Raw genomic sequence first — 54,539 nt, forward strand, 5'->3', positions numbered from 1 at the left:
GACTCTCTTTACCTTTGTTCTCCTGATTGGTATAGAACCAACGGAATTAAATTATTATTATCAGAGCCTGCCATCTCCATTGATACCATCAAACGGAAGTTAGTTACCAATTTAGGTACGGAACTCGAATTCGATGAACTCATTTTTGCAACTGGTTCCTCTCCTTTTGTACCTCCACTCGAAGGTTTAGATAAAGAAGGAGTTTTTGTTTATAGAACCATTGAAGATCTAGAACAAACCATGGAATACAGCAAAAAAGTAAAAAAAGCTGCTGTGCTTGGTGGTGGACTCCTCGGACTCGAAGCTGCCAAAGCTCTCGTTGATTTGGGTAAAGAAACTCATGTTGTGGAGTTTGCTCCAAGACTGATGCCAAGACAGTTGGATGATGGCGGTGCTGCCATTTTAAAATCGAAAATCGAAGAGATTGGTGTTGAAATTCATTTAAACAAACAAACTGAAAAAGTTCTAGGCGCTGAAAAAATTGAAGGATTCGAGTTCAAAGATGGTGGGAATCTACAGTTTGATATGCTCATTGTTTCTGCAGGAATTCGTCCACGAGATGAACTCGCCAAAGAAGCCGGCATTGCTGTGGGCGAACGTGGCGGTATCATCGTTGATGATGGAATGGGAACCAATGTATATGGAATTTATGCGATTGGGGAAGTAGCTTTACATAGAAATTTTATTTACGGTCTTGTAGCACCGGGTTATGAGATGGCAGAAACTCTTGCCTTCAATTTATGTAGCCCAGGTAGTAAACCAAAGGTATATGTTGGCTCCGATTTATCCACAAAACTAAAGTTAATTGGTGTAGAAGTGGCTTCTTTTGGAGATGCTCTTGGCCAAGCAGAGCACATTCCTATTGTATTTAAAAATCCTAGAAGTGGTGTTTATAAAAAATTAGTCATCTCTCCCGACGGTAAATACTTACTCGGTGGAATCCTTGTTGGGGATGCCAAAGCTTATGGGAACCTACTTTCTTTCTATTTGAACAAAATGGAACTTCCTGAAGAGCCGGAAACCTTGATCGTTGGTTCTGTATCCGCAGAAAATCTTTTTGGGGCGGATGCTTTACCAGATGAAGCAAAAATCTGTTCTTGCAATAATGTATCCAAAGGAGATATTCTCAAAGCCATTCGTGAAAAAGAATGTTATGACATTACAAGCTTAAAGAATTGTTCCAAGGCTGGTAGTGGTTGCGGTGGATGTTTACCTCAAGTCAACTCCATTCTCAAAGCAGAATTGAAAGTTCAAGGAAAGGTGGTCACAGAACATCTTTGTGAACATTTCAAATATTCCAGAAAAGAACTATTCCAAGTTATCAAAGTCAAATCACTGAAAAGTTTTCCTGATGTGATCAAAGAAATTGGACGTGGAAACGGATGTGAAGTTTGTAAACCAGCCGTTGCATCCATTCTTGCGAGCGTATGGAACGAACCCATTCTCAAACATAGAGAAATCCAAGATACCAATGACAAATACCTCGCTAATATCCAAAGAGGAGGAACTTACTCAGTAGTTCCGAGAATCCCTGGAGGAGAAATCACTCCTGAGAAACTCATTGCGATTGGAGATGTTGCCAAAAAATACAATCTCTATTGTAAAATCACAGGTGGACAACGTATCGATTTGTTAGGTGCAAGGATTGACCAACTCCCTGCTATCTGGAAGGATTTGATTGAGTTTGGATTTGAAAGTGGGCATGCGTATGGAAAGTCTATGCGAACTGTAAAAAGTTGCGTGGGTTCCACTTGGTGCCGGTTCGGAGTACAAGACAGTACATCTTTCGCAATTAAATTGGAAGAACGCTATAAAGGAATTCGTGCCCCTCATAAATTAAAATGTGGAGTATCCGGTTGTATTCGTGAATGTGCAGAGGCCCGTGGAAAAGATTTTGGAATCATTGCCACAGAAAGAGGTTGGAACCTTTATATCGGTGGAAACGGAGGAGTGAATCCGAAACATGCGATTCTTTTTGCAGAAGACTTAGACGAAGACACTTGTATCAAGTATATCGACCGTTATATGATGTTTTATATCAGAACCGCAGATAAACTAATGAGGACTTCTACTTGGTTAGAACAACTAGAAGGCGGAATTGATTACTTAAAAGACGTAGTGATCAATGACCGTTTGGGAATTAACTCACAATTAGATGAAGAGATGAATGCTCTTGTAAACACTTATCTCTGTGAGTGGAAAGATGTTGTAGAAGATACTGAAAAACAAAAGAAATTTAGACATTTTGTGAACAGTACCGAAACAGATCCTAATATCAAATTCATCGAAGAACGTGGCCAGATCCGCCCAGTGGATTGGGTAGAAAAAGATTTAGTCAATTCATAAACAGGAGAAAGAGAATGTCAGTAGATACAAAAAACAAAGAACGAGTATTCATAGGTCCAGTTTCTGAATTCGAAAAAGAAGGTGGAGTGTCAGCAAAAGTGGGCGAAAAACAAATTGCGATTTTCTACTTTGAATCAAGAAACGAATGGTATGCTTGCGATAATGCCTGCCCTCATACAGGGGACATGGTTTTGTCTCGTGGATATCTTGGAGATAGTAATGGAGATCCAAAAGTAGTTTGTCCTCTTCATAAAAGAAATTATTCACTCACAAGCGGCGAATGTATGAGCGGCGAAAATTACAAAGTCAATCTATATCCCGTCGTTGTAGAAAACGGATCTGTGTATTTGGAAGTAGATCCTTCCCATCCAGGTAACTAAGGTTCATCGTTAAGTTTATGGATTCGCTAAGTCACCCAACAAACAAAGGTAAAGTGTATTTGGTCGGAGCAGGACCGGGGGATCCGGAACTTCTCACGGTCAAAGCACTCAAAACATTAAGGAAAGCAGATGTTGTTTTCTATGATGATTTGGTTTCTCCAAGAATTCTTGGAGTTTGTCGAAAAAAAATCCAATTGGTCTATGTTGGGAAAAGACTGGGAATCCATAGTTGTTTACAAGACGAAATCAATTCCAAACTCATCCAAGCCGCAAACGAATTCAAAACTGTTGTTAGGCTAAAAGGCGGTGATCCTTCCATTTTCGGACGTGTGGGAGAAGAGTTTGCTGCACTCCTTAGAGAAGGAATCCAATGTGAGATTGTTGCTGGCATCACTACGGCATCAGGTGTGGCCTCTTCTTTAGGATTTCCTTTAACCCATAGAGACTATGCAAGAGAAATCCTTTTCCTATCAGGACATAAAAAGGATGGAGCGAACTCCGAAGGTTTTAGAAACCTCAATTGTGTTGGAAAAACCGTCGTGGTTTATATGGGCTTAAATTCGATCGATCTCATTGTCTCTGAACTCCTGGATGCGGGAAATACAAAAGAAACCCCAATCGCAGTGATTCAAAATGCAACTCTCGATACAGAGCGAGTCTTCACTGGAAATTTAGATTCGATCCAGACCATCATTGCAGAAAACGAGGTCAAATCTCCTGCCATTCTTGTGATCGGAGAGATTGTTCGTTTCTATACAGAGATGGAAAATTTGAAAAATGACTGTTCTTCCATTCTTGCACCCTTATAAGGGATAGGAATGAATGATATCACAGGCAAACGAACCACCCTTCGGTATGCAGAAGCAGAAGGGTATGTGTATTGTAAGGCGGAGACAATTGAAAGAGTCAAAACCAACACTTTACCCAAAGGAGATCTCTTTGGTGTAGCAAAGGCTGCAGCCCTACTCGGATCCAAAAAAACTTCAGAACTCATCCCCCATTGCCATCCTGTTCCCATCGATTCCTTTTCGGTTCAATTTGAAATCATAGAAGAAAAAAATGCCATTCGCATCCAAACTGCGGCCAAGTCCATAGGCAAAACAGGAATTGAAATGGAGGCCCTAACTGGCGTTACAGTTGCCGCTCTTGTGATTTATGACCTCTTAAAACCCATTGATAAAGAAATAGAAATCTCTTCTGTCCGACTCCTAGAAAAAAAGGGAGGAAAAACAGATGCACAAATTTCTAAATTTGCTGCAGGTTCTACTGCAAAAATTTTAGTATGTTCCGATTCTTGTTTTGCTGGGAAAAAAGAAGATGGTTCGGGAAAAATCATCTCCGAACTCCTCGTCCAAGAAGGTGTGGAAGTTTTAGAAATTAAAATTGTTCCCGATGAACCAAAAGAAATTCAAGAAACCATAACCAATTGGACCAAAGAAAAAATCGATCTCATAGTCACCACCGGTGGGACTGGTCTTGGCCCTAGAGACAATACAACCGATTCCATAAAACAAATCTTGGACCAGGAATTACCTGGTGTCGCTGAGGTGATGCGTTCCTTCGGACAAGACAGAACTCCTTTTGCGATGTTGTCTCGTTCGATTGCTGGTAGAATCGGAAAATCTCTCGTTGTGGCTGTTCCTGGAAGTAGCAATGGTGCAAGAGAAAGTATGACTGCCATTCTACCTGCGATCTTTCATGCCAAAAAAATGATGCGAGGAGAGGGGCATTGATTTCCTACACGGAAGCTCTGGATAAAATTCTTGCGGAAGTTAGAGTTTATCAGGACGAACTTGTATCTTTAAGCGAAAGTCTAGGGCGAGTGCTTAGCACAGATGTCGAAGCTGATAGGGATTATCCACCTTTTCATCGTTCGGCGATGGATGGATTCGCTATTAACTCCCAAGGTTATTCACCAAACCAAATCTATCCCTACCATAGAGAACTTCCTGCGGGAATGAGTATGGATTTAGAACCAAATGAATTGGCCATTCGAATTATGACCGGTGCCCCCGTTCCCGAAGGTTTGGATGTTGTGATCAAAATTGAAGATGCGACCCTTTCTGAATCAAATGGACAAAAACAAGTTTCCTTTTCCACAAAAGAAATCAAACCCTGGTTCAATATTTCCAAACGGGGGGAAGACTTACAAACGGGAGATTTGGTTTTGCCAAAAGGAATCCAAATCGGAACCTCCGAATTTTCACTCCTCGCAAGTCTTGGCAAAGAAAAAGTTTCTGTTGTCAAAGCACCCAAAGTTCATATCATCTCCACTGGGAATGAAGTCATTCCGATACACCAATCTCCCCTCCCTTATCAAATTAGAGATTCCAATTCTTATACGATCACATCCATTTTATCCAAATACAAAATTCAACCAGAATCCGTTACCCATGCACCTGATTTAGAATCAGAAATCACCGAACAAATCCAAAAAGGATTAGAGGCCGATATCTTAATCCTATCAGGCGGAGTTTCTATGGGCAGTCTGGATCTTGTGCCATCCATATTACAAAGATTAGGTGTTGAACTCATTTTTCATAAAACAGCAATCAAACCAGGAAAACCCATTTGGTTTGGAAAAAGAAAAAACACCGTTGTATTTGGAATGCCAGGAAATCCATTCAGTGTCCAAACCTGTTCTCGTATTTTCCTGGAACCTTTCTTAAGAAAGTCCTATGGACAAAATCAACTTCCCTCTTATAAACTCCCCTTTTCTGCCACCAAACAAAGAAAAGGCTCTCTTACCGAATTTTTTCCTGTGCGATTCGAAACTACAGACAAAACCTATCTTGCACCAACTACTTTCAATGGAAGTGGAGATGTACGAGCCGGTGTTTTCTCCGATGGCCTTGCGGTCTTTCCAAGTGAACTCTCTCAAATCCAAAGAGGTGATATCGTCGACTTTCTACCTTGGTGATCTCAATCATCAGAATATCTGTATAATTCGTACGCAGTTTATTCGCTTTCTGATCAAAAAATTGCCAGATTGTAGTGCATTCTCCTAAGTAAGGGAAAACCATAAGCGTAAAGTTCAGTTTTAAGGCGTTTTAACACATTTTAGGTCATTTCGCGCTCTGGTACGCTTTTTGCATTGTTTATCAGCATAAGGAGTAAACTTCCCGTGACTATTACACCTCATGCGAAAGCAACTAAAATCGAATTATTCAGCCTAGCGACACCGCAGATGCGCACCTTTCACCTAACATGGATTGCATTTTTTCTATGTTTTTTTGGATGGTTTGGAATCGCCCCCCTTATGGTTTATGTTAGAGAAGAACTTTCTTTAACAAAAGCTCAAATAGGAAACATCATCATTGCTTCTGTCGCCATAACCATCTTTATGCGACTGTTTATCGGTTGGTTGTGCGATAAAATTGGGCCACGGATTGCGTATACTTTTCTTTTGACATTAGGATCAATTCCTGTTATGTGCATTGGTCTTGCTGATAGTTATCTTTCATTCTTATTATTACGATTGGCCATTGGTGCCATCGGCGCTTCCTTTGTGATCACACAGTATCATACATCGGTTATGTTTGCACCGAATATCATTGGTACAGCCAATGCAACCACTGCGGGATGGGGAAACTTAGGTGGTGGTGTGACTCAAATGGTGATGCCAATCCTTTTTGGTTTCTTTGTTGCATTTGGTTTTACTACTGGTGTTTCTTGGAGACTTGCCATGGTAGTTCCAGGTGCCGCTTTGTTTTTTATGGGGATCATTTACTACTTCGGAACACAAGACACGCCTGGTGGTAACTTTAAAGACATCAAAGAAACCTATCCAACCTTCCAAGGGGGAAAGAAAAATTCACTCAGTAACTTCTTACTCGTGATCAAAGATCCAAGAGTTTGGTTACTCTTCCTTGCTTATGGTGCTTGTTTCGGAATTGAACTTACCATCAATAACATTGCTGCCTTGTATTATGTAGACCAGTTCAAATTATCTCCTGCAACTGCAGGACTCATCGCTGGACTTTTTGGACTCATGAACTTATTTGCAAGAACCCTCGGTGGGGCATTCGGTGATAAGTTTGGAATCAAATGGGGACTTCGTGGAAGAGTCGTTTGGTTGGCAGCCGTGCTTGCAGGGGAAGGCCTTTGTTTGATTTTGTTTTCACAAATGAATTCGCTGATCCTTGCGATCTCTTCCATGATCGTCTTTAGTTTGTTCGTACAAATGTCCGAAGGAGCTACATTCTCCGTTGTTCCTTTCATTAACAAAAAAGCAATTGGGGCAGTCTCCGGGATTGTGGGTGCTGGCGGAAATGCGGGTGCAGTGTCTGCGGGATTTTTATTCCGAGGAGATTTAACTTACCAAAACGCACTTCTTATCATTGGAATCACTGTTACCATTGCATCCTTCTTCACTCTACTTGTAAAATTCTCAACAGAAGAGGAAAAGGAAGTGGGTGAGGAAATGAGTAAAATCATTCCTACAAATGAAAAAGGATCCACTTTAGTTTCTGCCACATAGAAAAACAAATGAGTCAATTTTAGGAAAATAGATTCATTTTAAACTTGTCTAAAACAAACTTTCTCTTAAGATTCTCGTCTTAGGAGAAAGTTATGGATCAAATTCATTACCGGTCTTGCAGTTTATGCGAGGCAATGTGTGGACTACAAATCGAATTGAAAGATGGCTCCATCCAAGGCTTCAAAGGAGATCCAGAAGACAAGTTTAGTCGAGGCCATATTTGTCCCAAAGGTCCCGAACTAAAAAGTCTCTACCAAGACCCCGATCGAATCAAATTCCCTCAAAAAAGAACAAAAACGGGATGGGAAACCGTCTCTTGGGTGGATGCCCTCTCCGACATCGCCACACAACTCGTAAAAATTCAAACCACATACGGAAACGATTCCGTTGCTGTTTATAATGGAAATCCCACCGTTCACAACTACGGATCTATGTTACTCGGACAACGATTCTCGAGTCGGCTCAAAACAAAAAATAATTTCTCCGCCACCTCAGTAGACCAGTTACCCCACCAGCTACTTTCTTATCTGATGTTTGGCCACCAACTCCTAGTCCCCATCCCCGATATTGACCATACCGATTTTTTTCTCATTTTAGGTGGGAATCCATTTGCATCTAACGGAAGTTTAATGAGTGTTCCTGATGTGAAAAAAAGATTAAAAGCCATCCAAGACCGCGGAGGAAAGTATGTAGTCGTAGATCCTCGTAAATCCGAAACGGCGACACATGCGGATGAACATTTATTTATCAAACCAGGAACAGATGCCTACTTCCTACTGGCCGTCCTCCATGTCCTTTTTGAAAAACAGCTGACAAAACCAAATGACCTGATTCGCAAAGAAGATATACAAACCATTCAAGCAGTCACAAAAGATTACAGCCCCGAACAAGTTTCTAAAATCACGGGTGTTCCCAAAGAAACCATAGAAAGAATTGCATTTGAATTTGCGAATGCACCTTCTGCGGTTTGTTACGGAAGAGTTGGTGTGTCCACTCAAGAGTTCGGAGCGATTTGTCAGTGGCTCATCAACGTCATCAATATTGTCACTGGAAATTTAGACAAAAAGGGTGGTGCCATGTTCACTCTCCCGGCGGTCGACTTAGTGGGTGAAGGCTCTGTCATGCGCTCCTCTCCGGGAAGTTTTAATTCCTACCAATCCCGAGTGCGTAAACTTCCTGAATTCAGCGACGAACTTCCGGTGGCGGCCCTAGCCGAAGAAATACTCACGGAAGGCGAAGGAAAAATTCGCGCCCTATTCACTTCAGCAGGGAATCCCGTTTTATCCACACCTAACGGAACAAAGCTGGATAAAGCCTTATCAAGTTTGGATTTTATGGTGAGTGTGGACTTTTATTTAAATGAGACAACAAAACATGCACACTATATCCTACCTCCCACATCCGCTTTAGAACATGATCATTATGATTTGATTTTTAATGTATTTGCGGTTCGGAATACAGCAAGATACAACCAACCTTTATTCACACCAGAACCCGGAATGTTACATGATTGGGAAATTTTCTCTGATTTAACCAAACGTTTGGAACTGACCCGCGCTGGTAAAGAACTCCCCAAAGACATCATCAAAACAAAACTAACGCCCGCTAGTATCATCGATCACGCACTCAAATCGGGACCTTATGGAAACAAAGGGCCTCATAATAAAGAGATGAGTTTGGAGCTTTTAAAAAATAGTCCTCATGGAGTGGACTTAGGGGCACTCACTTCTAGCTTTCCGGAACGTTTGTATACCGAAGACAAAAGAATCCATCTATTCCCAGAGATTTTGAAAGAAGATTTACCAAGACTCAAAACTAAGTTTTCCGAATGGGAAAAATTTAGTTCCGACAAATCTCATTTTTTACTGATAGGAAGAAGGCATTTACGAAGTAATAATTCTTGGATGCACAATCTACCAAAACTCATGACAGGTAAAGCGCGCTGTACTGTGATGATCCATCCCAGTGATGCCAACCATTTGGGAATTATCAATGAGGAAGAAGTGATTGTCGAATCCTCAGTTGGTAAAATTCAAATCCCTGTAGAAATTACCGAAGAACTAATGCAAGGTGTTGTGAGTATTCCTCATGGTTTTGGACACAATCGCGGAGGCACCAACCAAAAGGTAGCCACCGAGTTTTCAGGAGTGAGTATCAACGATCTCACCGATGATCAGGCGATTGATGAATTTTCAGGAAATGCTGCGTTTAGCGGAATCAAAGTATCGATTAGAAAACAACCAGCCTAAAGCAAAGGTTGGTTGTTTAAGTATTGGGTATAGGCGCGCCTTCCCCCAATCAGCGAATAGACTTTGTTTGTGGATTGAAAATAGGAAATTGCTTTTTTAGAACGAACTCCCGTTTCACAAATACAAACAAGGGTTAGTTCTTTATCGAAATTCGGAAGATACCCTCGTTCCAATTCGGACAACGGCAATAAAAAAACTCCCGGGATGGGATGGGAATCTGTTTCCTCTTTTTCTCGGACATCCACAAGTAGAGTATTTCCTTTTTTTTGAATATGAAGGAATTCGTTTGGATGTATTTCTCTTTCATCAAAATTCGAAGGAGTTTCTTTTTTTCCATTTCCGCATACAGGACAATCGAGATTTGCCTCTATCTTAGATTGGTATAATGTGGGAGGGTTCCATTCCATAAAGTATACGGAAGATAGGTCTGTCGAGTTTGGATCCAAAAGATACTGCAGTGCCAAAGAGGATTGGTAAGTTCCGGCCAGTGCCGTTTGTACGCCGAGCACACCACCCAAACTACAATTCAAGGTATCCCCTTCTTTCAAATTAGGAAACAAACAACGATAACATGGTTTTCCCTTTCCAGAAAAAATTGCAAACTGAGCACTCGTACGAAATACGGAAGCAGTCACCAAGGGAATTGATTTTTGAATACAAAGATCATTGATTGTATACTTCGAAGTTATGGTATCCGTACAATCCAAAACAAGATCCCATCCACGAAGGAGTTCGGGTGTTGTTTCATCCGATATCAGTTCCGAAAAACATTCCACTTGCAACCAAGGACAATGTTCCAACAAAACCTTAGAAACTACTTCTGTTTTGGGTAGACCCAAATCTTTAAAGGTAAACAATGTTTGGCGGTGGAGATTGGATACTTCCACAAGGTCGAAGTCAACCAGGCCAATCCGACCGATTCCTCCAAGGGCGAGCTGCAAAGCGGCAGGACAACCAAGCCCACCAAGGCCAATGATGAGGACAGAGGAATCTCTCCATTTTTTTTGACCAAGAGAGCCAATTTCTGGAACTTGGATTTGGCGTTGGAAAAATAGTCCCTCGTCTGTATCCATAAAATAGAGGAGAATTTAAGATTTATCCCAATCAAGGAGAAATTAGACTTCAGGCAAAATAGTTTAATAAACGAATCTAACTTCCTATTTTTGTTTTCAATTGAGAAAACTAGATTAAACTCGACTTTAAGGTGAAAGCGAATACTAGAAAATTTGAAGTACTTCGAGTGAGTATTCTATCTCATTGTAGTTTTGCCTGTGTTTACTGTGCCCCGAAAAACAAACCTGATCTACCCAACTTTTATCCAAAAATTCATTATCTAAATCCTGAACTTTTAGAATCCAAAATCAAATTACTCACATCCCATATCCAACTCAAAGAAGTTCACCTAACAGGGGGAGAGCCGACACTCCATAAAGATCTGGTTTTATTAATTCAAAAACTAAAAGAAATGTCGATCAATGAAATTGCCATCACTTCCAACGGATTCTTTGAGGACGGACTCATCCAAAAAATGAAACTGGCAGGACTCACTCGAATGAACTTTTCTTTAGATAGTTTTTCGCAAGGTGGTTTTGAAAAGCTCAGCGACAGGAAACTTCCCGTAGAACATTTGTTTCGAAGAATTTTAGAAGCAAAAACATTTGGTTTAGATGTCAAAGTCAATTGTACGGTTTTAAAAGGTTTTAATGAATCAGAAATTCTAAATCTACTCCAATGGACCGGAGAGAACGGAATTCCCATTCGGTTTTTAGAGTTTATGAAAATGGGTCCTTTACAAGAAGAACACTCCAATTGTTTTTATTCCGCAGAAGAAATTCGAAATACCATCAGGACTCAACACAACTTTCAAGATTATCCCACAGCACCAGATTCTACCGCCACCTATCACATAACGGATGAAGGTTTTATATTCGGAATCATTGCAAACCATACAGAACCATTTTGTGAAGGCTGTAATCGCCTGCGAATGGATTCTCTTGGCAAGATTTATGGCTGTCTGAGTGATGAGAGATCCTTCGACCTTCCTTCCAATCCTTCGGAAGTTCCCTTTGTTTTGGAACAAGCAATGGAAACCAAAAAAACACAATTCACAGGTTCCGAACTTTCTATGAAATTCATTGGAGGATAAATGAAAATCCAACTTTTATCTTTTGCTGCACTGAAAGATTTTTTTCCATCCAAACAAGAGCTTCGCTTTGATGGAACCAAATCCGTTTCGGAATTAAAATCCTATCTTAGTAATTTGAAACCAGAAGCTACAAACTTAATCAAAATCAGTCGGATTTCAATCAACCAAATCATTGCCAAAGATTCTGATTCAATCACGGAAGGGGCAGTTGTGGCAATCCTTCCTCCATCAAGCGGTGGTTAAATGGAAACAAATACCGAATTCAAACACATAACAGAAACAAAGTTAGAACTTTCTTCCCAACTCCCACCACTTCCCAGTATGGGCGGATATGTATTATTTGCAGGTGTTGTCAGAGACATTAATGATGGAAGGCAAGTCACTCATTTAGAATATGAGGCCTATTCTGAAATGGCAAACCAAATGATCGTAGCCATCATCCAGGATGCCTTTCAAAAGTGGGACTTACAATTCGCCGATTGTATCCATAGATTGGGAAAACTAGTTTTAGGCGAAGTGGCAGTAATCGTTAACACCGGAGCTATCCACAGAGACGAGGCTTACAAAGCAAACCGTTACATCATCGATCGAGTCAAACATGAAGTTCCCATTTGGAAAAAGGAATATTATGTGGATGGAAGTTCCGAATGGTCACAAGGTTGTTTGCATGACTCACACGAACACTAATCCCAGTTTTGTACTTCTCGTTGGAGGACAAAGTGTTCGGATGGGAGAAGACAAAGGTTTTGTTCCCATTGGCAGGGATTCTCATTTTTTAGGGCAGATTCTAAAAAAGCTAAATGGGTTTAGTTCTTCTATCTATGTTTCACTAAGAAAGGAACAAGTGGATTCTTATACCAAATACTTACCAAAATCTTCTCTTATACTCGATCACGATCTGCCCGTGGAAGGCCCACTTAAAGGAATCCTCTCCTCCTATTTGTACTTAAAAGAAAACAATCTATTAAACGATTTTATTTATGTATTACCGATTGATATTCCTTATATAGAAGAACAAACCATAAAACGATTGTTAGATACATTCCAAGAACAAGGGGAACCAGTATCCGGGATTTTTTACGAATCTAAAACTGGTTTAGAACCCTTATGTGGAATTTATACAACAAAGACATTATCTCAATGGATGGATTCTCTCTCCTTAACGGGAAAACATGAGTTTTCATTGCAGAAACGAATCAAAAACCTCGAACCAAAACCTATTTTGATCCAACTTCCGTCAGAGGAAGAAATTAATTTTAGAAATATAAACTCAAAAAATGAATTATAAAGGAATCTACCTATGAGTTTTTTCAAAAGAAAAAAAAACTGGATCTTCGATATGGATGGCACCTTAACCATCGCCAACCATGACTTTGAAGCAATTAAAAGGGAATTAGAAATTCCTTTAGACACAGACATACTCACTTCGTTATCCAAACTCCCTAAGGAAGAAGCAGAAAAGAAACATACGCAATTGGGTGAAATTGAACTAAAAATCGCAAAGTTATCAATTCCTTCGCCTGGAAGTTCTGAACTATTACAAGAAATCAAAACACAAACAAAGAATTTAGGCATCCTAACAAGAAATAGTTTTTCTAACTCGATCGAAACTTTAAAAGCAGCAGGCCTTATCGAATACTTTGATTCCAATTTTATTTTTTGTAGAGAACGAGCAGTACCAAAACCAAATCCAGAAGGAATCTTTCAGTTGATGGACCTCTGGAAAGCCGATCCAACCGAAACAGTTATGATCGGCGATTATGTTTACGATTTGGATGCCGGATCAGCCGCGGGAGTGGAAACCATATACATTGATCCGACTGGAGAATTTCCGTTTAGAGAGTTCGCAACTCATTGCATTAAGGAATTAGGCGAAATCCTAAATCTCTAAAACTAACAAAATTAAGATTGGTTCATACCAAATGAAAGATTGTAGTGCAATTCATTAAATATTTCAATAGAATCCCTAATCTCACGACATCACAAATACTTTCAAATATTCTAATACTCTCAATATAGAAATTTTTTCGCAAAATTAGAAATCCAATAAATTAAGTGAATAAAATATTTCCTCCAATTGTTAAGAGGGATAGATGCGCTCTTTTCATTTTTCTTCAATTTTAACTTTTTCCCTCTTCTTAGTTTCGTGCACCGGTCAGTCCACCAAAGAGGATCTATCTTCAATTGCCTTTTTAAGTTTTTTGGGCGCTCCATCCAATCCAACACTAGAGGATAAATTCCAATCCATTCAAATAACAACCTTTTATAGAAAAGATGGTAACTTGCAATTCCAAGATATCCTGATTGAATATAAATTAAAAACGTCTAAAGACGAATCCGAAACTGTAGAAGCATTTATAGGAAACCCAAACGAAATCTCCTATAATTCACAAACCAATCAAATCTCTGGACATTTCCACCAAAAAGAAGACCTATTCAAAACAAACTCTGTCGTTTTTAGCTATTCAGATTATACTAGAAAATTCAAAATTTTTCTAACTTTAAAAAAGGAAGGAAAAATCATTTCTGCAACAGAACTGACAACCACTCCACCAAACCCTCCTGCCATCCCAACCAATTCCATAACTCTACCAACAATAAGTTATGAAACCAAACGCTCGCTCATAGGTGGAACGGAATATCAAGTGATCTATGTCAAGTTCCAAGCAGGTTCTGATTTATCCGCCTATAAACGGTTAGATGCTTATATCGGTAGACCAAATATAATCAGCTTAGCAGCTGACAACTATAATGTCGTAGACTACATCAAGGTTAGCTCTTACGATAAGTATGCTGGGTATTTTTTATTTCTAACTCCGGAACTTAGCGCTTCGTATAAAATCATAGTGGTAGGTGCTACCATAGACGCAAAAGGAAATCGAAGTATAGATACTGTCCCACCGCCACCACCCGCATCGCCTTGTGCAGGAAGTGTGAATGTACCCACTACCATCGGTAATTGTGCCACTCATTGTTTGGTTGTAGATTTAGTAGGCAATCAAATGGAATATACAGCAAAAACAATAATAGGCACTACTACAGAAGAATATTTATATTTAGATTCAACAAGTTCTACGGTAAGTGGTGGAAGTGGGCCTGCAAGTTTTGCATATATCGAACATTTTTCGCCCATTGGAATTAATACATACCAAACAGACTCAAGATCGTTTGATGTCACGACCTATTCCAATGCATGTGTCGTCTTATCATCCTATCTTGTCCAAGAAGGACCATCTGGGTTTAGAGATACCTTCTTAACCGCTAAAGTAATTGTACCTTAACTTAATTTTGACTTCAAAAGAGATAATAATTCCTTAAATTTGAATGGGGTTTTGGTTACGGATAGGAAATCGAATTTCAAAACGAGTGCCATTTGTTTCTTCAGTGACTAATGTTCCCCGTAATTGTTTTACTAAGTTTTTAACAAGAGTGAGACCAATCCCCTTTCCTTCTAAAAAATCACTTCCTATTCCTAATCCATCGTCCTTTACCATAAGGACAAATTGTTCATCCATCTTCCCCAAATTCACTTCAATTTTCCCATAATTACGATTCATAAAGGCATGGCGAAAAGAATTGGAAACAAGTTCATTCAGGATCAATCCCATAGGAATGGCCCGATCCAGATCCATCTCCAATCCTTCCTCAATAGATTCATACAATTCAATTTTATTTTTATCATTTAGATAGGTGATTTTTAAATTCCCTAATATAGAATTAAAAATAAGATTTAAATCCACATACAATAGATTAGGTGACCCATAAATAATCTTATGAACCGATGCAATCGCCAAAATTCGATTCTGAATCAATCCTAAAGAAGTAGTTAACTTTAGATCATTCTCCGATTCTGCTTGCATGGCCAAAAGACCAGAAATGATTTGTAAATTGTTATTCACTCGATGATGAATCTCTGTTAAAAGTTTGGATTTTAATTTCAAATCAGCTTTGATTTGTATTTCATGTTCGATCCTTTGGGTTTGTTCCTTTTTTACCGAATGGACATACAAAAAAATCAGAAGAAACATTGCATAAAGGTCTTTAAAAAAACCTTCATATTCATCAAAATAATCTATTTTATAACCATGTTCTAATACATTAGAAATATTCACATAACAAGGAATCACTGCCAGAATCAATACGAACACCCCTTCACCACGATAGGTCGGGTTACGAATCAAATTTTTGATGATGATAAAAATTGCAATGATGTAGATGAATAAAGACAAAAGATTGATGATTGCTATCAAATTCATATTAACGTAGCGACACTAAAATTTCTTTTTTCAAACTCACTAAAAATAAGAGAGAGGAAATAAAATAAAATGAATGTTCCAAAAGATTGAAAAAATCAGGAAACCAGAAACCTTCCACAACGGTGAAAATATTACTAAGCCATACGCAGAAAAAACCAAAAATCAGAAAATAGAATTTGGGGATGAGACCTGACCAAAGCAAACGCAAAGTAATGATTAACCCTACGCTATCAAAGATAAGATTTAATACTTCACTTATTTGATACATATTCTACTGAACCCGTAAGACCGAGATTCCCTAGAGGACAAACTATAACAGGATTTTGTTTGTGGTAAAGTGATTATTTATAGAATTAGGAACATAAAGTCGTTTTGGCCGAAAAGAATTCGATGCCAATGAAGAAATTATGATTGATTAAGACTTAAACCGTTTCATACAAAAATAGAATGTTAGATTTTCCCTTCTTATCATTTTCCGCAAAAATTGAAATCATTGGGATCAACCCTTTTGTATTTTTGCCTGAGTCCGTTTTGCAATCGTTAATGGTCCAAGCAGGGACAACCAAGGGCAAAATTCGAGTCCATATGAAAATCGAAGGATTTGCATTCACACAAACACTGGTAAAGTATAGTGGGCACTGGCGACTCTATTTAAACACACCCATGCGGACGGTTGCAAAAAAAGAAGTAGGAGACCGGGCAAAGTTCGAAATCAGATTCAATCCAGAAAAAAAAGAACATCCCGTGTCTTTAGAGTTAAAAAAGGCATTGGAACAAAACAAAAAAGCAAAAGCAAAGTTTAAAAGTTTAAGCCCTTCCCTTCAAAATGAATTGATGCGCTATATCTTTGGACTCAAATCGGAACAAACAAAAATTGAAAATGCAGAACGAGCCATTCAATACTTGTTAGGGAAAGGAAAGTTTCTTGGCAGGGAAATCAATTAATCCCCACCTATTTTCCATTATACGAACATCAAACCAAATCCATAGGTTTTGTTTTTGCCAATCGCAGAACATCCGCCAGGAATTTACGATGACTAATGATAGACTCTTGTTTTAGTTCCCTAGTAGGATTAAAAATTCCACGTTTACGGAATACTTTCCAAGGATCCAATTTGATGTCCGACCAAGTCCCAATTTCTAAGGTCAAAGGAAGAAACCGGGGACTATTCATATCTATAAATGGCTTTATTTTCTGATATTCATTGTACATCCTATCCCAAAGATCACCATGAGTCGTATAAGTTTCACTTTGAGGTCCAAACCGATACAATATATGATTAAACTTAGTTGTTAGATGGTTTGCAATTTTCTGGAACAACCCTTCGTCCACACATTGTTCATGTGTTCCGGCATATGGCCACCAAACATGATCTACAGCTCCGAAACCAGAATGAACATCCACTACTGGAATCATTGGATTCTCGGCAGGTAACAGATATTCGGCGTAGAACCGGTCCAACACCTTAGATTCTGACTGTAAAACATTTCCCCGATAGTATGGGAATACATTGGAAATTTTATGTCCTCCAAAGAAAAAAGGTGCCTTCACGGCCTCCACACCTGAGTTTCTCATCAAATCAACGCCACCCGGGTTCGACCTACGTTTCATTGCGACTCCGCCAGGATTTAAAATAGGAATACAAACAATTCCCAATTCTCCATCTTTAATTTCTCTGTATAAATCGGATGTTTTACGAGCAAAAAGATCATCCAAAAAATCCAAGAGAACACGAATGCCTATGGTTTCGAGTCCATGTACACCGGCGACAAGACCAGCTACGTTTCGTTTGATGGCTTTTTCTTTTCCAATTTCTAAAACATAAATTGGAAACCGAAAGCCTTCGGCTGTTTTTGTGGAAAACCCAAATTGTTTGAATCGAATAAGTTTGCCACCTAACTTTACAATTTTTAAAATTCTATTTTCATATCGATTGAGACGTTTCATTCCTCTAAGCATCAATGATTAACCTACAAATCCTTGTTCTATTACTAGAAACTGCGGATCCAAAAAGATCGGAGCCGACAGAACTCACTATCTGAAAGAGAATCATTTTGGAGAAATTCTATTTAATTGATTTATATTACAATTTGATTACGAAAAAAGACAAATGGAAGAAGGAAAAAGAAAAACAAAGGAAATGGGACCAGTGCTCATAAAAATAATTTCCTGAATTTCATTTACGACAGAACTAATTTTTTTTTAAAGTTGATCTCATGGGTCAACCCGCAAAAAAAACTAAATCCAAAAAATACAAGGAAGAATTCATCACAACCAATGGTGTAAAAATCCGAGTAGGGATCTGGCCTGGTTCCAAACAAACCGTTGTTTGTCTACATGGATTGTCTGGAAACTTATATTCCATGAAACCTCTGGCCGAACGATTGAACCGTTTAGGATATAGAGTTTTGTCTTATGATTTACGCGGGAGAGGAAAATCGGATAAACCAAAGTCTGGGTATGGATTTTTAAACCATATCAAAGATTTGAGAGGAATCATTTCTCATTATAAAATCAAAAATCCAATTTTTTTTGCCCATTCTTTCGGATGTATGATTGCTATCCGTTATGCGATTGCTTATCCTGAAATTGTAAAAGCAATGATCCTTATGGATGGAGGGGGACTGCTCTCTCTACCAAAAAGAATTCAAGTTTTAAAAGTCTTAAAACAATCCTTTGAAAGATTGGATGTTACTTATCCAACAGTCTCCGAATATTTAAAACTCATCAGAAACTCTCCTCTTGTACCGCACTGGTCCAAGGAAATAGAAGAATACTTCCGATTGGAACTAGAAAAATCAAAGGATGGATTTATCTGCCATATGCCAGGTTTTGTGATGGAAGAAGAACTGAAAGAGATGGGTGGTTCTATGTATTTTTCCAAAATACTCAAATACCTAATCAAAGATCCCAAACGAGTGATTACAAAAATCAAAGAAAACAAAATATTAGAGTTTGAAAAAAATCAGTCCCCTACGCTGATCCTCCGTGCTACTGAGATGAATTTATTTCCCAAAGATGACTTGTTACCAAAAGAATCATTTGCATCTATGTTGGAACGAATTCCCAATTCTTTGGGATTCGAAATCAAAACAAACCATTATGGAATCCTTTTTGATAAACTGAAAGAAAGAGATAGTGCCATAGAAAATTTTCTCTCTGGTCTCAATGAAAAAAAGATTAAATGATCTCGCGTTAACCACGCAAAATAAATACGAAAGCGATACTTCCTTGATCACACAAGACCATCGAAGTTACAGATCTTAGTAAAATAGGGAATTTCTATATAAAGAAACTCCCTATTCGATATTTTTCTATGGATGGCCTTTCCCCTTACACTTTCCACCCTTTACTGTAGAATCCCAATAACAATCAGGGCTTTTTAGACACTTGGTACTATCTGGTTTTTTGGTACAAAGTTTATGCACTTTGTCCTCCACCTTATCCGGGTTTAATGCTGGTTCATTTTCAGCAGTTTCTACTTTGCCTTGCATTTGACAGGCGAGATCATTTTCCTCACACTCTTCCGCCAATAAGGGAGAAAGAGAAAAAACAAAAATCACAAGTAATTTTAGAATTAAAAATCGATTCATATCTACTCCTTAAACTTTCCCAATTTCATAGAGGGTAAGTATACCGAGGGTTAGAACCTTAAATCAATAAATTTTTTACTCATTTTCCTGAACGACTCCCTGATAGAGTAATCAGAATTCACGAATCAAACATCCAGAGCAATTGCGTTGACTACTTCCGTACAATTCCTAAGTTATGGTTAGATGCCGAACCAATTGATTTTGAAATGAATCTTTTTGGTTTGCCTAATGGATCTCAACTCAATGAAAACTCATACGGATACGGAACGATGTTCCTGGTGTTTGAAATTTGACCAATACATAAATTACCACGATGAAGAATGGGGTGTACCCGTTCACGATGATAAAACGCATTTTGAATTTTTAATTTTAGAAGGGGCACAAGCAGGGCTCAGTTGGGCCACCATCTTAAAGAAACGTGAAGGATATAGAAAATTATTTGCAAACTTTGATCCCGTGAAAGTCGCAAAATTCACTGATAAAAAATTAGAAACCATCCTTCTTGATCCATCCATTATCAGAAACCGATTGAAGGTATTTGCCGCTGTCAACAATGCAAAACGTTTTTTAGAAATTCAAAAAGAGTTTGGTTCTTTTGATTTTTACATCTGGGGTTTTGTAAATCACAAACCAATCCAAAACCGACGAAAGAGTTTACAAGAAGTCCCCGCAACCACAAAAGAATCCGACGCTTTGAGTAAGGACTTAATCAAACGTGGATTCAAATTTGTAGGAAGCACGGTCATCTACGCACATATGCAAGCTTGTGGTCTTGTCAATGACCATGTAGAAAGTTGTTTTCGTTATCAAGAGATAACTCTTACCTCTTCAGAACCCCGTAAAAAATAACATTCACAACTTCCAATTGAAACTCATGAATGTTCAAAGGAATGGTAATAGAATTTTTATTACTAAGAATCATTTCAATAGAGGAAAGAAAGAGATGAACCGCCACTTCGGGCATAAAACCATCTCGAAGTTCTCCTTTCATTTTTGCCATATTGAAAATTTTACCAATCGATTCAGGGATTTCTTTTTCCCTTCGTTTTTTAAATCGTTCCATTTGTTGTGGGAACATTTCTGAAATCTCTCGGATAAACAAATCATTCATGACATAAGGTGATTCTTCCACTAGTGAGCGGTGCATTTTGGAAAACTTTTGCACCGCGGTTAAGGTTTCATCACTTGCAATCTCTTGAATGATCTTCTGGATCTCAGATTGTTTATGCTCCATATAAACTTCCATAAGGTCTTGTTTATTGGAATAATATTTATACAAAGTTTTACGACTGATCTTCAAAGAACTCGCAATCTCTTCCATTTTCGTTTTGGAATATCCATACTTCAGGAAGAGTTCTTCTGCTTTTTCTAATATTCTAACTTGAACAGGATCCAAACTAAAAAACCCTCACTTTTTCCTTTGTTTCATGGAATCAATCAATCGTGTTATGTACTGGTAGACCGCGGGAATCACGTAGAGAGTTAGAATCGTAGAAGAAATCAATCCTCCAATCACAGTCACTCCCATACTCGTTCTTTGTTTCGATGCTTCATTGAGCCCAATGGCCACAGGTAACATACCCGCAATGAGTGCGATCGATGTCATAAGAATGGGTCGTAACCTTGCTCTACCCGCTTCAATCAGCGCCGTCCTCGTATCCACTCCAGTATTTTGTAAGTCTTTTGCAAAATCAATGAGAAGAATTGAATTTTTTGTGGCCAATCCAAAAAGTAAAATCATTCCAATGTTAGCAAATATATCCATTGATTTACCGGTGAGATAGAGACCGAAAAATGCCCCCGTCATTGCCAAAGGAATCACGACCAAAATGGAAATCGGGATGATAAAACTTTCATACAAAGAAGCAAGCACGAGATAAATAAACACAACCCCGAGTCCAAGAGCGATGGCCATATTCTTTCCCGTAGATTCTAAATTTTCTGTTTGTCCACTAAAGGATACTTTGATTCCTTCAGGGAGCGGTAGATCCTCTTTCAATATCCTTTGTAACTCGGACATTGTGTATCCAGACCCACGTCCATTAGGATTTGTATCTGCGGAAATTTCAACCGAACGACTTCTATTTTGCCTTTGGATGGTGGCAGGCCCGGTGGTAGAAACCCCAGAGGTCACAAAAGAAAGGGGAACCAAATAACCGTTGATATTCGGAACCATCACTTGGTGAAAGTTTTTTTCTATGTTCCTTTGCTCTTCTAACATACGAACACGAATGTCGTATTCTAGATTTTTTTCTCGGAACACGGCGGAGGTATCACCTTCCACAATGGTTCTTAGTTCTTTACCCAGAGACTGCGGATTGACACCTAACTTCACAATTTGTTCTCCTTTCGGAACAATTTTAAATTCAGGAGCACCATCTCGCAAACTGATGTCTGGATCGGTTAAGTCAGGGATTTTTTTAATTTTTTCAAAGACAAGTTTACTATAGGCTTCCACTTTCTCTGCTTCATTTCCTGTGATCACAAAAGAAAATGATCTTTGCCCCCCACCGATTGCATCATAGTTTTTGACTATGGGTTTTGCATCTGCAAAAGGAATCAGTTCCTTTCGGATGTATTCCTTGAACTGAGGTGTATTGAGTTTTCGTTTTTTGGAAGATACAAGTTCCACATAGATATCAATTTTGTTTTGTTTTACATATCCGGCAGTCAAACTCACTTCTTTTTTCGATCGTAAAAGTGCATTCACTTCCTCGTTTAACTTTTTGGTCGCTTCCACACTAGAACCTGGTGGCAACTCAAAAGTAACTGTAAATTGTCCTAAATCTTGTGTGGGAATGAACTCCGACTTCAATGTTTTGGATACAAAGATACTACTGACAAAAATAAAGAGAGCGATAGCCAAAATAAATAATGGATGTTTGGTTGTGATCTCCAAAGTTCTTACATACCCATTGGTTAGTTTTTCTTGGAACCTGTCAAAAGCACGTAAGGGGATAGAAAGGATCCTTTCGATTTTACCAGGTTCTTTGGACTTGAGTTCTCCACCAAAGTAGGCCGACATCATCGGTGCAATGGTTAAAGCATCGTATAAGGAGATGAGTAGAGCAAAACAAACAGTGAGACCAAAAGGACGTAAAATTTGCCCAATCACTCCATCAATAAAAGCAATCGGTCCAAACACAGCAAGGATGGCAAACGTAGTCGCAAGAACTGCAAGAGTCACTTCTTTGGTTCCATCAAGGGCCGCTTGTTTGCTATCTTTACCCATCTCTTTATGTCTATGGATGTTCTCTCTGACTACAATCGCATCATCAATGAGAAGTCCCACCGCAAGAGAAAGGGCTAGGAGAGTCATTTGATTGATGGAAAATCCAGCAAGGCTCATCAGGATAAAGGAACCAAGGAGAGAGGTAGGTAGAGCAAGGCCTGTAATCAGAGTGGAACGAACACTTCCTAAAAAGAATAGAACCACAATGATGGTCAGTGCAATTCCAATGTAGATCGATTCTTCTACGTCCCAAACATTATCTTTTACCACCTTAGAAGAATCATTATAATAATCGAATTTTACTTCCGGAAATTCTTTCTGAAGGTCACTGACTTTCTTTTTCACTCCTTCAGCCACCTGTACCGAGTTAGCTCCCGATTGTTTATAAACCAGTAAAAACAAAGCTGGCTTTCCATTCCAATAGGCAAGAGAAGTGACATCTTCCGAACCAACAAGAACCCGACCCACATCTGACAATTGAATGGGGATTTCGTTATTCAAAAAACTAATCGGAACATTCCTGATTTCATCGAAACTACGGTATTCATTGATTGTTCGAAAGGATAAATCCGACTCTTCCCCGCGCACTTTACCTGCAGGAATATTCGCACCACCCGCAGCAATTTTCTGTGAAACTTGTGAAGCGGACAAATTCCTTGATTTCAATTTGTTTCGATCCAGCTCCACCCAGATTTCTTTTTTTCGTCCACCGACAATGTCCACAGAACCCACATTGGAAACAGAAATTAACCTTTGTTTGATGGTTTCGGAAGCAAAATCATAAAATTCATTATCCCCTAGTTTGGATTGGAGGGAAATACTCAAAATCGGTTGGTCTGCCGGATCCAATCGTTTGATGACTGGTTCTTCCAGTTCTGCCGGTAATTTTTTCTTAGCAAAGGCAACCTTGTCTCGGATTTGTTGCTCCGCGTAACTGATGACTGTTTCCGAAGTGAACTCAGCCACAATCACAGCCGAACCTTCATTACAAATGGATCTCAGTTTTTTTAATCCGGAAATCGTAGAAAGTTCGTCTTCAATGGGTTTGGCGACTAAGGTTTCAATTTCATTCGGAGCCGCACCAGGATAGGTAACATTGATGGATATGGTAGGAATACTCATATCAGGGAAGTTCTCGACCCCGAGTTTACCAAAACTCACAATTCCGACGACAACAATCAGAATTACGGTACAGGCGATGAATACAGGCCTTTGTATGGATAATTTTGCTAAATTCATTGGTTTTCCTCTGTGTTAAGTAATGTTAGTTGTTCTGGATCTAAAGAATATTTCTCAAAGAAAGTTCCTTTGGAAATTTCATATTGAACTATGGCAATATTGTAAGTAATGAGAGATTGAGAGTGACTAGATTGAGACCGAACATAAGCATCCATTGCATTTCTTAATACAACAGAGGTCCCTCTTCCGTTGCGAAACGCGGACAAAGCTTTATCATAAAAAAGTTTACTTTCCTCTTTATTTTTTTTGGCTTCTAAAAAGAGTTCATAACTAACCGTTAAATTTTCTCGTTTCGATAATAAATCAGCCCTTACTTTATTTTGAGCTTCGGTCCATTCTAACTGTGCTTGCCTTTTTTCTGATTCGGCTTTTTTATATTCTGCTTCTGCAATTTCATTTCCTAAAGGATATTCTAATTTGAACTCAGCAGTGTTTTGGTTGAACCTTCCCCCAAGGATTCCATAAAAATCTTGTGGAAACTGTTGGTCATAATTTTTAAAATTGTATGTCCCACCTACAGAAAACTTTGGCAACAAACCATTGTCTGCTGACTTATAATTGTCTTCAGAGTTTTTTAGCTGCAAAAGTGCGGCCCGCACATCATATCTTTTTTCGAGGGCAGTGAGCACCTCTTCTTCATAATTCGAAGTGAGTCCAATTTTCTCTTCAATCAAAATGGGTAAAAAAGAAAAACTTTCTTCCGGTTCCTTTCCAAGAGAGGCAAGTAAATCCCGTCTGTTTTTGTTTCTTTCTAATTCTGAATTTTTAACAGCACTGGTAGCTGTTAAAACAATCGAATTCCATTGATGGATATCACCCGTCGTATCAAATCCAAAGTTTGCTTTTTTTGAATATATATCTCGAATTGTTTTTGCGTTTCCAAGAAGTGAGGAGTTCGTTTCTAGAATTTCTTCTGACAAACTCAAATTCCAAAACTCAATGAGTGAGTTCACCAAACTTTTAGATAAAGAATCCAAGGTATTCAATCTTTGGATGGAAGAAGACCGTCTAGCAGTCGCTAATTTCAACCTGTCTTGATAACCGAAAAAGTTTTTCAAAAGATCTTGGCTGATATTAATTCCCACAGTGGCAAAATGATAAGAAGGTTGGGCAAAACTGGAGAACCCACTGGAATTTGGTGTTTTACCAGCATTCGTTTCGAAACGATTGTCGATCACCGCAATTCCGAGTGAGGTTCCTGTGCTAAACTTTTTATTGATTCCCGCCTGCAGGGTGTTATCGGTAATTCTTGTTCCTTGGATGGCGTATTGTGGAAGGTTAAAGTTTGTGGTATTCTTCGCCGTCCCTTTCGCCTCCGCAGTCCAGGCATAGGCTCCGTTTGCTTTTTCCCAATCGTAGTTTGTGGTCTTTAACTGGAGTTTCAATGTCTGCAGACTGACTTGGTTTTCCCATGCCATTCGCAGGATGTCATCCATCCGCAAGGTGTTCGTTCGCACTGGTTCTTTGGCGGAAAGGGGTCCTAATGCCGTGAAAACTGCGAAAAATACTGCCGAGAGGCAAACGGTGGTAGAAGGTATCTTGGTTTCGATCATTTGCTTTGGAAACATAATTTGTATCCTTTGTTTCTTTAGGAAACAAATAAAGTTTTCTGTGTTTCCAAACAAGCAAAAAATGAAAAACTAGAGAAAAGCAAAAATCTGCCGGATTAGTACGAGGATTGATTTGAAATCGTAAGGAAATTTATGACTTTTATGGGAACGTGGGCTCAAAGTCCAGGTGCGATGTGAGAATCTATGAAAAGAATCCAGAAAGGTTTTTCAATCAGGGTCGATTCCCTTAAACCAAAAACCTTCTGGACATGGTTGAATTCGAATCTACTTTTTTTCGGCAACCACTACCGCTTTGATCATTTTCCATCCCTCATCGTTAAGATAAAAAGTGTAAAGAGATTGGAATTTCATGACCTTACTTTCCAAGTCCGCTTTTACAAATCCGAACTGATCCAAAAATTCAATTGAATGAATTTTCACATCTCTCTCCACTCCACCGATCTTTCCTTCCTTCAGAGAATCGATATACTTTGTTTTATCGGAACTAAATACAGATCCACTTCCTTTCATAGAAACACTATCTGTATAATCGGAATGAAACCCAAACTCCACTTCCGTTACCCTTCTTTCATCAATATTTTTCATAAGAGAGATAAACTCACCTTTTAAAGAATCCTGATTTGTTTCCCACTTTGTTTGATTTGTCATCGCCTTTCTCCTAAAATTAATAAAACCTAGTCACAACTTAAACTTTAATTATTGTTGCTATAGCAACAATACGGATAAAAAAAATCAATCCATCGATTCTTCGTAAATTTGATCAATAATTCGTTTGAAATTTTTAAAATCCTGGGCCGAAAGTTTTTTAAACATTCGTTTCCGTTCTTCCGTTACCACAGAAACCATCAATAAATAAATCTCCGAACCTTTTTTCGTTGGATACACTTGGTTTTTCCTACGATCCTCAGGATCTGCTTGAATTTTGATCCATCCCTTTTCTTCCATATTCCGAAGGGCTCGTGCCATAGAGGGCCTATCATCAAAATCCCTACTCAAATCCGATTGGCTACAACCAGGTTGTTTCATCAAACGAACAAGAACAAACCACTGCTCAGGATATAAATCCAACCCATTTGCCGATGCCAATCTCATAAACTGACGTCGCAAAGATCGAACAGTCCTATAAATCAAATAAGCATAGGAATTTTCTAAATCGAAAGAATCTGACATATGTTGCTATAGCAACAATAATTCCATTTATATTTTTGTCAAGAGAATTGTTATCATTAGACTACAATCGGACAATAGAGTTTCCCCTTGACAGCGCCAAGAGCTTATTTATAGTATAAAGTTTTGCACAAATTTAAAGGAGTATTAGAATGAATACTAAGAACAAAATCTGTTTGACTCATTATGATTATGAACGACTCAAATCAATGATCCAGGAATATACCAAAAGAAACAAAATGGATGCTAACGTAAAAGATCTATTAGGTGAAATGGAAAGAGCACAAAAAGTGGATTCAAAAAACATCTCACCAAACTTTGTGACAATGAATTCTGTGATCGAATTGAAAGATCTAGAAGAATTGGCCTTCCAAGAATTTAGATTGGTTTTCCCAGAAGATGCCAACACCAGCGAAAACAAAATTTCTGTTTTGGCACCCATCGGAACAGCAATCTTAGGTTATAAAATTGGCGATGTGATCCAATGGAAAGTTCCCGGCGGACAAAACCAATTCCAAATCACTAGTATCAAATACCAACCAGAAGCAAACGGAGACTATCATCTCTAATCGATTACAAAAAAGGATCATCCAACCACAAGAGAGAAAATCCAATTCCTTCTTGTGGGCGTTCCCGATCCAATCTGAGAGAATCCTCTCACGATAGAATGGGCCGGGCTCCTTCGGGGTCCGCTTCGCTTCCGTCTGCCTTTCGGCAGACCAAGCCCTACGTATCCCTAACGCTTGTCATGTTTCGTTTAACACAACCTTACATTGGTTTGAAATTTTTGTCTCATTTTCAAAAAGGCATTTTAAGATACGACCACCACCAGGAATGATCCAACGACAATATTCACTCACATCTTCTTTGCATAACCCTTGTGATTTAGCTTTCATAGAATCCGAAAGAGAACTCTCTGCAGCATCACATGCTTCTGAGAGGTTTTTCCCACGTTCTTTTAAACATTGTAAAATTCTGGCTTTGGTAGGTTTTACTCCCTTACAATAAGTGGCAATCTCCGATTGACAAGTCTCATAAATGGGTTTTGCCTCGGCAAACAAAGACAGGTTAAATAAAAAAATGAGAATTAGAAAGTATGGTTTTATCATCAAAATAGTTCCTTAATTTAATATACAATGGTTTTGGGAAGGTACGATAGAATCAATTTCCGTTTCTATGAATCACTAAAACAAGTTTATTATATTGTTATTTTGAAACTTACATTGCACAAAATTGGGAAATTTTCTAAAAATCACCGACTTCGCGAGGTTCCAACACCTCCTATTCTTTAGTGAATCTTCTTATCTGAAAACCACAAATTATCGTTGGTATAAAGCAAAAAGGAACGAAGAAGGCAGCCGCAGAAAATACCCCAATTTTAAAACTTGGTTGATCAGTGATTGTTTGAGGATTCCATTCTTTTCAAACCGGTGTGCCGATGTAATGGCAGGAAATGGCAATAGAACAGGCCAGAAAGTTTTTCTAAAAACTTTGCTGAGTTCTGTATCCTCAAATATATATTCTAAACTTAGATCCGATTTCCATAACCTCCGATCAAAAAAGATACAATGGTCAAGATACACAATCCCCTGCAACCGCACGCGGATCAAATTAGAATACCAGGATATAAATTTTAAGATAAAATGTGATTTATCAAATTGGTGAAAAAACCCACCCCAAATCATTTCGCCTTCTTTCTTGCAACTAATTTTGATTAGATGATTAATTGCCTCTTGGGGTAGTTTGGTTCGCGGATGATGGAAAAGTATGATATGACCTTTTGATTTATGAAATCCAAGATTCAGTCTTTCTGCCCTTGTATAGGCTTCCAAACGACTCACTAAAATGATCTCTACGTCCGGATGATTCTGGAAATCTTTAAGAGACTCCTCGAAAAGAGAATTTTCCCCATTGTCAGTGGGAACCACGACACTCAGCATAAATCTAGATCCCCGTTCACCGACGAGTTCTTCTCACAATCCATTCTGCAAATAGGAAATTAACCAACCAACCAGCTCCCATCATCAAATCTCGAGGAAGACCCGAAGGATCTCCTCCAACCAAAACAAACCAAGGTAAATGTGTAAACACTTGAGTGCCGGCGCCCATTCCAATCGCATAACCACGAATCATCCAATGGCTATGTTGGGTGATTTTTTTTTGGAGAATAAAAACAAAACCAACGAACAAACATAAAATCATCCAAACACCAACAATCATTCGAATTCCGAACAACCAATCTCCATCAGTGGGAACTCTCGGAAACACAAGAGTGAGCCATAACCCAGAGAATGCGGAGATAAGACCCATAAATACAAGAAGCCGTCCAGAGATTCGATGCCAATTCAGATATTTCTTTCTAAAACCTGGAGCGAACTGAAAAGCACCCAGAAAACTAAAAAAAACAACTGCAACAATATGAATGAGAACAGGAATTGGATCATTAAAGAATCTTTGGTTTTCTATATTATAACCAACACCAGTTATGATTTGAATGAAACGAATGACTCCAGCGATACCTGGAACTAAACTCAAAAAAAGAAGAGAACCGATAATCATATAGTCTTTTTTTGAAAGCGATGTCATACTCAACATTGGCTCATTATCCTAATAAAATAAAGATCCGGCAACTAAAAAAGATTTTAGAAAAATATAGACTTTTTAAATCGATTCGAATTTCTGTGACTAACAGATGTTATGAATACAAATCCTATTCCTTCTTTTTTCTTTGGCCAGTTTACTCAACGGACAATACGGTTTGTACAAAGCTGGGGGTGTTGATGATATTGGGATATTTGGGAATACGGGCCGGTTTTAATTTCAGCGAGTTTTCAGACTTTTTACTGGGTTTTACAACTTATGACTTGATGGAAGACGACGAAACAACGGATTCCAATGATTAATGATGATTCCCTGTTACTCTTTTTTTAACCTCATCCAATATTTCCAAATAAACGCCAGAACCCAAATGGTATTCGATGTCAGATTTTCCAGCGCCGTTCAAAATTTCCTCAAACTTCCAATCATAACGATTGGGATCCTTACCTGTATCAAACCAATCTTTGAATATGATATGATTTCCTTCTAACGAAACTTCGACTAGGTGGTAGGGTTCTGAATTTTTCCAATATCGTCTTTCTGTCATAATACTTAAATCTCCGTAAGCCAAAGTGATTTCATTTGGAAATTTACTTTCTGTTTTTTCCGTAGAATTTCAGAAATATAGATACACTATGCACTGCATGTTTACGAATTTCTTTTTGATTTGGCAAACTGGATTTACCAAGAAACATAGCCTGATTTAAATACGCAGATAGAATCAGCCAATTAAAATCTTCAGCAGCCTTTTTTTTATCTGCAATTTGTAACAAACCTTGTTTACAAAAATGATCAAATAGATCTGCCAGTTTGAGAAAAGCTAGCTTGGGCCCATTTTTGTAATAAACTGCCGCCAGTTTCGGAAACCTCTCTGCTTCACCAATCACAAGTCGTCGGAGTTGTATGACTTCTGGAGTTAACAAAACAGAAAGTTCTCCTACCGCATAACCTACTAAGTATTTTTTGATATCTCTTACTTCAATGGCCGGCTTTAAACTCTTATAGGAGTCCGCTGTTTTCCTTGAGGTTAAGTTGGTGATAATCTCTGTGAATAAAACTTCTTTACTGGCAAAATGTTTGTATACCGTCTGTTTGGAAACAGATGCTTCTGTTGCAATCTCTTCCATATTGGTGCCAAGATATCCTTTTTTTAAAAAAACTTGCGTACCTGCACTCAATATCAACTGATGTTTCTCTTCGAATAAACTCATTCATCCAAACCTTCTAAAAAAAACGTCTTGACGGATGTTTTTTTAATGCCTTATGATATTTGACAGTACTATACGGTCTAGTTCTATATTAATCAAAAATCCCGTCAGGTCAAACAATTATATAAAGGGAGAGAAAATATGGAAGAAGAAATGAAAACCTTAATTTTTGTACTTACTAGCATCAGTATTGCCTTGGCAAACATGGCCTGCGGTAGTCCATCGAACGACAATGATCCATTTTCAAAAGTGATCTCAGAAGACGGCACAACCATTGCTTATGAAAAAATTGGATCGGGTCAACCTCTGATTTTTATCACAGGAGCCATATGTCATAGAAAGTTCCAACCCATCATTGATGACGCAAAATACCTCAGTAAAGAGTTTACCGTATACAATTACGATAGACGTGGGCGGGGAGATAGTGGTGATACAGAAAAGTATTCCATCCAATCGGAAATCAAGGATATAGAAGCACTAATTGAAGCAGCAGGAGGATCCGCTTACATATATGGACACTCTTCCGGTGGTATATTGGCTATGGAAGCAGCTCTCACTCTAACAAACAAAGTAAAAAAAGTTTATATTTATGATCCATCTTATGTTTCAAACGAAAAGGAATATAAGGAATACCAATTAACAAAAGAAAAAGTCGCAACACTACTCAAAGAAAAAAAATATTCTAAGGCAATTGATGAGTTTCTAGTTTCGATTGGTATGCCAAAAATATTTACATTCTTTCTACCATTCACTCCTGGCTGGAAACGAACCGTACAACTGGCACCCACACTTCTTTATGATATAACCCTTACCGAGAATCTAGCTCCTACAGAAAGGTTATCAAAAATCAAAGTACCTATTGCGATTGCTTATGGAGAAGAAAGCCCTGAAGAAATTAAGAGAGTATCTCATTTGCTTGGCCAAACCATTCCGGGTTCTCTCTTACAAGGAGTCCCCAAACAAGATCATATGGTAGATACAAAAATTCTAGTCCCAAAAATGGTGGAGTTTTTTAATCAATAAAAATTGGATACGGTTCGTAATCTAATAAAGTTCAATATGAATTTGAGTTTTAATACGTAACACAAGTCCATAAAAAGCTTGGTATGTCCTGACCAATCTTTTACGATCAAAACAAAAAAAGAACCGTTTGAAATAGATTTACCTTGCAATTTTCGTCTCTGATAAATATGAATCAGTTCAGCAAGAAGGATAAACACGAATGATCATATTTCAATGCCCTACGGCAGTTACTGAATACCTGGAAGATAAAAAGATCGTTGTTCTTACACAGACAGGAAAAAACACTGGGGCCAATTTAAAAGACAGTTTAGACAAAGGAGTGGAAGCACTCATCAACAACAAGGCTGTCAAGTGGTTGTCAGACAACAGAAATATGGGCACACACACTGCAGAAGACGTGGAATGGTTGAACAACGACTGGACTCCAAGAGCGATCAAAGCTGGCTGGAAAAAATGGGCTCTCATCCAACCACAATCCGCTTTGTCCGCTATGTCAGAAAAAAACCTTGTCGATTTTTTTGCTACAAACGGTATCGAGGTTAAGATCTTCGAAACACCTGAAGAAGGATTCAAATGGCTGGAGTCAGTTTAGATTCCATTCATGAAACATAAAAAAACTACTCAATACTTAGTCCTATCGATAACACTGATCACAACCCAACTGGCTTCATTGGCGTATCAATTCATTGGTATTCCGAATCCAAGTTGGATCATGATCGTTTTACAATCAATCGGACTTCTCGTTTCACTTGTCACAATATCATTTGCTCTCGTACAAATCAAAAGTTATAAAAAACAATTTTCGATTATCCGAACCACAATCACAGATGCAATAAAAGGTAGTTTGCACATTGAACCGTCGATTAAATCAAATTTAAAAAAACGGAACGAAGTGGATTCAATCCTTCTTTCCTTATTTGAACTGCTACATATTTTTCAGGATATTATCACTCTATTAAAAGATGCGACCAAAGGATTAACTTCGTCCATCGACAATGCAAAATTAGTCGATGATACATTTAATTCTAGTTTAATCAGACAAAAAGATTATTCTCAAAATTTAGATCTAACAGTCCGTAAAATGACGGACAATATGACAAATATAGAAAATGCATCTACTAACAACTATTCAACCTTGGTTAGAGTTTCAGAAAGTATCAAACTTCTCTCCGAACATATCAACGAGTCTGAAAAAAATAGTAACCTATCAAAAAATCTAACGTTTGGTATCTCCGATAAAATCCAAAAAGGCAACAAAGCGATGGAAGAAATGGCAAATGTCATTGAAAACATTGCCGTCAGTTCCGGAAAAATTGAAGGTATGGTCGTTGTGATTAAAGAAATTTCGGAACGAGTCAATTTACTTGCACTCAATGCTTCAATAGAAGCAGCAAGAGCAGGTGAATACGGAAGTGGTTTTGCTGTTGTTGCCCAAGAAGTATCTAAACTTGCTACTCAAACTTCCAATAGCATCAAAGAAATTGATACGAATGTAAAACGCAACAAAGAAGAAGTAACTCTCAACCGACAAAAAATCAACGAAACCAATCAGTTATACAAAGAAATTATTGGCGAAGTAAAACAGATCTTTGAAAAAATTGATTTCATTTCGGAATCTGCGACAAACCAAATTCAAATCAAAGAAAAACTATTATTTGAATCAGAACAACTTTCTCAAATGTTGGCAGAGATCAAAGAAAACATTACAGACCAAAACAACTCGCAAAAATTAATCTCCGATGTTGCTCAAGCTATGGACTCTAGTGTAAAATCAACGTTTGCGGAAGGGGAAAATTTATCTAAACTTTTAGAGAAAATTAAATCTACTACAGATGACATCGGCGGTGTCATTTTATTATTCAAATAAACAAACCTCAGATACTAAGCTTTATCACATAACCTTTGTTTGCATACAAACAAAGGGAAATCCCTCAGTCGACAACCATCATCTAGGAACAAGGTTCGCATAACATAGTTTGAAATTTATTGCATTGTTCCTGGAAAAAAATTATCTTTTTTGCATTTTTTAGCATATCATTAGACCTTGTACTAAGATAGGGAACAAAAAACAACCTATCGCGTTATTTCTTACAATTATACCGCTATGGTAGCATATTTTCTGATTGCCGGTAGTCTACTTTCATGGTGATCATCTTTTTGAAGCTTTTTTTACCGCTACTATGGAATAAGTCACATGGATTCAAAAGAGCAAAGGTCGGAAACGACTCCCCTAAGGAAAACAAAATCAAAATATAATTTCGAAACCATTTTCGAGGCCCTTCCAGAGCTCTATATGCTCTTAGATCTAAACTTTAATATCATCAACGTCAGTGATGCCTATGCAAAAGCCACATTAATCGAAAGAGAAAAAGTAGTCGGGCATAATATTTTCGAAGTCTTCCCCGATAATCCTAGTGATAAAAATGCTGATGGAGTCAAACTTCTTAGAGCTTCTTTGATGCAAGTGCTTAACTACAAAGTTTCCAGCACAATGACATTACAAAAGTATGATATTACGAAACCTGATGGTACTGGATTCGAAGTTAGATATTGGAGCCCTAGAAACTCACCGGTGTTTGATAAAGCCGGGAACTTAATCTGTATTGTTCATTGTGCAGAGGATGTTACAGAATTTGTTTATTTAAAACAACAAAAATTAGAACAATCAGAAATTACTGAAGATATGTCAGAACGGATCGCCAAGATGGAATCCGAAGTGTTAACACGCGCTAAAGAAGTCATTGAAAAAAATGAAGCTCTATTAGATAGCGAACAAAATCTATCAATCACCTTAAGTTCGATAGGTGATGCTGTCCTTACTACTGATGAAAATGGAATTATCAATCGTTTAAATCCTGTTGCTGAAGGATTAACTGGATGGTCAGAAAGTGAAGCCATTGGACTCAATGTAAATGAAGTTCTAAAATTTATAAATGCAAAAACTGGGTTACCCAAAGACATTCCGATATTTGAGGTATTATCGACCGGGAAATCCAAGGTAAGTAGCCAAAATGGAATTCTAATCCACCGGAATGGAAGAAGGATCAATCTTTCAGATAACTGTACGCCGATACGAAATAAATCAGGACAGATCGTAGGATCGATTTTGGTTTTTCGAGATATTTCGGAGGAGTTTGCTGCAAAAACATTTTTAGAAAAAGCAAAAGAAAATGCCGAACTATCAAACAAAGCAAAGGATTCATTCCTTGCCACAATGAGTCACGAAATTCGTACACCACTTAGCGGACTGATAGGTATGTTAGAAATACTTTTTCAAACTTCGCTGAATGAAGATCAAAAGAGTATGGTCAAAAGTGCTTTGGGATCAGGGAACAGTTTACTCCGCATCTTAAGTGATATTCTCGATTGGTCAAAAATAGAAGAAGGTAAACTAGAATTATCATTACAACCAACATCCATCAATCAACTTCTGTCCGATGTGGTAACAACTTATTTACATATTGCAAGTGCCAAAGGTTTAATTTTATCCTATAGTGTTGATGAAAATATTTTAGACGCCCATATAATGGATCCACTTCGTCTATCACAAATTATAAACAATTTTGTCAGTAACGGAATTAAATTTACTTCCCAAGGAAATATTAAAATTTCCGCAGTTTTAATTAAAAATCTTACGGATGCACAACACATTCAATTTTCCGTCACTGATACAGGAATAGGCCTCAGTAAAAAAGACCAATCAAAATTATTCCAAACGTATACACAAGCAACTGCAGACACAGCGAGACTGTATGGTGGCACGGGTCTTGGCCTTGCCATCTGCCGAAGATTGGCGGATTTATTGGATGGCAACATCACGATTGATAGTGAACCAGGTGCTGGTTCTACATTTAGCATCACTTTACCTCTTCCTATTGCTACACATGACCTAAACCATCGAAGCCCAATCACAACGGAGAATACTTCTGTTGAACCTATTGTTTATTCTCAATCATCAACCCCTCGCATTTTAGCTGTGGATGACAATTCGGTGAATTTAGAGCTTTTAACTCGTCAACTTGAAATATTGGGACTTCAGGTTGATGGAGCAGAAGACGGCGAAAAAGCCATCACGTTATGGCAAGCAAGCGATTATGATCTGATCATTACGGATTGTAACATGCCTGTCAAAGATGGGTATACGTTAACAAAAGAAATTCGAAATATTGAAACTTTCAGCTATCAAAAACGAATCCCTATCATAGGTTATACTGCCAATGTTTTAAGTGAAGAAACGGAACGATGCCTATCCATTGGCATGGATGAAGTTTTAATTAAACCAGCGCGATTAACAAATCTTAGACAAACCCTCCTTAAATGGTTACCAACAATCATTGATCCAATCCGCAAAAATTCTTCTGACGTAAATGTTAACACAGATTCATCGAACTAAAGAATTGAACTAAGAGATCATTATTTTGTGCGGATAAAAGTTTTTTCTGCAATGATTCGATTTACATCGAAAAGGTTAATAGAATCATAAACCTAATCCTACCTACCCAATTTACCGGAACCAATCCTATGCCCCAAATTACTGAACTAGAAACCTTAGAAGCTGTACAAAATTATTATGGAAAGGTACTCCAAACAAACAAAGATTTAAAAACCTCTGCTTGTTGTAGTGTTGAATCATTACCGTCCGCATATTTACCGTTAATTTCAAAAATCCATCCTGTTGTAAAAGATAAATTCTATGGATGTGGATCTCCCTTTCCTCAAGCATTAACAGGAAGAAAAATTTTAGATTTGGGATGCGGATCTGGAAGAGATGTTTATTTATTATCCCAATTGGTTGGGGAATCGGGTTCAGTGGTCGGAATCGACATGACAACCGAGCAACTGGATGTCGCAAATACCTACCTCGAATACCATAAGGAGCAGTTTGGATACAAAAAATCGAACGTTTCTTTTATCAAAGGTTATATAGAAAATTTAAAATCCTGCGGAATCGAAGACAACTCTATTGATTTAGTTGTTTCTAATTGTGTCACAAACCTTTCACCTAACAAAAAGTCGGTTTTTTCCGAAATATTCCGAGTTCTGAAACCAGGTGGAGAATTGTATTTTTCTGATGTTTTTTCTGATCAACGAATTCCGGAAGAACTCAAAGAAGATCCCATTTTGCTTGGAGAATGTTTAGGTGGATCCCTTTATACTGAGGATTTCAGAAGATTACTCACGCAATTAGGAATTAACGACTTTCGTGTGGTTTCTCAGTCAAAAATCAACCTACTCAACCCAGAAATTGAAAAGAAAGTGGGGAATATCAATTTTTATTCCATTACATTCAGGGCATTCAAAATTCCTTTGGAAGATCGTTGTGAAGATTACGGTCAGGTTGCTTATTACAAAGGAACCATTGATGGGGCTCCCCATAGTTTTACATTAGATGATCATCATATTTTTTTCACAGGAAAACCAATGTTAGTTTGTGGGAATACCGCAGATATGGTCTCTACCACTCATTACAAAGATCATTTCCAAATCATTGGTGATAAATCAAAACATTTTGGATTATTTGATTGTGGGCCAAACCCAGTTGCTTCAGGAGACCAGACACCAGGTGCTTGTTGTTAATCGAACTTATAAATAACTGGTATTACATTGTATCTATAATGTATGTATGATTAAAAACTAGTTTCAATCACACTATATTGATGCGTGAAACTAGCTTGCATTATTTTCGTATTAGTTTAAAATGATTGGAAGCGTAAATCATTTTAAAGAATTTAAAATTGTCGGAAGTTCATTGTAAAAATCTCTTAAATCGGGTTCATACAATTTTGGAGTAAATTCCGGCACATTTTTATTGTTTATATGCCCCTCACTTTTATTTCCCCACCAAGCAGTTAACAATGTATACCGACTTTTGTAAGACTTTTGATAAACCAAATTTAAATCTTTATCATACACAAGAATGTCGGTATCTGCAGGTTTTGTAGACCACAACGGTGTAGTCCCAAGAGTAAACATAAATATATGACCTGTCAGCAGTAACCGTCCAAAATTGGCACCAGATCCCTCTTCATCAAATGCGGGACCATGGATGCCTAGAATATAAAAATCTACATCTCGATTTTTTAAATGAAAGGTTGCTGAGTCACCCTTCCCTCTGACTTCTACTAACTTTTCTATCTCACGACTTCCAGACTTCTTCACCTTCCCAAGATATTCCAATATAAATGTTTTTACCTTTTCCGGTGATACATTTGTATTAATTCCAGTAACTTCGATTTCATCGATGGGCTTTCCTAAAGAAACTAACTTAGTTGTTGGATTGGAATAGTCAAGTAAGGCAGTCGTAGTTACTGTTCTACCAGAGGTGTAAGAAGAATAGGCATAAGGATAAAAACCAATGGTTGCAATCTTTTTGTTGATCACCCGGTTTTCATCAATGGCAGGTAATGGTCGAATGTAATGCCTATGGCATGCGGTAAAAAGCATACAAAAGATACTTAACTTAATGATATTTGATTTCTGATTCAGAAGTAATGTAAACATTGAATCTAAATACCACATAATACTCGTTTTTCTATACTTTTTTTCTCAAATGGATCTTTTCTATTCGATTCTTTAAACAGTAATATTTTGATCTCTATTTATAAAAATAATTAGAAATAGAGATCTACTTTCTAATGTTATTTTAAGGAAATTGCAGTTGAATTTTCATCTAAAAAGATAAGTTTTTCTGGTAAAATTTCTTTAGGTAAAAAATAGATTAACGTACGAGTTGCCACTTCATTTGGTTTGAGAGTCAGTTTTGTTTCAATTTTACCTGTTGCAAAATTGTTTCCTTGTAAGTCCTCTTTAATATCTTCTGAGAAACCAACTTCAAAATGTCGAACAAACGTAGGTGAATTTAGTTTTTTTACTTCTTTTCCCTTATCATCCATAATTGTCACATAAGTAGGTTCAAGAGCAATTTTAGCAAACGTAACTTCATGGTCTGCTGACTTTAAATTTTTTATAGTAATTGTAATATGAATCAAACGTAGGTCACTTGAATTTGGGTAAAAACTTCTTCCACCGGAAGCAAAACTGTTAGGTCCGTCAGTTACTTTCACAACTTCAATTTCTAAATTTTTGGATTTTGATTTAACATTTTGTTTCAAAATGAGCGGAGTTGCACAATTGATGAAAACAAAAAAAGGAAGAAGAAGGGCTGTTAGTTTAAGATTTCTCATACACACAACAACAATTCTTTAGAAAAAAGGGTCAATCTATTTTTTAATCTTTGTTAGTTGCTTATCCCCGTAAACCTTTTACCCACGTAAAAACACTAGTCTAACAGGCGGTATAGGAGTATTTACCCCTATACCTAAAAAAGGAATTACTTTTTCTTTCCAGCTGTTTTTTCAACAACAGGAGTTCCTTCTACATAAACACAATTTAGGACTAACCAAACACCATGTTTTCCTTTAATTGTTACATCTTTTAATCCAGTAGCGCCCGGTGCTTTGGTAAGTGCATCACGAGTTGCCTCAGCAATACTTTGGTTATACCAACCATTATTACCCACTGCCAAGCTACATTCACGACCTTCGACAGGGCCAGACCCAACTACTTCTAAATTTGCAGGAGCTTCCAAAGAAAATTCTTTAAAATTACCGACTTTAGTGGAACAACTAACAGCAAATGCAATTGCTAATAATGACAACCATTTCATATTCTTTTATTTCCTTACCTATTATTTCAGCTTTCTAATTTGAGCACAAGCAGACGCAAATTCAGCGTTCCATAGTAAACCAACATTTTGGTTTTTAACATTACCTTTTGCTTTTGCATCGGCCAACACATCATCATAAATCCCTACGATGATCGTACCACATTTTTCACCCAAAACAGTTTCCGACAATTCTGTCGAATCATTTTCTGCTGGAACAATGTATCCCACTTTTCCTGCAGTCACACAATTTGACAAAAAAACGATAATTCCAAGAAGGAATATTTTTTTCATTTTTGTTCTCCTTAATTCGAATAAGGAGAATTCTTTTATTTTTTATGTAAAGAAATAAACTTGGTTCAGGTCTTTTTCTTAAAGATATTGTTCACCGCAAAACAGTGGCAGTTGCAAAACGAAGAACAATTGTTTCTCTTTTTTTTTAAAAAACATTTTTAGTGTAGCTGAAATTAGCTAGTGTTTGCCGAGGAGGATCTAACCTCTGCTACCCAATGGTTCTTATCCAAAGGATACTGTATCAGTCTGACCCCGAATCAAACGTTCGCTTTTGCTTTGTGCTTACGGATGATACATTTAGCTTTTTTTTTGCTGTTTTTTAATGAGAAAGAGTATTCACAAATCCGAATTTTCCGATTTACTATTTTTTTAGAATCATTTAACTTCGTATATGTTATGAAACCGATCCTCCTTTTAACCTTACTTCTCTGTCTGTTAGGCTGTAAAAAAAAAGACTCCTCCGATACGGAGACTACCCTCCTTGCTCTATTCCTCCTGTCTCCTAGTGATGTCGTCTTCGAACTGGGTTATCCTGGTTCACAAAACCAATTACAGAACACTGCTCTTGCAGGTAAAACATCGGGAATCACGATAAAGGTAGGTGGAGTCACTGCGACGGGTGTTAGCTCCGTTGGTTCCGACACTATCCAGTTTACAATGCCAACCATCCCAGGAATTACCGAAAATGCGGCCGTTGATTTTGTCGTCGAAAAGGATGGAGCCGTTGTACACTCCACAAAGGTCCGGTATAGACCTCTCGTTAGTTGGACGATCAACCAACCGCATTCTACTTTTCGTTCCATCGATGGAAGGGACAATAAAAGTTTTTTTCAAATTACAGCCACTACAGCAATGCATGTTTTCAACACTTTTGGACATGGAAGCTCTGACTTAGATATCCATTACTTTACTAGTTTGAATGGAGCAATGATTCCCTTCGCAGAAAAAAGACAAACCGGATCTGAATTCAATCGGGTATCACTCAATGCAGGAACCGTTTATGTTATGGTAAAACATATCAGTGGATTTGGTGGAACTTATAATTTACAGGTTGCTAACAGTGGAGTTGTGGCAAGTTCCTCGGCTAAGTTGACCTATTCAGGTTGGACGTTTAATCTATGTTATGATACAATGGGGACAGGACCTGCCACAGCAGACACCTGTGCAGTACAAATGGCAGTATACAGCCCGACAAGGACCGGACGTTGCACCTATCCCGGGGATAACGGCTTAACCACTAGAAATTATTATGCTGAAGGTGGATTTGCAAATCAAACAACCAACCAAACCGGTTGTCTCAATCCAGGTGGCGGATCCTCTAACGAAGCGGAAGCTATCTTTATCACAGAGTAATCACTCAACTTTCATAATCAAAGAAAACGAACGAACTGGTTCTTCTTGGAACCAGTTGGCCTCGCCCCTTAACTTTTGTTCTTAATCAACCGATACCCTTACCTTTTCGCTATACATCGAGTCAATCAATGATTGGTATTTTGCAGTGATGATATGCCTCTTCATTGAAAGTTTTGCAGACAATTCATCACCTACTTCAAATGCCTTCGGAAGTAATCGCACTTCACCAATCTTTTCAAAACTTTTAAATCCATTTTCTGTACGGATCATACTTTTTACTTCTTCTTCCATTTTCTTTTGAACCGATCGATTTACCGCTAGTTCTTCATAAGTAGAACCAAATTCTTTAAACTTTTCCAGTGCGGGAAGGATTAGAACACCTAAATACTTTTGATCTTGACCCACAACCATCACATGATCGATGAATAATGATTGGCCAAGTTTGTTCTCAATGGGTACAGGTTCAATATTTTCTCCATTGAGAAGGACGATCGTTTCTTTCGTTCTACCAACAATTTTCAAAGTATCATTGTAAGTAATAACCCCAAGATCTCCTGTATTCAACCAACAATCGTTTGACAGGACTTTGGCGGTAGTCTCAGGCCTTTTGTAATAACCTTTCATAATCTGAGGCCCACGCACATAAATCTCACCTTTGATTCCTTTTTTTGGTGGATAGATTACTTGTCCTGTTTCTATATCCTTCAGTAAAATTTCTGTTTCCGGAAACAAGGGCCCTACACTACCAACCACTAAATGTTTGGGAGTACGGAAGGCAAGTCCTGGGGAAGTTTCTGTCAGCCCATAGCCTTCGAATACGGGAATACCAATTGTGTTAAAGAACTCATCAATATGAAAGGGCAAAGAACCACCACCAGAAACTGTACCTCTTAACTTCCCACCAGTCACTTGTCTAATTTTCCGAAGTATCATTGTATCAAAAATCAAATACGGAAAAAAGAAAACTATGATTGAAAAGAATGAGAAGATAAAAAGTGCGATGGACTGTAAAAAATTTCGACCATTCAGATCTAATCGATTTCCTTTAAAAAAATGGACTGCTCTTTGTATATAGAGCGCACTACGATAAGCCACGCTGAACAATACTTTTCTTATCCAAGAACTTGTTTGAATTTTTGCCTGCATACCTTGATAGATACTTTCCCAAAGCCTTGGTGCTGAGGCCATAAAGGTAGGTTTCACAATCGATAAATCTTCGCGAATGTTTCTCACATTACTATAGTATTGTATCGCACCCATAGCAACCGTTCCCATTTGAAAAACTCTTTCGAAACTATGCCAAACAGGGAGAATGGAAAGAAATCGATCCTTTGGACCAATATCGATGGGAATATTCTGTAATTGCGAAATCATGTTTTTATGAGTCAACATCACTCCCTTAGGTTCTCCTGTGGTTCCAGAAGTATAAATGATTGTGAATAAATCCTCGGGTTGGATCGCAGCAATTCGTTCTTCAGCCCTTCTATCCCCTAACTCACGCAAACCTCTCCCCTTTGCGATCAAATCACTCATTTTCAAAGTATTTACAATGGACTTCGGATTCGTATCGACTTTGTTTTTAGCATTCAGACTCTCTTTTTTGTTTGTGACAGCCGAGCCCTCATCCATAAGAATCACATGTGTTATGTTTGGTAGATCTGCTAAATTTTTTTCCACCTTTCGTAGCGTGGTTTCGTTTTCTACGAATACTATTTTGGCATCAGAATGCGGTAGGATGTATCGAATATCACCATCAGTCACATCGGTTCCGCGTGGAACATCTGCGGCTCCACAAAACAAAATTCCATAATTGGTGATGATCCATTCTTTTCTATTATCAGAAAGAACTGCTACATGTTCTCGAGCTTTCAATCCAAGATCAATTAAGCCAGTGGCGAGTGCGATACCCTCTTCATAGACTTCTCGAAAACTAATCATAGAGAATTGTTTATTTTGATTCCGTGTTCCAAACGCTGGTTTGTCCCCATACTTCTCCGCACTCTCATAAAACAATTCTGCTAAGTTTTTCGCTCTGACTTTTGAACTCATATCTATCTCCGATAAAAGTACAATATCAGATTAAAAAATTCAGTCTTGAACGGAACGGCTACCGGGAAAAGAAAATGGCAGAAAAGGGTTCTTTCTTTTTTGTAAAATCAGAAGGCCCCACACCAAAGGATCTACGAAAGATCCGTGTGAAGTGAGACTGATCGGCAAACCCTCCCTCATGTGCAGCATCAATTAAGTGTGGATGGTTCGCTAAATAGTCAACTGCCTTCTTTGTTTTCAACCAAAGTCGATATACAGAAAATGGAACCCCAGTTTCCTCGCGAAACAAATGACGGAATCGTTCTACTGATAAAGAAGCTTCTTTTGCTAAGCGAGGGAGAGAAAAATCTTCGAGCTCTACGTTTTGAATGCTCTTTTGAATGCGGATATCCAATCTACGGCTCGTATGGTGAATAAAATCTTTATTGATGATTTCGAGAAGTAAAGTACGAACTTTTGTACTCTGTAATTTCAGAATTTCGCCTATTCGATGTTTTGTTTCTTCAGTGAACAAATCTCCCACTTCAAATGCCGTATGATTTGCAACCAAACTTCTATCATAAAAAAGTTGGAATCCTGTAGTTAATGGATCCAAATAAAGCAAAGTTAAATTCCCTTCCGCACACCTCATTTCATGGCTCACACCAGAAGGAATACAAACAGCCCGATATTTTTTCCAATCACCATCTGACGTGCGTAATTCAACACTACCCGAATCAGGTAAACTGATCTGAATATAAAAATGGCTATGCCGATGTGTTGAAAACCCCTCACCACGATAGGTCGCAAAATCATCCCAGATCAGAAATTGTTTCATTGTTATGGATTCAAAAATCAGACAGATCCCGTTTTCTTTAACTGGAAATATAGAACAAGGCTACGAATTCCAAAATAAATAAAAAAGAAAGACACAAATCCCATCATGATTTCTGCAACAAACCCATTGGAGCAAGAAACCCAAGTGCAAAAAATACTAAGGCCCGCAAATAAAGCTAAAAATCCATTTAATCGTTGTTTTTCGATAAAATAAAGAATAGATAAGATGACCATAGCAATTCCAATCGCACCCCATTTCCACCAAGTAGCAACCTCCAAACGAGGAAGGAGATCACTCACGTCTTTCAATGAGTCCAAACGAAATAAAATTTGGTCTAAAATATAATTTTCATACAAATCAAAGGGAACAATGGTTACACTAACAAAAAGACCTACACCTGCTAACCAATTGATTCTTTTAGATTCAAAGAGTATAAGACAGAAAATCAAACCTGCGTATAAAAAAGGAAAAACGATATCCAAGTTTTGACCAGCTCTCATGTCCGAACGAATTTGGATCGCCATCTCCCCACTCCCTGTTAGAAAATTTAAATCCTCCGTTGATTGAGCCAATTCAAATGCAATGATGGGAGTTCTAAAACCTTCACTCAATGTCCCTTGGCTTGGATAAATAAAAAGTCCAATGAGAGAAACGAACAATGTGGAAAAACCAAAAATGGCGATGAGTTTTTTAGATCGCAACAATTGCATACAAGAGAACTCCTAAAACAAAAAGTTTACAATCTTTCTCACGATTGTCACTCTCTAATCAGTTTCATTGAACCGAATCTGTATACGGAGTTGTATTTTTATTTTCTCGTTTGCGTTCCCCATTTTGTTTTTGTTTTGAAATTCTTTAGATGCCGGGTCGGGCTCCTCCGGGGTGCGCGTTCGCTCCCGTCCGCCAAACGGCGGACCAAGCCCTACCGATCCCTAACGCGGGACACTGTCTCAATTGTACTACCGAAAAGCATCTTCTAATGGTTTGAATACTTCCTGACTCGTACCTACAGGCATAAAAAATCCAATGCTATCGATAGATTTGGAAGAACCTCCATAAATTTCAATCGCCACAGAAGTTTCTGCTGTTTCCGCAATTAAAATCTCTTGGAACTTAGGATACACTTTGGTCGGTGCTAAAAAGTAAGATAAAAAATTCTTAAAAGGAAAAGAAGCACTCAGTCCATTCATTTTAGGAATGGAGAAGGTTTTAAATTTACTAGCCACTTGTTTTTTTTGTTCCGCAGAAAGTCCTTCCAATCGGCAACCGAGTACAGATCGTAATTTAGCTGGCTCCGTATCGGGGCTGTCTAAATAAATTGCTAAACTATCACAATCAGTAATCCCAATGGACTCCCAATCTTTCTGAAAGTTTTCCCAACTGGTTCCAATATTCTCATAAGCTCCTTTATGGGTTGCAAAGTAAATTTCTGTTTGTGCGAACGATTCACGACTGACAGTGACTTGCCCAAAACCACCCATATAGCCGTAAAAGGCGACAGCGAGCAGAATCAAAGCTCCTAGCGATATCCCAATGTATTTTAATTTATTCATGTTTCTCTCCAGTTTTATTCTTCAACATAAACTTAATCCATTTCACTTGGAAGCGAACTTCCTGCACTCTTTTCAAATTGAAGCATTCTTTCTCGACTGATACCGATTAGGTTGTGTTTTAAGGACAACTGGTCTCCTAAAAAATCAGGAGCCAAACGAATCTCCACCACACGAAACCAAGTTTCCTTGGGTGGAACCGTAAAGGCATGATTCACACACAAACATTTGAATTTAAATCCAAAACTATGTTCTACAGGTAGAGCGGAATGCGGTGCCGCAAAAAAGTATACGGGTGTATCGGTCGGGTTTTTCATCACCAGAAGAAATTGTTTTTTAGAACCTGGTTTCAGAACTAAACTACTTTCAGGAATGATATCCCCAAAGGGAGTTTGTTTTCCTTCTTTTACGGATCCGGTAGTCCATAAAGCAAGAGTTTGAGCCCCACTTGGTTCTCTAATTTCCATCTGTAAGGGAAGCGTTGTATTTTCCCATTGGATTTGAATCGAAACCTTACTTGCCTTTATTGGATTGGATATAGAAGTTTCAGTATGAGAATGTTCGTTTTTTTCACCTTCGCCTCCACAGGAGAAGGTGAAAAAAAAAAGTACAAACCAAATAACAACTGTATTTTGATAGAATTTCATTTTTATCAAAACTCTATTCCAAACTTAGTTCCAAGGTGGAGAAATCTAAGTTTTCTGTTTTTTTAGAATTAGTTAAATAGAATTGTTTTCCACGCATTTGTAAGGTCACAAACTCCTGGAAAATTTTTTCTGTATTGTTGGGATCAGGATTTTTGACAAGGTTACAATCTCTTCCGCATCCATTACAATCTCCTCCACCGTAGTCTAAGAAATTTGTAAAAGTTTGTTTGCGAAGGAATCCAAAAATTCGCATATGAATTTTTCCTGGAGAAATTTCTTTGATTTCATAATTTCCCATTCCATAAAAACGATGACTGCTTTCTTCATTGGCATCATAATTAGTTCGAGCAGTAGATCCTTCTAAAAAGAAAGTTCCATCCGAACGGAGCCGAATCGTCCAATCAGAGGAAGTTGGTGGATCTAAATTCTCTTCTACCTGGACTTCCGTTTCTGCGCCTGTTGGCAAATCAGAAACCGCCTCCTCTGCAACTTCTGTCACTTCCCTACCTGTCAAACCACGATTGAGTACCTTTCGTAACGATGCCTTCGCAAATGCATCAAAGTTTTTTGCCGCAGTATCTTTTGATTTGGGGAGAGTGTCCATGGCAAACCAATCTCCATCATCTCCAAAACGTAACTCAGATAAGACGATCCCTTTCTCCGTTAACCCAGGATAAATTTCTTCCACTTTCATTGTTAATTTTTTTCCTTTGAAAGGAGTGGGCAGTTGGACTTCTTGACTACCCATGGTATCTTCTAGATTGATTTTTGCCGAATACCCATCATCCCCTGTCAAAAGGAAAGATTTAACTCGACCGTTTTTAATACAATGGACATCAGATCTTTGGTATCCATTCCAAATCTTCAACACAGATATTTTTTTCTTATCCGCAAAATCAAAGTTAAATGCAACACCAACTCCACCTTTGATTGATGAATATCCATTTTCATATTTGGAATCAAAAAGATTCATAACGGAATATGTGGGTTCCGGAGAAGCCGTCTCGGAAGCGGAAACAGAACCCGAGATAATTTCTGGCGCATACGTTCTATAGGTCCTTTGTTTTTCATCATAAAACTTAACAGACTTGAGGCAGATATTTTGGTTTCTTTGAAAGTTTAAAGTAACTGACCTTGCCTGCACTACTGGGTCAAAACTGACTTCTGAATTGGATTTTTGAACGTCTGTACTCGCATAAACTTCATCAAAGTTAACATAGGCAGCAATACGATCTTTGAATGGGCCTGAACACGATTCAATAGAAACCTTACTTAAAGAAAAAGCATTGTCTGCATAAAAATGCAATTTGACAAACTCGGCACCAGGTTCTGCTTTCCATTCTTTTCCATCTAACACAAGAAAGGGGAGACCATTTTCCATTGATGTAGAGGTAACCATAGAAAAGTGGAGTTTTTTACCACAATTCACCGTCAAAACTGCGATTAGGATCAAAAGCGGAAGCAAATACGATCTAAGTTTCATATCCTGTCCTTACAAAATGTGGATCAAGGAGAACTCATTGTACAAAGAAGGCAAGATATTTTTTAATGACTGGCTGTGTCTTTTAAAACCCTTTCCCAAGACTCAGCATTCAATGCCCCCACAATCCAACGACCATTGACCCAAAACGTGGGAACAGAACTCACTCCCAATGCAATAGCTTCCTTCATATCACTTCGCACTTGGGAAATATATTTCGAAGAAAGAGTCTTCGCCTGGCACTCCTGAAACGGTTCCCATTCAGTGACCTGCAGTTCATCGCCACGCATTATTTTTTTGGATTGAGAGTATAACAACTGCATATGGGTCTGAAAATTCCCTGGATCTTTTTCCCATAAACAACGACCGAGAGCCAAAGGACGAAGTCCCTCATCAGATTCCCCATCCAAAGGAAAATCTTTATGTACATAAAAAATCTGAGATTTGTATTTTGCCAAAAGATTTTTAGTATGGGGAAAGGTATCCTTACAAAAACCACATAAGTAATCGCTCCATTCCACAATGACCCATTTCGAATCCGAAGAACCGAACTTAGGTGAGTATTTCAAATCCAATCGTTTCAAAATATTGGCATTATTAGTTGAGAGAGTTTTTTCTTGCCACTGTATTCCTGCTTGGTGAAATAACCGACTCCAAACAATGCGAATCCGAATCGATTCCCTTAGTCGGTCAATGGCATCGGTATCTGAAATCTCAGGTGGTAGAGATTTTCTTTCCTTGGACCAAAACTTTCCAATTTCCTTGTCCGTAACTTGGGAACGTTCCCATTCTCTCCATTCCGTTAGGGTCTTACCTTGGTGGCGTGCTTCTTCATTTAACCTCGCCAAATGAGAGTCAGATGATAAAGAGCGCTTAATGGTTTCTTCACTCGGCAGAGATTCTGGTAGAAAAGCATCCTGTTTGGCATTTTCGCCACAGGATAAAAAGAAAAGAATCAAAAGAAGAAGAGGCACAATCAAAATTTCTCTAAACAAAATCCCAAGGCAAGATTTTTAATCATCCGCATTCAAATTAAAGAAATAAAACTCTCGCTTTTCTATCAACATCTGTTTCATTTACCTCCGAGGTATTCAGAATGAATTTTATCTTTTCTCATATCAAATGGATCATGCTCGTTTCAGGGATCATTACTTGTTCCATGATCCTGTCTGCCCTTCATCCAAGTTTAGGACTCACATTAACCTTTGGTGATACTCTCAGTGGTGATTTATCCAATATCATTGTTCGGAATTGGGGAGCATTGATTGCGCTTGTCGGAGGAATGTTAGTTTACGGCGCCTATAACGAACCAAATCGGAATTTGGTTCTTGTCGTAGCCTCAATTAGCAAAAGCACTTTTGTTCTACTCAATTTGATTTATGGTAGTGCATACTTTGCAAAATCGGGAGTAGCCTTAGTATTTGATTCGGCTCTCGTGATTATCTTTGTTTCGTATCTACTTTTGCATCAATCAAAGAAATAAAAAGAATCCAGAAAACTTAAAATAGAAAACCAATGACTGGGATCACCCTGCGGTGCGTAAAAATAAATTTTACCTTTATTACCTACTCATCGCATCTTCCAAAAATTGATTCAAAGGATATAAGTTCCGAAACGATTTCACGGTCTCGCTTGCAAAGTCATTGGAAGTTAAATCGGCATTTTTTATTTTTTTAGCAACGGCAAAACCTTTGTATTTCAAAAGTTCAATCATCGGATGATCCTTAGCAAAACCTTTCGGTGCCGTTTTTAATTTTTCTGCATAAAACTCTGTTCCAAAATCCTGAACAAACTTAGGATCTTTCAAAATTTTTTGGAATGTTTTGGAATCGGCAATCATCCTTTCTCTAATTTTAAATAATGATTTTGGATCTGGTTGGTAAGAACCGCCACCGATCAAAGAGTCATTTGGTTCGATATGCAGATAATAACCAGTGCCTTCAATTTTTTTGCCCCCTCCTCTCATAAAGATTCCGAAGTGAGTTTTGTAAGGACTTTTATCTTTTGAAAAACGCACATCTTTATAAATTCTAAAAATACAAGACTTCGGATCGACACCTTTCAAACTTTTATCAAACTTTTCAATTTCAGATAATAAATATCCAGTGAGGGATACCAATTCACTTTGAATTTCAGTAAACCTATCTTTGTTTTCGATAAACCAATTCCGGTTGTTATTCAATTTTAGTTCCGATAAAAAATTTAGAATATTTTTACTAATTTTCATTGCTTAAGAATTTCCCATTTCGCCATTTTGATTTTTATCGAAGAATTCGTAAAATAGAATGGAGTAGTCACATAACACAGTTTACAAAACTTTTTCACAAGAAACGATCGCATTTATGACTGAATCTTTTTCCTTTCTTGAAATTATACACAGGGCTTTAGCGCAAACAGTCGGCCCCATGAGTGCGTACGAAATCTGGAAATTGGCAGAAAAGAAAAAATGGGAAATGGATCCTCCGGGGAAAATGCCGTGGATAACTATCGCCGCTCAAATTTATGTAGATATCAAAAAAGAGCCATATTCCATGTTTCTGCAGGTGAGTAAAAGACCTAGACGTTTTGTTTTGAGCGAGTGGGGAGAAGCCGTCGATAGAATGATTTCTAAAATTAATTCCATTGTTTTGGAAAAAGAAAACACTCCTATAAAAGAAAGAGAGTTACACCCAACTCTTGTAAAATTTGTGTTTACCCACCCGCACTTCAAAGCCTACACAAAGACGATCTATCATGAAATTTCATCCAAAACAACGAAAGGAAAAAATCGATGGTTACATCCAGATCTTGTCGGAGTCAGATTCAATTTTATTAAATATACAGAGGAAACAGTTACCCTTCAAAAATTAATGGCAGTCGCTGATTGTTACCTCTTCTCCTTCGAGTTAAAAGTAAATTTGCATTTTGGAAATCTCAGACAGGCATTCTTCCAAGCTGTGTCCAATTCTTCCTGGGCTAACGAAGGTTATTTAGCCGCGGTAAATATAGAGGAGGACCCTGACTTAATGGATGAATTAGCAAGACTGAGTCAAGCATTTGGGATTGGCATCATTAAATTGAATCCCACCAAGCCAGAAGAAAGTGAAATTTTATTCCAATCAAACTCAAAAATAGATTTAGATTTTGCAACAATCGACCGTTTGGCGGAAGATAATAAAAACTTCAGAGACTTTTTGAAAAACATTGCAGCGGATGTAAAACTAGGAAAAGTCAAAAGTCTATATGATCCAAGAGAATAGATACAAATCAATTGTGTATTTGGTGCTTTGCCAAGCGGGCGTTCCCAATGGGATTCTTGTTTGGCACTTAAATCTGATAAGGGTCGGACTCTTCCGGGGTGCGCGTTCGCTCCCGTCCCCCGCCATCTAACGATGACAGGTGACCAAGCCCTCCAGATTCCTAACGCGAGGAAATCTTCCCGTATCGCTTTATAAGCGAATTAATGATTCGATGTTTCTTTCTTAGAACCAACATATCAGAAGTAAATTAGTCCCAATTGTATCCGTTTTTGCCACCGGATGTCATTTCCTATGGTGAATTCATAAAATAGTTCGTTTTTGTACTAAATAGCAAGAATATGAAGGAATTGAGAATGTCTCTATTCAGCGCACAAAAAACATTTGTTAATCGATATTTCTGGGATACTCCTTGCTAAATAAAGTCATTTGCCATTTAATGGTAAATGATTCACAGCATTATCGTTCATTTAACCACTAGAGTAGTCCCCCACTTTCTTGCATTCTGATCTCTTCTTTAAGTTTTCCCCTGCATTTTCGTTGAGTTTTTACCCGATCTCCCATATGGGTTAGTTGTATTTAAATTTTCAATATTGAAGAATCAAAAATAAACTTTTGAGGACATCACATGTCAGTAAACATATACGTAGGTAACCTTTCTTATGAAATGACGGAAGGAAAGTTAAATGAACTTTTTTCCGCACACGGAGCAGTTACATCTGCAAAAATCATTATGGACCAGTATTCTGGTAATTCTAAAGGTTTCGGTTTTATCGAAATGAAAGAACGTAGCGATGCAGATAAAGCAATCAGCGATTTGAATGGAAAAAACATTCTAAACCGCGAAATGAAAGTAAACATCGCTAAACCAAAAACAAACAACTGGAACTAAGTTCCATTTAATTTTTGATTTCAGCCTTGAATGCAGATTCAAAGGCTGGGGTCAAAATATGGAATGCTTACCCTATTTTCTTCCCCGATTTCGGTAATTACATCTAAGTCAAAATTTCCCTAACAACTCTATAAATCAAGACCGCTTAACAAGCATTATCCCAAACATTAAATAGATTGAAGTTTGCGATATGGCGCGATGAAGACATTTTGCAATTTCAAAATTTTGGGAATTGCGTTTCACCAGTGAGAATGTCGACCGTTCTTTCCCCGTAGAACCTCCGCAGCTTCCGACTGGTAAGGAAACTGCCAAAATTAATCATTTTAAATTCAGTAATTGAAACAATTCCTAACTTAAAAGTCTTTTTTAAAGACCTTTTTCGGTTTATGCAAGACGATACCTTGTTTTTCATTGAGGTTCCACATTTTATTGCCTATTTTAATAATAGGAGGATCGATGCGTTTTCACATCTAACATCCAATTGGTTTACGGTAAAGTTTTTCGAACATCTATCGGTTGGTTATCACTTTGAACTAATTGATGTGTCCATTGATTCCACAGAGGTGGATCTATTTATTTGTTAGGTAAAAAACCAATGAAAATAAAAGTCTTCCTTCAATACCAATTTCTGTTCAGAAAATCATCACAGAGGAAATTCAATTTTTAAATGAATCCTCTTTTGAAAAGTTTAGGAATGAAATAGATGATATAAAATCGAAACTCATCGAGAAACTTTTATTATTCAAATCAAAAGGATTCACATTGTGTGGTTATGGTGGAGGACTAAAGGCTGCTACATTATTGAATTGGTTGGCTATGCCTGATCTCGAGTATACGGTTGATAAAGATCCATATAAAGTTGGGAAATTTATCCCGGGATTGAATCTTCCTATTTTAGAAGTTGGAACTTTAGAAACGGATGAAACGAAAAAAGTAATGATTAACCTTGCGATCAACTTCAACGAAGAAGTGGAAAGTTCACTGTTCTCCCTATTAAAAAATGGGGATATAATTGTCCATGTATTCCCAGAAATGAAATTTGTTGAAATAAACAAGTAAGACAGAAACTGGGAAGTTAGCCTACATTTACGAATACATCGAATAATACCATTTGAATTTCGGTAAATCGATCTTTGTTTTCAAGAAACCAGGTTCGATTGTTATTTAATTTTAATTCAGATAAGAAATTTAGAATATTTTTACTCATTTTCATTATGGATGCATTTCCTTAATGATGGAAGATTCCTTTATTTTCACCATTCATATCCAATTTCATATCCGAATATAAGATGCAATCAACGATAAAAAGCCATCGCATATACCGATGGCTTTTCCGAACTATTGTTTATGATAGGGGTTTTTTAAACATATACTACCATCAGTTTTTCTTTCGCCAATTCGCCCACATGACGCGATTGGTACCATCAATGGAAACAACGACCCACGTATCATTGCCATAAGCCACTGCATACCAGTAATTGGCAGCTGTCGCCATCCGTGGTGTCCAGTTGATTCCATCCGTCGAAGTCATGATCCGATTGGTTCCCGTCGGCGACGTGGCCAGAAAAAGTCCATTTCCATAACTAACAGCAGTCCATTCATTGGCCTCAGCAGCCGCACGTGCCGTCCAATTGATCCCGTCAGGCGAGGTCATCACTCGGTTTGTTCCCGATCGTGCCACTGCCACAAAAAGTCCTTTCCCATAGGTGACAGACTGCCATCCATTCGATTCGGCAGCCGTACGAAGTGTCCAATTCTTACCATCAGTAGATGTTGCCACACGACTCGTTCCAAATACACTGACAGCCACATACAAACCATTCCCGTATGTGACATCACGCCAAGATTGAGCCGCCGGTTCCGTGTTTTTCGTCCAGGTCGTGCCATCTGGCGAGGAAAAAAAATGGCTACTAGAACCGACAGCTACAAAAAGATTATCTCCGTAGGTAACAGATTCAAACTGACCACCGGCATGAGTGCGTGTCGTCCAAGTAATCCCATCGGCCGATCCCATAATGTTCCCTGTATGAGCACTACTCCCACTGGCAACGGCCACCATTGTGTTATTTCCATAAGCAATATCCAGCCACTGCTCTGCACTTCCAGCTGCCCTTGCCGTCCAGGTTTTTGCATCAGGAGAGGTCATGACTCGGTTGGTCCCACTTTGCGCTACAGAGATAAATTGATTGTTCGCAAAGCCTAATCCAGCCCAATTATTGGCTTCCGGAGCATTCGCACTGGTAAATTCACTAAAAGTACAATCCTCTGGTTTGGTGATACAGGTGCTCGTGGTTTGATTAGCAAGAAGTAAACCGAGACCCATGAGTTGGTCAGCATTGTTTTCATTCTGTTTGCAAGAAACAGCTAAAGTTCCCAGTAGACAAACTGCCACTAGGGATTTATAAAACGCGAGGGATAGGAATTGATTCATTAACTCTCCATTTAGTAAATCTTGCCGTGCGAACCTTGGCATCGACAAGTGATCCTTGTTCAGACACTGGGTCCAAATTCGGAATCGGCTCTAATTTCTTCGTGAGTTTTGGGCTCAGTCGAGGAGAAAATGGAACCATCAAGGAGATTTAGACAAATTTTTAGGGTTTTCGAGAAGAATTCGCGGGATTTCGGGACAGACCTACCAATTGATAGTGAATTTCAGGATCAAAATAAAGTGTGCTCCCAATGAGATTGGATTCTGTTTAGATGATTGAATCAACCAAGGGCGCCTGGGCGACCCCGAACTAAAAATAAGCGTCAGAATGCCTTCCTGACTCCTGCCAGCTGAACTTCCTGTTCAGACTGGCGAGCTCCGTAATCCTGCTCCGCCCATGTCAGAAATGCATTCTGACATGGGAACCCATGCGATATCTAGATTGGTCTTAGAACATAAAAAAAGCCTCTGATCTTGTGACCAAAGGCTTTTCCCAACATTTGTATACGACATGTAAACGAACAAACAACGCTATAATCTATACATACACGTTAACACGTGTATATTGTAATATGGTCAAGCCGATCGAGCGATTAGTATCACTTGGCTGAATCCATTACTGAACTTACACCTGTGACCTA

56 protein-coding genes are annotated in these 54,539 nt (G+C 38.2%); 27 read left to right on the plus strand and 29 right to left on the minus strand.

Annotation, left to right across the window (positions count from 1 at the left end; genetic code table 11):
- From nirB to JWG41_RS05600, 7 genes are all read left to right on the plus strand, one after another.
- A partial coding sequence (gene nirB, locus JWG41_RS05570) for a nitrite reductase large subunit NirB (RefSeq protein ID WP_205268952.1) occupies positions 1-2,346 on the plus strand: 2,346 nt, incomplete at its 5' end.
- 14 nt (positions 2,347-2,360) lie between these two features.
- Entirely contained in the window at positions 2,361-2,726 is a 366-nt protein-coding gene (nirD, locus tag JWG41_RS05575) for a nitrite reductase small subunit NirD (protein ID WP_205268953.1), read from the plus strand.
- A gap of 17 nt (positions 2,727-2,743) precedes the next feature.
- Entirely contained in the window at positions 2,744-3,535 is a 792-nt protein-coding gene (cobA, locus tag JWG41_RS05580) for a uroporphyrinogen-III C-methyltransferase (protein ID WP_205268954.1), read from the plus strand.
- A 9-nt stretch (positions 3,536-3,544) separates the two neighbouring features.
- Entirely contained in the window at positions 3,545-4,459 is a 915-nt protein-coding gene (moaCB, locus tag JWG41_RS05585; protein ID WP_205268955.1) for a bifunctional molybdenum cofactor biosynthesis protein MoaC/MoaB, read from the plus strand.
- Positions 4,456-5,646, plus strand: a complete 1,191-nt coding sequence (locus tag JWG41_RS05590; RefSeq protein ID WP_205268956.1) for a molybdopterin molybdotransferase MoeA — start codon at positions 4,456-4,458, stop codon at positions 5,644-5,646. The genes moaCB and JWG41_RS05590 overlap by 4 nt, the downstream gene beginning before the upstream one ends.
- A gap of 204 nt (positions 5,647-5,850) precedes the next feature.
- Positions 5,851-7,206 carry an MFS transporter gene (locus JWG41_RS05595; RefSeq protein ID WP_205268957.1) on the plus strand — a complete coding sequence of 452 codons (1,356 nt, stop codon included), beginning with the start codon at positions 5,851-5,853 and terminating at the stop codon, positions 7,204-7,206.
- 92 nt (positions 7,207-7,298) lie between these two features.
- Entirely contained in the window at positions 7,299-9,455 is a 2,157-nt protein-coding gene (locus JWG41_RS05600; protein ID WP_205268958.1) for a molybdopterin-dependent oxidoreductase, read from the plus strand.
- Here the strand turns inward: JWG41_RS05600 and JWG41_RS05605 are convergent.
- Positions 9,452-10,528, minus strand: a complete 1,077-nt coding sequence (locus JWG41_RS05605) for a HesA/MoeB/ThiF family protein (RefSeq protein ID WP_205268959.1) — start codon at positions 10,526-10,528, stop codon at positions 9,452-9,454. The two genes, JWG41_RS05600 and JWG41_RS05605, sit on opposite strands and share 4 nt — an antisense overlap.
- A gap of 131 nt (positions 10,529-10,659) precedes the next feature.
- Between JWG41_RS05605 and JWG41_RS05610 the strand changes: the two genes are divergently transcribed.
- The 6 genes from JWG41_RS05610 to JWG41_RS05635 all read left to right on the plus strand — a co-directional run bounded on the left by JWG41_RS05610 (position 10,660) and on the right by JWG41_RS05635 (position 14,882).
- Positions 10,660-11,601: a radical SAM protein gene (locus tag JWG41_RS05610; RefSeq protein ID WP_205268960.1), complete on the plus strand. Its 942-nt coding sequence runs from the start codon at positions 10,660-10,662 to the stop codon at positions 11,599-11,601.
- Positions 11,602-11,844 carry a MoaD/ThiS family protein gene (locus tag JWG41_RS05615; protein ID WP_205268961.1) on the plus strand — a complete coding sequence of 81 codons (243 nt, stop codon included), beginning with the start codon at positions 11,602-11,604 and terminating at the stop codon, positions 11,842-11,844. It begins immediately after the preceding gene.
- Complete coding sequence (locus JWG41_RS05620; protein WP_205268962.1) at positions 11,845-12,288, plus strand: molybdenum cofactor biosynthesis protein MoaE; 444 nt, start codon at positions 11,845-11,847, stop codon at positions 12,286-12,288.
- Positions 12,269-12,889 carry a molybdenum cofactor guanylyltransferase gene (locus tag JWG41_RS05625; protein WP_205268963.1) on the plus strand — a complete coding sequence of 207 codons (621 nt, stop codon included), beginning with the start codon at positions 12,269-12,271 and terminating at the stop codon, positions 12,887-12,889. Before JWG41_RS05620 ends, JWG41_RS05625 begins: the two co-directional genes overlap by 20 nt.
- Positions 12,890-12,901: 12 nt before the next feature.
- Entirely contained in the window at positions 12,902-13,492 is a 591-nt protein-coding gene (locus JWG41_RS05630) for an HAD family hydrolase (protein WP_205268964.1), read from the plus strand.
- A 202-nt stretch (positions 13,493-13,694) separates the two neighbouring features.
- Positions 13,695-14,882, plus strand: a complete 1,188-nt coding sequence (locus JWG41_RS05635) for a hypothetical protein (protein ID WP_205268965.1) — start codon at positions 13,695-13,697, stop codon at positions 14,880-14,882.
- Between the two features lie 33 nt (positions 14,883-14,915).
- On the opposite strand, the gene JWG41_RS05640 is transcribed toward JWG41_RS05635, so the two are convergent.
- The gene (locus JWG41_RS05640; RefSeq protein WP_205268966.1) at positions 14,916-15,857 is read right to left on the minus strand and encodes a sensor histidine kinase; all 942 of its coding nucleotides are present in this window, start codon (positions 15,855-15,857) and stop codon (positions 14,916-14,918) included.
- Between the two features lies 1 nt (position 15,858).
- Positions 15,859-16,125: a hypothetical protein gene (locus JWG41_RS05645; protein WP_205268967.1), complete on the minus strand. Its 267-nt coding sequence runs from the start codon at positions 16,123-16,125 to the stop codon at positions 15,859-15,861.
- A gap of 179 nt (positions 16,126-16,304) precedes the next feature.
- Here JWG41_RS05645 and JWG41_RS05650 point away from each other — a divergent pair, with 179 nt between their 5' ends.
- Positions 16,305-16,802, plus strand: a complete 498-nt coding sequence (locus JWG41_RS05650) for a YdeI/OmpD-associated family protein (RefSeq protein WP_205268968.1) — start codon at positions 16,305-16,307, stop codon at positions 16,800-16,802.
- Positions 16,803-16,830: 28 nt separating this feature from the next.
- Here the strand turns inward: JWG41_RS05650 and JWG41_RS05655 are convergent, their stop codons facing one another.
- Positions 16,831-17,817: a M14 family zinc carboxypeptidase gene (locus JWG41_RS05655; RefSeq protein ID WP_205269002.1), complete on the minus strand. Its 987-nt coding sequence runs from the start codon at positions 17,815-17,817 to the stop codon at positions 16,831-16,833.
- A 257-nt stretch (positions 17,818-18,074) separates the two neighbouring features.
- Here JWG41_RS05655 and JWG41_RS05660 point away from each other — a divergent pair, with 257 nt between their 5' ends.
- Entirely contained in the window at positions 18,075-19,046 is a 972-nt protein-coding gene (locus JWG41_RS05660; protein ID WP_205268969.1) for an alpha/beta fold hydrolase, read from the plus strand.
- 126 nt (positions 19,047-19,172) lie between these two features.
- Here the strand turns inward: JWG41_RS05660 and JWG41_RS05665 are convergent, their stop codons facing one another.
- Complete coding sequence (locus JWG41_RS05665) at positions 19,173-19,451, minus strand: hypothetical protein (RefSeq protein ID WP_205268970.1); 279 nt, start codon at positions 19,449-19,451, stop codon at positions 19,173-19,175.
- Between the two features lie 243 nt (positions 19,452-19,694).
- Here JWG41_RS05665 and JWG41_RS05670 point away from each other — a divergent pair, with 243 nt between their 5' ends.
- Positions 19,695-20,300 carry a DNA-3-methyladenine glycosylase I gene (locus JWG41_RS05670; RefSeq protein ID WP_205268971.1) on the plus strand — a complete coding sequence of 202 codons (606 nt, stop codon included), beginning with the start codon at positions 19,695-19,697 and terminating at the stop codon, positions 20,298-20,300.
- On the opposite strand, the gene JWG41_RS05675 is transcribed toward JWG41_RS05670, so the two are convergent.
- The 5 genes from JWG41_RS05675 to JWG41_RS05695 form a co-directional block, all read right to left on the minus strand.
- Positions 20,272-20,847 (minus strand): TetR/AcrR family transcriptional regulator, encoded by a 576-nt coding sequence (locus JWG41_RS05675; RefSeq protein ID WP_205268972.1) that lies wholly within the window; start codon positions 20,845-20,847, stop codon positions 20,272-20,274. The genes JWG41_RS05670 and JWG41_RS05675 overlap by 29 nt on opposite strands.
- A 12-nt stretch (positions 20,848-20,859) precedes the next feature.
- Positions 20,860-23,922: an efflux RND transporter permease subunit gene (locus JWG41_RS05680; protein WP_205268973.1), complete on the minus strand. Its 3,063-nt coding sequence runs from the start codon at positions 23,920-23,922 to the stop codon at positions 20,860-20,862.
- Positions 23,919-25,490 carry a TolC family protein gene (locus tag JWG41_RS05685; RefSeq protein ID WP_205268974.1) on the minus strand — a complete coding sequence of 524 codons (1,572 nt, stop codon included), beginning with the start codon at positions 25,488-25,490 and terminating at the stop codon, positions 23,919-23,921. Before JWG41_RS05685 ends, JWG41_RS05680 begins: the two co-directional genes overlap by 4 nt.
- Before the next feature lie 267 nt (positions 25,491-25,757).
- On the minus strand, positions 25,758-26,141 hold the full coding sequence (locus JWG41_RS05690; protein ID WP_205268975.1) for a nuclear transport factor 2 family protein: 384 nt from the start codon (positions 26,139-26,141) through the stop codon (positions 25,758-25,760).
- An 84-nt stretch (positions 26,142-26,225) separates the two neighbouring features.
- Positions 26,226-26,663 carry a MarR family winged helix-turn-helix transcriptional regulator gene (locus tag JWG41_RS05695; RefSeq protein ID WP_205268976.1) on the minus strand — a complete coding sequence of 146 codons (438 nt, stop codon included), beginning with the start codon at positions 26,661-26,663 and terminating at the stop codon, positions 26,226-26,228.
- Between the two features lie 149 nt (positions 26,664-26,812).
- Here JWG41_RS05695 and rnk point away from each other — a divergent pair, with 149 nt between their 5' ends.
- A complete protein-coding gene (gene rnk / locus JWG41_RS05700) occupies positions 26,813-27,229 on the plus strand; it encodes a nucleoside diphosphate kinase regulator (protein ID WP_205268977.1) in 417 nt (138 codons plus the stop codon).
- Positions 27,230-27,406: 177 nt separating this feature from the next.
- On the opposite strand, the gene JWG41_RS05705 is transcribed toward rnk, so the two are convergent.
- The 5 genes from JWG41_RS05705 to JWG41_RS05725 form a co-directional block, all read right to left on the minus strand.
- Entirely contained in the window at positions 27,407-27,769 is a 363-nt protein-coding gene (locus tag JWG41_RS05705; RefSeq protein WP_232373750.1) for a cysteine rich repeat-containing protein, read from the minus strand.
- Positions 27,770-27,979: 210 nt separating this feature from the next.
- On the minus strand, positions 27,980-28,600 hold the full coding sequence (locus tag JWG41_RS05710) for a glycosyltransferase family protein (protein WP_205268978.1): 621 nt from the start codon (positions 28,598-28,600) through the stop codon (positions 27,980-27,982).
- 16 nt (positions 28,601-28,616) lie between these two features.
- Entirely contained in the window at positions 28,617-29,246 is a 630-nt protein-coding gene (locus JWG41_RS05715) for a DUF2306 domain-containing protein (protein ID WP_205268979.1), read from the minus strand.
- Positions 29,247-29,559: 313 nt separating this feature from the next.
- A complete protein-coding gene (locus JWG41_RS05720; RefSeq protein ID WP_205268980.1) occupies positions 29,560-29,805 on the minus strand; it encodes a hypothetical protein in 246 nt (81 codons plus the stop codon).
- 43 nt (positions 29,806-29,848) lie between these two features.
- Positions 29,849-30,469: a TetR/AcrR family transcriptional regulator gene (locus JWG41_RS05725; RefSeq protein ID WP_205268981.1), complete on the minus strand. Its 621-nt coding sequence runs from the start codon at positions 30,467-30,469 to the stop codon at positions 29,849-29,851.
- Between the two features lie 150 nt (positions 30,470-30,619).
- Between JWG41_RS05725 and JWG41_RS05730 the strand changes: the two genes are divergently transcribed.
- The 5 genes from JWG41_RS05730 to JWG41_RS05750 all read left to right on the plus strand — a co-directional run bounded on the left by JWG41_RS05730 (position 30,620) and on the right by JWG41_RS05750 (position 37,066).
- A complete protein-coding gene (locus JWG41_RS05730; protein WP_205268982.1) occupies positions 30,620-31,489 on the plus strand; it encodes an alpha/beta fold hydrolase in 870 nt (289 codons plus the stop codon).
- 199 nt (positions 31,490-31,688) lie between these two features.
- Entirely contained in the window at positions 31,689-32,081 is a 393-nt protein-coding gene (locus JWG41_RS05735; RefSeq protein ID WP_205268983.1) for an STAS/SEC14 domain-containing protein, read from the plus strand.
- A gap of 9 nt (positions 32,082-32,090) precedes the next feature.
- Positions 32,091-33,356, plus strand: a complete 1,266-nt coding sequence (locus JWG41_RS05740) for a methyl-accepting chemotaxis protein (RefSeq protein WP_205268984.1) — start codon at positions 32,091-32,093, stop codon at positions 33,354-33,356.
- A 327-nt stretch (positions 33,357-33,683) separates the two neighbouring features.
- Complete coding sequence (locus JWG41_RS05745) at positions 33,684-35,882, plus strand: ATP-binding protein (protein ID WP_205268985.1); 2,199 nt, start codon at positions 33,684-33,686, stop codon at positions 35,880-35,882.
- Between the two features lie 128 nt (positions 35,883-36,010).
- Positions 36,011-37,066: a methyltransferase domain-containing protein gene (locus JWG41_RS05750; protein ID WP_205268986.1), complete on the plus strand. Its 1,056-nt coding sequence runs from the start codon at positions 36,011-36,013 to the stop codon at positions 37,064-37,066.
- Between the two features lie 138 nt (positions 37,067-37,204).
- Here the strand turns inward: JWG41_RS05750 and JWG41_RS05755 are convergent, their stop codons facing one another.
- The 4 genes from JWG41_RS05755 to JWG41_RS05770 form a co-directional block, all read right to left on the minus strand.
- Positions 37,205-38,008, minus strand: a complete 804-nt coding sequence (locus JWG41_RS05755) for an Lp29 family lipoprotein (protein ID WP_205268987.1) — start codon at positions 38,006-38,008, stop codon at positions 37,205-37,207.
- Positions 38,009-38,127: 119 nt separating this feature from the next.
- Positions 38,128-38,601, minus strand: coding sequence for a hypothetical protein (locus JWG41_RS05760; protein WP_232373751.1), 474 nt, complete (start codon positions 38,599-38,601; stop codon positions 38,128-38,130).
- Between the two features lie 218 nt (positions 38,602-38,819).
- Positions 38,820-39,155 (minus strand): hypothetical protein, encoded by a 336-nt coding sequence (locus tag JWG41_RS05765; protein ID WP_205268989.1) that lies wholly within the window; start codon positions 39,153-39,155, stop codon positions 38,820-38,822.
- Between the two features lie 21 nt (positions 39,156-39,176).
- On the minus strand, positions 39,177-39,446 hold the full coding sequence (locus JWG41_RS05770) for a hypothetical protein (protein WP_205268990.1): 270 nt from the start codon (positions 39,444-39,446) through the stop codon (positions 39,177-39,179).
- Positions 39,447-39,842: 396 nt separating this feature from the next.
- Between JWG41_RS05770 and JWG41_RS05775 the strand changes: the two genes are divergently transcribed.
- On the plus strand, positions 39,843-40,799 hold the full coding sequence (locus JWG41_RS05775) for a hypothetical protein (RefSeq protein ID WP_205268991.1): 957 nt from the start codon (positions 39,843-39,845) through the stop codon (positions 40,797-40,799).
- A gap of 81 nt (positions 40,800-40,880) precedes the next feature.
- Here the strand turns inward: JWG41_RS05775 and JWG41_RS05780 are convergent, their stop codons facing one another.
- From JWG41_RS05780 to JWG41_RS05810, 7 genes are all read right to left on the minus strand, one after another.
- Positions 40,881-42,848: an AMP-dependent synthetase/ligase gene (locus JWG41_RS05780; protein WP_205268992.1), complete on the minus strand. Its 1,968-nt coding sequence runs from the start codon at positions 42,846-42,848 to the stop codon at positions 40,881-40,883.
- A 58-nt stretch (positions 42,849-42,906) separates the two neighbouring features.
- Positions 42,907-43,665, minus strand: coding sequence for an AraC family transcriptional regulator (locus tag JWG41_RS05785; protein WP_205268993.1), 759 nt, complete (start codon positions 43,663-43,665; stop codon positions 42,907-42,909).
- A 17-nt stretch (positions 43,666-43,682) separates the two neighbouring features.
- On the minus strand, positions 43,683-44,375 hold the full coding sequence (locus tag JWG41_RS05790) for a hypothetical protein (RefSeq protein ID WP_205268994.1): 693 nt from the start codon (positions 44,373-44,375) through the stop codon (positions 43,683-43,685).
- A gap of 249 nt (positions 44,376-44,624) precedes the next feature.
- On the minus strand, positions 44,625-45,218 hold the full coding sequence (locus JWG41_RS05795) for a hypothetical protein (protein WP_205268995.1): 594 nt from the start codon (positions 45,216-45,218) through the stop codon (positions 44,625-44,627).
- A gap of 32 nt (positions 45,219-45,250) precedes the next feature.
- Positions 45,251-45,862, minus strand: coding sequence for an LIC11469 family lipoprotein adhesin Lsa20 (gene lsa20 / locus JWG41_RS05800; RefSeq protein ID WP_205268996.1), 612 nt, complete (start codon positions 45,860-45,862; stop codon positions 45,251-45,253).
- Positions 45,863-45,875: 13 nt separating this feature from the next.
- A complete protein-coding gene (locus tag JWG41_RS05805) occupies positions 45,876-47,345 on the minus strand; it encodes an NADase-type glycan-binding domain-containing protein (protein ID WP_205268997.1) in 1,470 nt (489 codons plus the stop codon).
- Between the two features lie 62 nt (positions 47,346-47,407).
- Positions 47,408-48,316 carry a thioredoxin domain-containing protein gene (locus JWG41_RS05810; RefSeq protein WP_205268998.1) on the minus strand — a complete coding sequence of 303 codons (909 nt, stop codon included), beginning with the start codon at positions 48,314-48,316 and terminating at the stop codon, positions 47,408-47,410.
- 122 nt (positions 48,317-48,438) lie between these two features.
- Between JWG41_RS05810 and JWG41_RS05815 the strand changes: the two genes are divergently transcribed.
- Positions 48,439-48,825, plus strand: coding sequence for a hypothetical protein (locus JWG41_RS05815; RefSeq protein WP_205268999.1), 387 nt, complete (start codon positions 48,439-48,441; stop codon positions 48,823-48,825).
- Between the two features lie 78 nt (positions 48,826-48,903).
- Here the strand turns inward: JWG41_RS05815 and JWG41_RS05820 are convergent, their stop codons facing one another.
- Positions 48,904-49,569, minus strand: coding sequence for a DUF2461 domain-containing protein (locus tag JWG41_RS05820; RefSeq protein WP_205269000.1), 666 nt, complete (start codon positions 49,567-49,569; stop codon positions 48,904-48,906).
- A 115-nt stretch (positions 49,570-49,684) separates the two neighbouring features.
- Between JWG41_RS05820 and JWG41_RS05825 the strand changes: the two genes are divergently transcribed.
- The 3 genes from JWG41_RS05825 (at position 49,685) to JWG41_RS05835 (ending at position 52,529) form a co-directional block, all read left to right on the plus strand.
- Positions 49,685-50,581: an HTH domain-containing protein gene (locus JWG41_RS05825; RefSeq protein ID WP_205269001.1), complete on the plus strand. Its 897-nt coding sequence runs from the start codon at positions 49,685-49,687 to the stop codon at positions 50,579-50,581.
- A gap of 625 nt (positions 50,582-51,206) precedes the next feature.
- Positions 51,207-51,470 (plus strand): RNA recognition motif domain-containing protein, encoded by a 264-nt coding sequence (locus JWG41_RS05830; RefSeq protein ID WP_040506173.1) that lies wholly within the window; start codon positions 51,207-51,209, stop codon positions 51,468-51,470.
- Between the two features lie 639 nt (positions 51,471-52,109).
- The gene (locus JWG41_RS05835) at positions 52,110-52,529 is read left to right on the plus strand and encodes a Rossmann-fold NAD(P)-binding domain-containing protein (protein ID WP_332461280.1); all 420 of its coding nucleotides are present in this window, start codon (positions 52,110-52,112) and stop codon (positions 52,527-52,529) included.
- A gap of 16 nt (positions 52,530-52,545) precedes the next feature.
- Here JWG41_RS05835 and JWG41_RS21120 read toward each other — a convergent pair whose 3' ends face one another.
- Positions 52,546-52,683, minus strand: coding sequence for a DUF2461 family protein (locus JWG41_RS21120; RefSeq protein ID WP_332461279.1), 138 nt, complete (start codon positions 52,681-52,683; stop codon positions 52,546-52,548).
- Positions 52,684-52,848: 165 nt separating this feature from the next.
- Positions 52,849-53,901 (minus strand): hypothetical protein, encoded by a 1,053-nt coding sequence (locus JWG41_RS05845; RefSeq protein WP_232373753.1) that lies wholly within the window; start codon positions 53,899-53,901, stop codon positions 52,849-52,851.
- Positions 53,902-54,539: the final 638 nt, after the last annotated feature.

Origin of the sequence: Leptospira chreensis (assembly GCF_016919165.1) — a bacterium.
Classification (GTDB): Bacteria; Spirochaetota; Leptospiria; order Leptospirales; family Leptospiraceae; genus Leptospira_A; species Leptospira_A chreensis.

Excerpts from the sequence above, each read along its gene's own strand:
- nirD (WP_205268953.1), top strand. The coding sequence starts at position 2,361 with ATGTCAGTAGATACAAAAAACAAAGAACGAGTATTCATAGGTCCAGTT.
- cobA (WP_205268954.1), top strand. The coding sequence starts at position 2,744 with ATGGATTCGCTAAGTCACCCAACAAACAAAGGTAAAGTGTATTTGGTC.
- moaCB (WP_205268955.1), top strand. The coding sequence starts at position 3,545 with ATGAATGATATCACAGGCAAACGAACCACCCTTCGGTATGCAGAAGCA.
- JWG41_RS05600 (WP_205268958.1), top strand. The coding sequence starts at position 7,299 with ATGGATCAAATTCATTACCGGTCTTGCAGTTTATGCGAGGCAATGTGT.
- JWG41_RS05605 (WP_205268959.1), bottom strand. The coding sequence starts at position 10,528 with ATGGATACAGACGAGGGACTATTTTTCCAACGCCAAATCCAAGTTCCA.
- JWG41_RS05615 (WP_205268961.1), top strand. The coding sequence starts at position 11,602 with ATGAAAATCCAACTTTTATCTTTTGCTGCACTGAAAGATTTTTTTCCA.
- JWG41_RS05620 (WP_205268962.1), top strand. The coding sequence starts at position 11,845 with ATGGAAACAAATACCGAATTCAAACACATAACAGAAACAAAGTTAGAA.
- JWG41_RS05625 (WP_205268963.1), top strand. The coding sequence starts at position 12,269 with ATGACTCACACGAACACTAATCCCAGTTTTGTACTTCTCGTTGGAGGA.
- JWG41_RS05630 (WP_205268964.1), top strand. The coding sequence starts at position 12,902 with ATGAGTTTTTTCAAAAGAAAAAAAAACTGGATCTTCGATATGGATGGC.
- JWG41_RS05635 (WP_205268965.1), top strand. The coding sequence starts at position 13,695 with ATGCGCTCTTTTCATTTTTCTTCAATTTTAACTTTTTCCCTCTTCTTA.
- JWG41_RS05640 (WP_205268966.1), bottom strand. The coding sequence starts at position 15,857 with ATGAATTTGATAGCAATCATCAATCTTTTGTCTTTATTCATCTACATC.
- JWG41_RS05645 (WP_205268967.1), bottom strand. The coding sequence starts at position 16,125 with ATGTATCAAATAAGTGAAGTATTAAATCTTATCTTTGATAGCGTAGGG.
- JWG41_RS05650 (WP_205268968.1), top strand. The coding sequence starts at position 16,305 with ATGTTAGATTTTCCCTTCTTATCATTTTCCGCAAAAATTGAAATCATT.
- JWG41_RS05655 (WP_205269002.1), bottom strand. The coding sequence starts at position 17,817 with ATGCTTAGAGGAATGAAACGTCTCAATCGATATGAAAATAGAATTTTA.
- JWG41_RS05660 (WP_205268969.1), top strand. The coding sequence starts at position 18,075 with ATGGGTCAACCCGCAAAAAAAACTAAATCCAAAAAATACAAGGAAGAA.
- JWG41_RS05665 (WP_205268970.1), bottom strand. The coding sequence starts at position 19,451 with ATGAATCGATTTTTAATTCTAAAATTACTTGTGATTTTTGTTTTTTCT.
- JWG41_RS05670 (WP_205268971.1), top strand. The coding sequence starts at position 19,695 with ATGAAAACTCATACGGATACGGAACGATGTTCCTGGTGTTTGAAATTT.
- JWG41_RS05680 (WP_205268973.1), bottom strand. The coding sequence starts at position 23,922 with ATGAATTTAGCAAAATTATCCATACAAAGGCCTGTATTCATCGCCTGT.
- JWG41_RS05685 (WP_205268974.1), bottom strand. The coding sequence starts at position 25,490 with ATGTTTCCAAAGCAAATGATCGAAACCAAGATACCTTCTACCACCGTT.
- JWG41_RS05690 (WP_205268975.1), bottom strand. The coding sequence starts at position 26,141 with ATGACAAATCAAACAAAGTGGGAAACAAATCAGGATTCTTTAAAAGGT.
- JWG41_RS05695 (WP_205268976.1), bottom strand. The coding sequence starts at position 26,663 with ATGTCAGATTCTTTCGATTTAGAAAATTCCTATGCTTATTTGATTTAT.
- rnk (WP_205268977.1), top strand. The coding sequence starts at position 26,813 with ATGAATACTAAGAACAAAATCTGTTTGACTCATTATGATTATGAACGA.
- JWG41_RS05705 (WP_232373750.1), bottom strand. The coding sequence starts at position 27,769 with ATGATAAAACCATACTTTCTAATTCTCATTTTTTTATTTAACCTGTCT.
- JWG41_RS05710 (WP_205268978.1), bottom strand. The coding sequence starts at position 28,600 with ATGCTGAGTGTCGTGGTTCCCACTGACAATGGGGAAAATTCTCTTTTC.
- JWG41_RS05715 (WP_205268979.1), bottom strand. The coding sequence starts at position 29,246 with ATGACATCGCTTTCAAAAAAAGACTATATGATTATCGGTTCTCTTCTT.
- JWG41_RS05720 (WP_205268980.1), bottom strand. The coding sequence starts at position 29,805 with ATGACAGAAAGACGATATTGGAAAAATTCAGAACCCTACCACCTAGTC.
- JWG41_RS05725 (WP_205268981.1), bottom strand. The coding sequence starts at position 30,469 with ATGAGTTTATTCGAAGAGAAACATCAGTTGATATTGAGTGCAGGTACG.
- JWG41_RS05730 (WP_205268982.1), top strand. The coding sequence starts at position 30,620 with ATGAAAACCTTAATTTTTGTACTTACTAGCATCAGTATTGCCTTGGCA.
- JWG41_RS05735 (WP_205268983.1), top strand. The coding sequence starts at position 31,689 with ATGATCATATTTCAATGCCCTACGGCAGTTACTGAATACCTGGAAGAT.
- JWG41_RS05740 (WP_205268984.1), top strand. The coding sequence starts at position 32,091 with ATGAAACATAAAAAAACTACTCAATACTTAGTCCTATCGATAACACTG.
- JWG41_RS05745 (WP_205268985.1), top strand. The coding sequence starts at position 33,684 with ATGGATTCAAAAGAGCAAAGGTCGGAAACGACTCCCCTAAGGAAAACA.
- JWG41_RS05750 (WP_205268986.1), top strand. The coding sequence starts at position 36,011 with ATGCCCCAAATTACTGAACTAGAAACCTTAGAAGCTGTACAAAATTAT.
- JWG41_RS05755 (WP_205268987.1), bottom strand. The coding sequence starts at position 38,008 with ATGTGGTATTTAGATTCAATGTTTACATTACTTCTGAATCAGAAATCA.
- JWG41_RS05765 (WP_205268989.1), bottom strand. The coding sequence starts at position 39,155 with ATGAAATGGTTGTCATTATTAGCAATTGCATTTGCTGTTAGTTGTTCC.
- JWG41_RS05770 (WP_205268990.1), bottom strand. The coding sequence starts at position 39,446 with ATGAAAAAAATATTCCTTCTTGGAATTATCGTTTTTTTGTCAAATTGT.
- JWG41_RS05775 (WP_205268991.1), top strand. The coding sequence starts at position 39,843 with ATGAAACCGATCCTCCTTTTAACCTTACTTCTCTGTCTGTTAGGCTGT.
- JWG41_RS05780 (WP_205268992.1), bottom strand. The coding sequence starts at position 42,848 with ATGAGTTCAAAAGTCAGAGCGAAAAACTTAGCAGAATTGTTTTATGAG.
- JWG41_RS05785 (WP_205268993.1), bottom strand. The coding sequence starts at position 43,665 with ATGAAACAATTTCTGATCTGGGATGATTTTGCGACCTATCGTGGTGAG.
- JWG41_RS05790 (WP_205268994.1), bottom strand. The coding sequence starts at position 44,375 with ATGCAATTGTTGCGATCTAAAAAACTCATCGCCATTTTTGGTTTTTCC.
- JWG41_RS05795 (WP_205268995.1), bottom strand. The coding sequence starts at position 45,218 with ATGAATAAATTAAAATACATTGGGATATCGCTAGGAGCTTTGATTCTG.
- lsa20 (WP_205268996.1), bottom strand. The coding sequence starts at position 45,862 with ATGAAATTCTATCAAAATACAGTTGTTATTTGGTTTGTACTTTTTTTT.
- JWG41_RS05805 (WP_205268997.1), bottom strand. The coding sequence starts at position 47,345 with ATGAAACTTAGATCGTATTTGCTTCCGCTTTTGATCCTAATCGCAGTT.
- JWG41_RS05815 (WP_205268999.1), top strand. The coding sequence starts at position 48,439 with ATGAATTTTATCTTTTCTCATATCAAATGGATCATGCTCGTTTCAGGG.
- JWG41_RS05820 (WP_205269000.1), bottom strand. The coding sequence starts at position 49,569 with ATGAAAATTAGTAAAAATATTCTAAATTTTTTATCGGAACTAAAATTG.
- JWG41_RS05825 (WP_205269001.1), top strand. The coding sequence starts at position 49,685 with ATGACTGAATCTTTTTCCTTTCTTGAAATTATACACAGGGCTTTAGCG.
- JWG41_RS05830 (WP_040506173.1), top strand. The coding sequence starts at position 51,207 with ATGTCAGTAAACATATACGTAGGTAACCTTTCTTATGAAATGACGGAA.
- JWG41_RS21120 (WP_332461279.1), bottom strand. The coding sequence starts at position 52,683 with ATGAAAATGAGTAAAAATATTCTAAATTTCTTATCTGAATTAAAATTA.
- JWG41_RS05845 (WP_232373753.1), bottom strand. The coding sequence starts at position 53,901 with ATGAATCAATTCCTATCCCTCGCGTTTTATAAATCCCTAGTGGCAGTT.